At 68.1% G+C, this 57,337-nt stretch carries 46 protein-coding genes and 2 pseudogenes (1 of these 48 cut by a window edge); 37 read left to right on the top strand and 11 right to left on the bottom strand.

The annotated features are described in order from the left end of the window. From ACLJO0_RS32780 to ACLJO0_RS32735, 10 genes are all read left to right on the top strand, one after another. Positions 1-1,007: the 3' portion of a cytochrome P450 gene (locus ACLJO0_RS32780; protein WP_410582826.1), read on the top strand. The gene continues 151 nt to the left of window position 1, outside the view; only the last 1,007 of its 1,158 coding nucleotides appear in the window; its start codon lies beyond the left edge, outside the window; its stop codon occupies positions 1,005-1,007. Beyond that, complete coding sequence (locus ACLJO0_RS32775) at positions 997-2,193, top strand: cytochrome P450 (RefSeq protein WP_410582825.1); 1,197 nt, start codon at positions 997-999, stop codon at positions 2,191-2,193. Before ACLJO0_RS32780 ends, ACLJO0_RS32775 begins: the two co-directional genes overlap by 11 nt. A gap of 152 nt (positions 2,194-2,345) precedes the next feature. After that, positions 2,346-3,587, top strand: coding sequence for a cytochrome P450 (locus ACLJO0_RS32770; RefSeq protein WP_410582824.1), 1,242 nt, complete (start codon positions 2,346-2,348; stop codon positions 3,585-3,587). 40 nt (positions 3,588-3,627) lie between these two features. Next, positions 3,628-5,103, top strand: coding sequence for a tryptophan halogenase family protein (locus ACLJO0_RS32765; protein ID WP_410582823.1), 1,476 nt, complete (start codon positions 3,628-3,630; stop codon positions 5,101-5,103). A 29-nt stretch (positions 5,104-5,132) separates the two neighbouring features. Beyond that, positions 5,133-6,287, top strand: coding sequence for a glycosyltransferase (locus tag ACLJO0_RS32760; RefSeq protein WP_410582822.1), 1,155 nt, complete (start codon positions 5,133-5,135; stop codon positions 6,285-6,287). Between the two features lie 51 nt (positions 6,288-6,338). Then, the gene (locus ACLJO0_RS32755; protein ID WP_410582820.1) at positions 6,339-7,568 is read left to right on the top strand and encodes a glycosyltransferase; all 1,230 of its coding nucleotides are present in this window, start codon (positions 6,339-6,341) and stop codon (positions 7,566-7,568) included. A 167-nt stretch (positions 7,569-7,735) separates the two neighbouring features. Further along, positions 7,736-8,698 (top strand): acyltransferase domain-containing protein, encoded by a 963-nt coding sequence (locus ACLJO0_RS32750; protein ID WP_410582818.1) that lies wholly within the window; start codon positions 7,736-7,738, stop codon positions 8,696-8,698. A 43-nt stretch (positions 8,699-8,741) separates the two neighbouring features. Then, positions 8,742-9,647: a PIG-L deacetylase family protein gene (locus ACLJO0_RS32745; RefSeq protein ID WP_410582817.1), complete on the top strand. Its 906-nt coding sequence runs from the start codon at positions 8,742-8,744 to the stop codon at positions 9,645-9,647. Positions 9,648-9,703: 56 nt separating this feature from the next. Next, positions 9,704-11,365 carry an ArnT family glycosyltransferase gene (locus ACLJO0_RS32740; RefSeq protein WP_410582815.1) on the top strand — a complete coding sequence of 554 codons (1,662 nt, stop codon included), beginning with the start codon at positions 9,704-9,706 and terminating at the stop codon, positions 11,363-11,365. A 140-nt stretch (positions 11,366-11,505) separates the two neighbouring features. Continuing rightward, positions 11,506-11,979, top strand: coding sequence for an acyl-CoA thioesterase (locus ACLJO0_RS32735; protein ID WP_410582814.1), 474 nt, complete (start codon positions 11,506-11,508; stop codon positions 11,977-11,979). A 385-nt stretch (positions 11,980-12,364) separates the two neighbouring features. Here ACLJO0_RS32735 and ACLJO0_RS32730 read toward each other — a convergent pair whose 3' ends face one another. Continuing rightward, a complete protein-coding gene (locus ACLJO0_RS32730) occupies positions 12,365-13,651 on the bottom strand; it encodes a PLP-dependent aminotransferase family protein (RefSeq protein ID WP_410582813.1) in 1,287 nt (428 codons plus the stop codon). 152 nt (positions 13,652-13,803) lie between these two features. Here ACLJO0_RS32730 and ACLJO0_RS32725 point away from each other — a divergent pair, with 152 nt between their 5' ends. From ACLJO0_RS32725 to ACLJO0_RS32675, 11 genes are all read left to right on the top strand, one after another. Continuing rightward, positions 13,804-14,637, top strand: a complete 834-nt coding sequence (locus ACLJO0_RS32725; protein WP_410582812.1) for an alpha/beta fold hydrolase — start codon at positions 13,804-13,806, stop codon at positions 14,635-14,637. Further along, entirely contained in the window at positions 14,634-16,367 is a 1,734-nt protein-coding gene (locus ACLJO0_RS32720; RefSeq protein ID WP_410582811.1) for an amino acid adenylation domain-containing protein, read from the top strand. The genes ACLJO0_RS32725 and ACLJO0_RS32720 overlap by 4 nt, the downstream gene beginning before the upstream one ends. A 14-nt stretch (positions 16,368-16,381) precedes the next feature. Beyond that, a complete protein-coding gene (locus ACLJO0_RS32715; protein WP_410582810.1) occupies positions 16,382-17,572 on the top strand; it encodes a cytochrome P450 in 1,191 nt (396 codons plus the stop codon). Positions 17,573-17,680: 108 nt separating this feature from the next. After that, positions 17,681-18,733: a 4-hydroxyphenylpyruvate dioxygenase gene (gene hppD / locus ACLJO0_RS32710; RefSeq protein ID WP_410582808.1), complete on the top strand. Its 1,053-nt coding sequence runs from the start codon at positions 17,681-17,683 to the stop codon at positions 18,731-18,733. Further along, entirely contained in the window at positions 18,730-19,806 is a 1,077-nt protein-coding gene (locus ACLJO0_RS32705; protein WP_410582807.1) for an alpha-hydroxy acid oxidase, read from the top strand. The genes hppD and ACLJO0_RS32705 overlap by 4 nt, the downstream gene beginning before the upstream one ends. Before the next feature lie 99 nt (positions 19,807-19,905). After that, positions 19,906-21,255 carry a cation:proton antiporter gene (locus ACLJO0_RS32700; protein ID WP_410582806.1) on the top strand — a complete coding sequence of 450 codons (1,350 nt, stop codon included), beginning with the start codon at positions 19,906-19,908 and terminating at the stop codon, positions 21,253-21,255. A 171-nt stretch (positions 21,256-21,426) separates the two neighbouring features. Further along, a complete protein-coding gene (gene dpgA, locus ACLJO0_RS32695; RefSeq protein ID WP_410582804.1) occupies positions 21,427-22,527 on the top strand; it encodes a 3,5-dihydroxyphenylacetyl-CoA synthase DpgA in 1,101 nt (366 codons plus the stop codon). Continuing rightward, a complete protein-coding gene (dpgB, locus tag ACLJO0_RS32690) occupies positions 22,521-23,183 on the top strand; it encodes an enoyl-CoA-hydratase DpgB (RefSeq protein WP_410582802.1) in 663 nt (220 codons plus the stop codon). Before dpgA ends, dpgB begins: the two co-directional genes overlap by 7 nt. After that, complete coding sequence (dpgC, locus tag ACLJO0_RS32685; protein WP_410582800.1) at positions 23,180-24,394, top strand: (3,5-dihydroxyphenyl)acetyl-CoA 1,2-dioxygenase DpgC; 1,215 nt, start codon at positions 23,180-23,182, stop codon at positions 24,392-24,394. The genes dpgB and dpgC overlap by 4 nt, the downstream gene beginning before the upstream one ends. Beyond that, positions 24,391-25,188 (top strand): enoyl-CoA-hydratase DpgD, encoded by a 798-nt coding sequence (gene dpgD / locus ACLJO0_RS32680; protein ID WP_410582799.1) that lies wholly within the window; start codon positions 24,391-24,393, stop codon positions 25,186-25,188. The genes dpgC and dpgD overlap by 4 nt, the downstream gene beginning before the upstream one ends. A gap of 171 nt (positions 25,189-25,359) precedes the next feature. Further along, positions 25,360-26,436 carry a 3-deoxy-7-phosphoheptulonate synthase gene (locus ACLJO0_RS32675; protein ID WP_410582797.1) on the top strand — a complete coding sequence of 359 codons (1,077 nt, stop codon included), beginning with the start codon at positions 25,360-25,362 and terminating at the stop codon, positions 26,434-26,436. Here ACLJO0_RS32675 and ACLJO0_RS32670 read toward each other — a convergent pair whose 3' ends face one another. After that, a complete protein-coding gene (locus ACLJO0_RS32670) occupies positions 26,437-26,838 on the bottom strand; it encodes a winged helix-turn-helix transcriptional regulator (protein WP_410582796.1) in 402 nt (133 codons plus the stop codon). It lies immediately after the preceding gene. A gap of 28 nt (positions 26,839-26,866) precedes the next feature. On the opposite strand from ACLJO0_RS32670, the gene ACLJO0_RS32665 reads away from it, so the two are divergent. Further along, positions 26,867-27,436, top strand: coding sequence for a hypothetical protein (locus tag ACLJO0_RS32665; protein ID WP_410582795.1), 570 nt, complete (start codon positions 26,867-26,869; stop codon positions 27,434-27,436). 480 nt (positions 27,437-27,916) lie between these two features. Here ACLJO0_RS32665 and ACLJO0_RS32660 read toward each other — a convergent pair whose 3' ends face one another. Next, on the bottom strand, positions 27,917-28,822 hold the full coding sequence (locus ACLJO0_RS32660; protein ID WP_410582794.1) for an oxidoreductase: 906 nt from the start codon (positions 28,820-28,822) through the stop codon (positions 27,917-27,919). An 88-nt stretch (positions 28,823-28,910) separates the two neighbouring features. On the opposite strand from ACLJO0_RS32660, the gene ACLJO0_RS32655 reads away from it, so the two are divergent. Then, entirely contained in the window at positions 28,911-29,588 is a 678-nt protein-coding gene (locus ACLJO0_RS32655) for a DNA-binding response regulator (RefSeq protein WP_410582793.1), read from the top strand. On the opposite strand, the gene ACLJO0_RS32650 is transcribed toward ACLJO0_RS32655, so the two are convergent. Beyond that, positions 29,585-30,475, bottom strand: a complete 891-nt coding sequence (locus ACLJO0_RS32650) for an ADP-ribosylglycohydrolase family protein (RefSeq protein ID WP_410582791.1) — start codon at positions 30,473-30,475, stop codon at positions 29,585-29,587. The genes ACLJO0_RS32655 and ACLJO0_RS32650 overlap by 4 nt on opposite strands. Before the next feature lie 349 nt (positions 30,476-30,824). Here ACLJO0_RS32650 and ACLJO0_RS32645 point away from each other — a divergent pair, with 349 nt between their 5' ends. The 3 genes from ACLJO0_RS32645 (at position 30,825) to ACLJO0_RS32635 (ending at position 32,867) form a co-directional block, all read left to right on the top strand. Beyond that, positions 30,825-31,139, top strand: coding sequence for a hypothetical protein (locus ACLJO0_RS32645; RefSeq protein ID WP_125796180.1), 315 nt, complete (start codon positions 30,825-30,827; stop codon positions 31,137-31,139). 33 nt (positions 31,140-31,172) lie between these two features. Beyond that, positions 31,173-32,381: a peptidoglycan-binding protein gene (locus ACLJO0_RS32640; RefSeq protein ID WP_396555412.1), complete on the top strand. Its 1,209-nt coding sequence runs from the start codon at positions 31,173-31,175 to the stop codon at positions 32,379-32,381. A gap of 75 nt (positions 32,382-32,456) precedes the next feature. After that, positions 32,457-32,867, top strand: coding sequence for a hypothetical protein (locus ACLJO0_RS32635; RefSeq protein WP_125796178.1), 411 nt, complete (start codon positions 32,457-32,459; stop codon positions 32,865-32,867). Between the two features lie 220 nt (positions 32,868-33,087). Here ACLJO0_RS32635 and ACLJO0_RS32630 read toward each other — a convergent pair. After that, positions 33,088-34,040, bottom strand: a pseudogene (locus ACLJO0_RS32630) (glycosyltransferase). Between ACLJO0_RS32630 and ACLJO0_RS32625 the strand changes: the two are divergent. Further along, positions 33,972-34,118, top strand: coding sequence for a hypothetical protein (locus tag ACLJO0_RS32625; protein WP_410583134.1), 147 nt, complete (start codon positions 33,972-33,974; stop codon positions 34,116-34,118). The pseudogene ACLJO0_RS32630 and the gene ACLJO0_RS32625 overlap by 69 nt on opposite strands. An 86-nt stretch (positions 34,119-34,204) precedes the next feature. Here ACLJO0_RS32625 and ACLJO0_RS32620 read toward each other — a convergent pair. Next, positions 34,205-34,693, bottom strand: a pseudogene (locus tag ACLJO0_RS32620) (hypothetical protein); the annotation flags it as partial. Positions 34,694-35,254: 561 nt separating this feature from the next. Here ACLJO0_RS32620 and ACLJO0_RS32615 point away from each other — a divergent pair. Both ACLJO0_RS32615 and ACLJO0_RS32610 read left to right on the top strand, forming a co-directional pair. Beyond that, positions 35,255-36,028, top strand: coding sequence for an AraC family transcriptional regulator (locus tag ACLJO0_RS32615; RefSeq protein ID WP_410582790.1), 774 nt, complete (start codon positions 35,255-35,257; stop codon positions 36,026-36,028). 90 nt (positions 36,029-36,118) lie between these two features. After that, complete coding sequence (locus ACLJO0_RS32610; RefSeq protein WP_410583127.1) at positions 36,119-36,844, top strand: TetR/AcrR family transcriptional regulator; 726 nt, start codon at positions 36,119-36,121, stop codon at positions 36,842-36,844. Between the two features lie 31 nt (positions 36,845-36,875). On the opposite strand, the gene ACLJO0_RS32605 is transcribed toward ACLJO0_RS32610, so the two are convergent. From ACLJO0_RS32605 to ACLJO0_RS32585, 5 genes are read right to left on the bottom strand one after another with little or no spacing between them, the layout of a single operon-like run. After that, positions 36,876-38,540 carry an acyl-CoA carboxylase subunit beta gene (locus ACLJO0_RS32605; RefSeq protein ID WP_410582788.1) on the bottom strand — a complete coding sequence of 555 codons (1,665 nt, stop codon included), beginning with the start codon at positions 38,538-38,540 and terminating at the stop codon, positions 36,876-36,878. Next, on the bottom strand, positions 38,537-39,565 hold the full coding sequence (locus ACLJO0_RS32600) for an NAD-dependent epimerase/dehydratase family protein (protein WP_410582787.1): 1,029 nt from the start codon (positions 39,563-39,565) through the stop codon (positions 38,537-38,539). Before ACLJO0_RS32600 ends, ACLJO0_RS32605 begins: the two co-directional genes overlap by 4 nt. Before the next feature lie 21 nt (positions 39,566-39,586). Further along, on the bottom strand, positions 39,587-40,099 hold the full coding sequence (locus ACLJO0_RS32595) for a flavin reductase family protein (protein ID WP_410583126.1): 513 nt from the start codon (positions 40,097-40,099) through the stop codon (positions 39,587-39,589). A gap of 28 nt (positions 40,100-40,127) precedes the next feature. Then, positions 40,128-40,595 (bottom strand): acyl-CoA thioesterase, encoded by a 468-nt coding sequence (locus tag ACLJO0_RS32590; protein ID WP_410582785.1) that lies wholly within the window; start codon positions 40,593-40,595, stop codon positions 40,128-40,130. After that, the gene (locus ACLJO0_RS32585; protein ID WP_410582783.1) at positions 40,595-46,384 is read right to left on the bottom strand and encodes an SDR family NAD(P)-dependent oxidoreductase; all 5,790 of its coding nucleotides are present in this window, start codon (positions 46,382-46,384) and stop codon (positions 40,595-40,597) included. Before ACLJO0_RS32585 ends, ACLJO0_RS32590 begins: the two co-directional genes overlap by 1 nt. Before the next feature lie 448 nt (positions 46,385-46,832). On the opposite strand from ACLJO0_RS32585, the gene ACLJO0_RS32580 reads away from it, so the two are divergent. The 8 genes from ACLJO0_RS32580 to ACLJO0_RS32545 all read left to right on the top strand — a co-directional run bounded on the left by ACLJO0_RS32580 (position 46,833) and on the right by ACLJO0_RS32545 (position 57,017). Beyond that, positions 46,833-47,804 (top strand): hypothetical protein, encoded by a 972-nt coding sequence (locus ACLJO0_RS32580; RefSeq protein WP_410582781.1) that lies wholly within the window; start codon positions 46,833-46,835, stop codon positions 47,802-47,804. A 10-nt stretch (positions 47,805-47,814) separates the two neighbouring features. After that, a complete protein-coding gene (locus ACLJO0_RS32575) occupies positions 47,815-48,801 on the top strand; it encodes a DUF1702 family protein (protein WP_410582780.1) in 987 nt (328 codons plus the stop codon). A gap of 620 nt (positions 48,802-49,421) precedes the next feature. Then, positions 49,422-50,438, top strand: coding sequence for a DUF1702 family protein (locus tag ACLJO0_RS32570; RefSeq protein WP_410582779.1), 1,017 nt, complete (start codon positions 49,422-49,424; stop codon positions 50,436-50,438). Beyond that, the gene (locus tag ACLJO0_RS32565; protein WP_410582778.1) at positions 50,435-52,381 is read left to right on the top strand and encodes a CRTAC1 family protein; all 1,947 of its coding nucleotides are present in this window, start codon (positions 50,435-50,437) and stop codon (positions 52,379-52,381) included. Before ACLJO0_RS32570 ends, ACLJO0_RS32565 begins: the two co-directional genes overlap by 4 nt. Positions 52,382-52,386: 5 nt before the next feature. Then, positions 52,387-53,427 carry an enediyne biosynthesis protein gene (locus tag ACLJO0_RS32560; RefSeq protein WP_410582777.1) on the top strand — a complete coding sequence of 347 codons (1,041 nt, stop codon included), beginning with the start codon at positions 52,387-52,389 and terminating at the stop codon, positions 53,425-53,427. Next, entirely contained in the window at positions 53,424-54,785 is a 1,362-nt protein-coding gene (locus ACLJO0_RS32555) for a cytochrome P450 (protein WP_410582776.1), read from the top strand. Before ACLJO0_RS32560 ends, ACLJO0_RS32555 begins: the two co-directional genes overlap by 4 nt. Before the next feature lie 43 nt (positions 54,786-54,828). After that, the gene (locus ACLJO0_RS32550) at positions 54,829-55,383 is read left to right on the top strand and encodes a DUF5987 family protein (protein ID WP_410582775.1); all 555 of its coding nucleotides are present in this window, start codon (positions 54,829-54,831) and stop codon (positions 55,381-55,383) included. After that, a complete protein-coding gene (locus ACLJO0_RS32545) occupies positions 55,380-57,017 on the top strand; it encodes an FAD-dependent oxidoreductase (protein WP_410582774.1) in 1,638 nt (545 codons plus the stop codon). Before ACLJO0_RS32550 ends, ACLJO0_RS32545 begins: the two co-directional genes overlap by 4 nt. Positions 57,018-57,337 lie beyond the last annotated feature (320 nt).

The following is a 57,337-nucleotide window of genomic DNA, read 5'->3' as shown; positions in this document are numbered from 1 at the left end:
GCGAGATCCTCGCCGACGCCACCCGGTTCAGTTCGATGCGACCGGTCGACGACGAGGCGGAGCGGGCCCATCTGCCGGGGATCCTGCAGGCCTACGATCCGCCCGACCACACCCGTCTGCGCGGGACGGTGGCCCCGGCGTTCAGCGTCCGGCGGATCGAGCGGTTGCGGCCGCGGGTCGAAGAGATCATCGAAGAGGGCCTTGACGATCTGGAGAGCATGGGCTCGCCGATCGACTTCGTCCGCTACGCGGGCTGGCCCATCCCGGCGCTCATCGCTTGCGAGTTCCTCGGTGTCCCGCGCGACGATCAGGCCGATCTGTCGCGGATGATCCGGGACAGCCGGGAGAGCCGGATCCCCAAGCAGCGGGTTCAGTCGAGCCTCGGTGTCGTCAACTACTGCGAAAAGCTCGCGGCCCGCGAACGCCGCGATCCCGGCGACGAGCTGATCGGATTCATCGCACGTGAGCACGGGGACAAGGTCAGCGACGAGGAACTGTCCGGGCTCGCCGAGGCGATCCTGATCGTGGCCGTCGAGCAGATGGCCGCCCAGCTGGCGGTCGCGGTGCTGCTGTTCGCGACGAACCCCGCCCAGCTGTCGCTGCTGCGCGAACGTCCGGAGCTGGTGGACAGCGCGACCGAAGAAGTCCTACGGTACCCGACGATCGTCGAGGCCCCTTCTCCCCGGACGGCGCTCGTCGACTTGAACATCGCCGGGTACGAGATCCGCGCCGGTGACGTGCTGACCTGCTCGATGCTGGCGGTCAACCGCGCGCTCGGGGACAAGTTCGACATCACCCGGGAGAACAGCCCGGGTCATCTCGCCTTCGGCCACGGCATCCACCACTGTGTCGGCGCTCCGCTGGCCAGGCTCGAGCTGCGGGTCGCGCTGCCGCTACTGGCGCGCCGGTTCCCGGCGCTGCGGCTCGCGGTCCCGGAGGAGGAACTGCGGTTCGTCCCCGGCAAGCCCGCGCCGTTCAACCTCGAGGAGCTCCCCCTTGAGTGGTGACGACACGCGCCCGATCCACATTCGCAGGCAGGATCTCGATCCGGCGGGAGAACTGCGCGCCGCCGGTCCGCTGTCGAGGGTCACGGTGGGAACCGGGGCGGACGCCGAGACCACCTGGATGGCCGCGGGCCACGCGGTCGTGCGCCAGGTTTTGGGTGACCACAAGCGGTTCAGCACGCGGCGCCGCTGGCATCAGCGGGACGTGGCCGGCGGGGAGGGCATCTTCCGGCCGAAGGAACTGGTCGGCAACCTGATGGACTACGACCCTCCCGAACACACCCGGTTGCGGCAGAAGCTGACCCCGGGGTTCACCCTGCGCAAGATGCGGCGCATGGAGCCGTACATCGAACAGATCGTGTCGGAACGGCTCGATGCCATGGAGGACGCGGGATCGCCGGCCGACGTGATCGAACTCGTCGCCGACGAGGTGCCGGGAGCCGTGTTGTGCGAGCTCATCGGCGTTCCCCGGGATGACCGCGCCATGTTCACGAGCCTGTGCCACGGGCATCTCGACGCCACGCGCAGTCAACGGAAGCGGGCGGCCGCCGGCGAGGCGTTCTCCCGCTATCTGCTGGCGATGATCGCCAGGAACCGGAAAGAGCCCGGCGAAGGGCTGATCGGAGCGGTCGTCGCCGAACATGGTGACGATGCCACCGATGAGGAGCTGAGAGGCTTTTGCGTGCAGGTGATGCTCGCCGGCGACGACAACATCTCCGGCATGATCGGACTGGGGGTCCTGGCGCTGCTACGGCACCCTGAGCAGATCGCCGCGGTGCGGGGTGACGACCAGTCGGCGGAACGGGCGGTCGACGAGTTGATCCGCTACCTGACGGTGCCGTACGCCCCGACACCCCGGACGGCCATGGAGGACGTCGTCATCGGGGACGAGGTCATCAAGCAGGGCGAGACCGTTCTCTGCTCGCTCCCCATGGCGAACCGCGACCCGGCGCTGGTACCGGATCCGGACCGGCTCGATCTCACGCGGCAGCCCGCGCCGCATGTGGCCTTCGGGCACGGGATCCACCACTGTATCGGCGCTTCGCTGGCCCGCCTCGAACTGCGTACGGTCTTCTCCTTGCTGTGGCGGCGTTTTCCCGACCTCAGGCTGGCGGATCCCGCCAACGAGACCATGTTCCGCCTGACCACCCCGGCTTACGGGCTTACGAGCCTGATGGTCGAGTGGTGAGGGATCGAACACGCGAGTTCCGGCGCTGATCACGCAGCACTGCCGTCCCGTCCATGGCGGCGCTGGACGTCCCGCCCGATCACGGATGAAGATTGCGGCGCGGCAACGGCACGGACCGCAATTCCTGGTCAATGAAGGAGCTTCCACTCGGTATGGAGCACGCAATCGACGAGGTCGCGCCGGCCGTGGAGCCGACGGCGAACTACATGATGAGGACGCACTGCGATCCGCACGAGGACATGTTCGCGTTGCGGGAGAAGGGATCGCTGGTCCGGATACTCGGGGACGCCTCCACCCAGCTCGGCAAGGGCTACGTTTGGCAGGCCCTCGGCTACGACGTCGTCCGGAAGATCCTCGGCGATCACGAGAACTTCACCACGCGGCCCCGGCTGACCGAGGCGGAAGCACAACGGACGACCAACGGCGAAGAAGTCCCCATGGCGCCGCAATTCGTCGGGCAGATCTCGACCTACGATCCGCCGGAACACACGCGGCTGCGGCGGATGCTGACACCCGAGTTCACCGTCCGGCGGATCCGGCGGCTGGAACCCGCGATCCAGGAACTCATCGACGATCGTCTCGACGAGATGGAGGCCGAGGGACCGCACGCGGACCTCCAGGGATTGTTCGCCGACCCGGTCGGCGGCGGCGTGCTGTGCGAACTGCTCGGCATTCCGCGTGATGACCGGGCCGAATTCATCCGGCGAATCAGGCGGAATGTCGATATCAGCCGCGGATTCAAGGCGCGGGCGGCCGACAGCGCGGCGTTCAACCGGTATCTGGACAGCCTCATCACCCGGCAGCGGAAGGACCCTGACGAGGGGTTCGTCGGCATGCTCGTCCGAGAGCACGGCGAGAACGTCACGGATGAGGAGCTGAAAGGCCTGTGCACGGCGCTGCTCCTCGGTGGTGTCGAGACCGTTGCGGGGATGATCGGCTTCGGGGTGCTCGCACTGCTGGACGACCCCGGACAGAAAGACCTGATCTTCGAAGGTCCCGAGAATGTGGATCGCGTGGTCGCGGAACTCCTGCGTTACCTCTCGCCCGTGCAGCAGCCGAATCCACGGATGGCCATCCGTGACGTCGTCGTCGACGGCAAGCTGATCAAGGCCGGGGATTATGTTCTGTGCTCGATCTTGATGGCCAACCGGGATGAAGCGCTGACGCCGAATCCCAACGTTCTCGACGCGAAGCGCGCTTCGGTCTCGGATGTCGCCTTCGGGCACGGCATCCATTACTGCGTTGGGGCCGCGGTGGCGAGAACGGTGCTGCGCATGGCCTATCAGACGCTCTGGCGACGTTTTCCCGGGCTCGCGCTGGCGGTACCGGTCGAGGAAGTGAAGCTGCGAAACGCGTTCATCGATTGTCCGGACCGGTTGCCGGTCACCTGGTAGTCACCCGGCGAAGTGCTATTTGACAGAGGAATGGTGGGAGATGTCGGTCGAAGAGTTCGATGTGGTGGTGGCCGGAGGCGGGCCGGGTGGTTCGACGGTGGCTTCGCTGGTGGCCATGCAGGGGCATCGGGTGTTGCTGCTGGAGAAGGAGGTCTTTCCGCGGTACCAGATCGGTGAATCGTTGCTGCCGTCCACCGTGCACGGGATCTGCCGGATGCTCGGCGTGACGGACGAACTGGCGGCCGCGGGCTTTCCGGTGAAGCGGGGCGGTACTTTCCGGTGGGGCGCTCGTCCGGAGCCGTGGACTTTCCACTTCTCCGTTTCCCCGCGGATCACCGGTCCGACGTCGTTCGCCTATCAGGTCGAGCGGGCTCGATTCGACGAGATCCTGCTGAACAACGCGCGGCGCAAGGGTGTGGTGGTACGGGAGGAATGCACGGTCACCGGTGTGCTGGAAGAGGGTGAGCGGGTCACCGGTCTGCGCTATACCGATCCCGATGGTGACCAGCGTGAAGTGTCGGCGACTTTCGTGATCGACGCCTCCGGCAACAAGAGCCGCCTGTACTCCCAGGTCGGCGGCACGCGTAATTATTCGGAGTTCTTCCGTAGCCTGGCGCTGTTCGGCTATTTCGAGGGCGGTAAACGACTCCCCGCCCCGTATTCGGGGAACATCCTGAGTGTCGCGTTCGACAGCGGCTGGTTCTGGTACATTCCGCTGAGCGACACGCTGACCAGTGTCGGCGCGGTGGTGCGCCGGGAGGACGCGGAGAAGATCCAGGGCGACCAGGAGAAGGCGCTCAAGGCCTTGATCGCCGAATGCCCGCTGATTTCGGAGTACCTTTCGGACGCGCGCAGGGTGACGTCCGGTAAATATGGCGAGCTGCGGGTTCGCAAGGATTACTCGTACCATCAGACGTCTTTCTGGCGGCCTGGAATGATACTCGTCGGTGATGCCGCGTGCTTTGTGGATCCCGTGTTCTCCTCCGGAGTGCATCTGGCGACTTACAGCGGGCTGCTCGCGGCCCGCTCGATCAACAGTGTGCTCGGCGGCGACATCGACGAGAAGACCGCCTTGACCGAGTTCGAAGCACGCTATCGGCGCGAGTACGGAGTGTTCTACGAGTTCCTCACCTCGTTCTACCAGATGAACGTGAACGAGGATTCGTACTTCTGGCAGGCGAAGAAGGTCACGAACAACCAGCACACCGAGATCGAGTCGTTCGTGGACCTGGTCGGTGGGGTGTCGTCCGGTGAGGCGGCGTTGACGCCGGCGGACAGGATCGTCGAGCGCAGCGCCGAGTTCTCCGCGGCCGTGGACCAGATGGCCGGTGGCGACGAGGACAGCATGGTGCCGCTGTACAAGTCGCAGGTGGTCAAGCAGGTGATGCAGGAGGCGGGCCAGGAACAGATGAGGGTGGTGCTCGGTGAAGACGCCGAACCCGAGCTGCCGCTGTTCCCCGGCGGCCTGGTGACCTCGCCCGACGGAATGAGATGGCTGCCCTATCACCCGGCGTGACAAAGGACCCACGGAACAGAGGATACGAAATGCGTGTGTTGTTTTCCGGTAATGGAACACGCGGAGATGTCGAACCGTTGGTGGCACTGGCGTTGCGGCTGCGTGAGCGCGGTGCCGAGGTGCGCATGTGCGCGCCGCCGGACTACGTGGAGCGGATGGCCGAGGTCGGCATACCGCTGACCCGGATCGGCCCGCCGGTGCGGGCAGGAGCCCGCGGGGGAGGGCCGGCGCCCGGTGCGCCCGAGCTCGCGGACGCGACGATCGCCGAGCAGTTCGACCGGATCCCGGCGGTCGCCGAGGGATGTGACGCGGTGGTCGCCACCGGTTTGGTGTCCGCCGCGGTCGGTGTGCGGTCGGTGGCGGAAAAGCTGGGTATTCCCTACTTCTACACCTTCTACTGCCCCAACTATCTGCCGACGACGGACCGGGACCTGCGTAATCAGGGCGCCTACAACCTGTTCGGCGGTCCGCTCAACAGCCGCCGGGCGTCGGTCGGACTGGCGCCGGTGGAGAAGATCTTCGATTACGGGTTCACCGAGGAACCCCTGCTCGCCGCGGACGCGGTGCTGGCTCCGGCGCCGCCCGATGTCGCCACCGTGCAGACCGGCGCGTGGATCTCGCCCGACGAGCGGCCGTTGTCGGTGGAGCTGGAAGCGTTCCTGAACGCCGGCCCGCCCCCGGTTTACGTGAGCTTCGGTAGCGGGCCCGCGCCCACCGATGTGGCCACGGTGGCCATCGAGGCGGTCCGGGCGCAGGGGTACCGGGTGGTGCTCGCCAGGGGCTGGGCCGGACTGGCTCTTCCCGACGATCGGGGGGATTGCCTGGCGGTGGGCGAAGTGAACCATCAGGCGCTGTTCGGCCGGGTGGCCGCCGTCGTGCACCATGGCGGCGCGGGCACGACGACCGTGGCGACCCGGGCGGGTGTCCCGCAGGTCGTGGTGCCCCAGAAGGCCGACCAGCCGTACTTCGCGGGCCGGGTGGCCGAGCTGGGCGTCGGGGTGGCACACGACGGTCCGGCCCCGACCTTCGATTCCTTGTCGGCCGCGCTCGCGACGGCCTTGAGCCAGGAGACGCGGGCGCGGGCTTCGGCGGTGGCAGGCACGATCCGCGTCGACGGGACGTCGGTGGCCGCGGACCTGTTGTTCGAGGCGGTCAGCCGGAACAAGCCTGCCGTTTCCGCGTAGCCCGCACCGAGCAGGTCCGCGAACCAGAACCTACGAATCGGGGAATACCTCATGCGCGTGTTGTTGTCGACGTCCGGAAGCCGCGGAGATGTCGAACCGCTGGTGGCGCTGGCGGTGCGGTTGCGCGCACTCGGCGCCGAGGTGCGGATGTGCGCGCCGCCGGACTCCGCGGAGCGGCTGGCCGAGGTCGGCGTGCCGCTGGTACCGGTCGGTCAGTCGGCGCGAGCGATGCTGCACGGGAAGAAGCGGCCGACACCCGCGGACGGGCCCCGGCTCTCGGCCGAGGCGATCGCCCTGCAGTTCGACAAGGTTCCGGCGGCCGCCGAGGGATGCGACGCGGTGGTCGCGTCCGGCGTGCTGGCCGCCGCGGTCGGGGTGCGGTCGGTGGCCGAGAAACTGGGGATCCCTTATTTCTACGCGTTTTACTGCCCGATCTACCTGCCGTCGCCGTATTACCCGCCGCCGCCACCGCTCGGTGAACCGCCCGCACAGGACGTGACCGACAACCGCGCGCTCTGGGAGAGGAACAACCAGAGCGCCTACCGGCGGTTCGGCGACGCGCTCAACAGCCGCCGGGCGTCGATCGGGCTGGCGCCGGTGGAGAAGATCTTCGATTACGGGTTCACCGATCACCCGTGGCTCGCCGCGGACGCGGTGCTGGCTCCGTTGCAGCCGACGGATCTCGCGGCTGTCCAGACCGGTGCGTGGATCTTGCCCGATACGAGGCCGTTGCCGGCGGAGCTGGAGGCGTTTCTGCGCGCCGGGCCGCCGCCTGTCTACGTGGGTTTCGGCAGTGGGCCGGCACCCGCCGACGCCGCCAGGCTGGCGGTCGAGGTGGTTCGTGCGCAGGGGCATCGGGTGGTCTTGTCCCGAGGGTGGGCGGACCTGGCTCTTCCCGACGACCAGGAGGATTGCCTGGCGGTGGGCGAGGTGAACCATCAGGTGCTCTTCGGCCGGGTGGCCGCCGTCGTCCACGCGGGCAGCGCGGGTACGACGACCGCGGCCACCCGGGCGGGTGTCCCGCAGGTCGTGGTGCCCCAGATGACCGATCAGCCGTATTACGCGGGCCGGGTGGCCGAGCTGGGCGTCGGGGTGGCACACGACGGTCCGGCCCCGACCTTCGATTCCTTGTCGGCCGCGCTCGCGACGGCCTTGAGCCCGGAGACCCGGGCGCGGGCTTCGGCCGTGGGAGGCACCGTCCGTACCGACGGGGCGAGCGTGGCCGCGAACCTGTTGTTCGAGGCGGTCAGCCGGAACAAGCCGGCTGTTTCCGCTTATTGAGGGGTAAGGCGAAGGTGGCGGGTCGCGAAAGCCACTTTCGCGACGCCTGGTGTCCCGAAAGTGGCTTTCGCGACACGGTCGCCCCACGGCCGCGAGCGAATCTCCGCCCCGACACCTTTGCGTTGTTCCGCTTGACACCGAGTCGTCAAAACCGAGGGCGGTCGCCGATGGATGCCGAAACCGTACGCAGTGCGCTGAAGATGGAGGACGAGAGGAGCGTGGCCTGGCTCTCGGACCTCGAGAAGCTCGGCTCGCCTCCCGAGCCGGTACGACTGCCGCAGGGCGACGAGGCACGAGAGCTCCTGCGGCGGTTGGGGGTGCCGGAGCTCGACGTCGAGGAGATCGTGGCGGCCACTCCAGAGCCGGATCGTGACCCGGCCCTGTGGTGGCTGCTCGAACGCACCCACCACGCGATCATCCGGAACATGGGCGACTGCCGGGTGAAGCGGCGGGGTGCGCCGAACCTGCCGTCCTGGACAGGTGCCGCCGGGCGTTACTTCCATGTGTACGTCTTCCTCGCGACCGTTCCGGCGGTGCGCGGCTTCCACGAGAGCCGGGGAATCCCCGAGAAGGTCACCTGGGAGACCTTGGCGCAACTGGGGGATTCGGTCGCCACTTATCGCCGCAAGCACGGCGAGGGCGGCATGAACACGCAATGGTGGACCGCCTACTTCCTGAGCGGCATCGTCTACCAGCTCGGCCGTCTCCAATTCAGCCTCGCCGTCGGTCGTGACGGCACTCCCGAGCTCGGTCTGCACATCCCCGAAGCGGGCGGACCGCTGAAAGGCACCATCTTCTACGACTCGCTGTGCCTCGCCCGCCCGTTCTTCGACCGGCATTTCCCCGAGCACGGCGCCGACGTGCTGACCGGCACATCGTGGTTGCTCGATCCGCAGCTGGAGGAATACCTCTCCGAGGAGTCCCACATCATCCGGTTCAGGCGAGCGTGGACGCGTATCGACGGCGATCCCGAGCCTGGGGACGACGCGATCCTGGAATTCGTGTTCCATTACAACGGCGAGCCGCTGGACGAACTTCCCCAGCGCACCTCCCTGGAAAGGGCGGTGGTCGCCCATTTGAAGGCCGGGCGGCACTGGTACGAGTACGCCGGTCATCTTCCGCTTCCGTAAAAGCGTCCTATACGGCCGTTTCACGGTCGAGAGAGGTGAAGACGTGGTGTCTTCCGTCCAGGGTTCCCCGTTGTCGGGTGGCGAGTCCGTCACCAAACTGAACCCCATGTTCCCCGACGCCGGCGCGACCCGGTTACTGGCGATTTCCCCTCATTTGGACGACGCGGTCCTGTCTTTCGGAGCCTGTCTCACCCAAGCGGCGCAAGACGGCGCGAAGGTGACCGTCTACACGGTGTTCGCCGGTACCGCGCCTCCTCCCTATTCTCCCGCGGCGGAGCGGATGCACGCGATCTGGGGTCTTTCGCCGGATGACGACGCGCCGCTCTATCGCCGGGAGGAGGACATCGCCGCGCTCGGCCATCTGAAGGTGGGCTACCGGCATGGCCGGTTCCTCGACACGATCTATCGCAAGCTGCCCGATGGCGGCTGGCTGGCGGATCACGTGGAAGGCGGGCAAAAGCTGGCGATCAACGAGAAGGCGCCGGAGCGGGATCACGATCTCGTCGCCGAGATCAAGGACGACATCAAGTCGCTCATCGAGGAAGGCGATCCCACGCTGCTCGTCACGTGCGCGGCCATCGGTGGCCATCCCGATCACGAGACCGCGCGAGACGCCGCACTGCTCGCCGCGGCCGAGATGAACGTTCCCGTCCGGCTTTGGGAAGACCTCCCCTACGCGGTATTCCGGCCTGGCGCGGTCGAATTGCCGCAAGGCTTCCAGCTCGGTTCGCCCGATTTCACCTCCGTCGAACCGGAGGCACGGGTACGGAAGTTCGAGTCCGTGGAGTACTACCCGTCCCAGCTGTCGATGCTCAACGGGCGGGACAAGAATCTGTTCGAGCGACTCGAAACGCATGCTCGGAAGGCTTCGCCCCATGACGGATACGGCGAAACGACCTGGCCGGTCGTGACCGTCGGCAAGTCCACCGCCTCTCCCACTCTCGGCTGAGACCGAAGTCCCTGATTCGCCACCCCGCGATGCCGTATCACGCCGGAGGTATCGGAATGTCCGCAACACTGACCTATCTGCCGTCGCGGTCCCCGGAGCCCGGGCCCGGCGGCGGAGCGAACCGTTGGGCGGTCTGGCGGTCTCCGTCCGATCAGCCGCGTTGGGCCCGGCCGGTGTTGCTGGGCATAGCTTTCGCGGCGATGGTGCTCTATGCGGCGAGCCTGCCGTTCGTCGACTACGCGCCGCTGTACGCGGACGCCGTCAAGAGCATGTCGGGGAGCTGGAAGGCGTTCTTCTTCGGCGCCGTCGACGCGGAGGCCACGTACACCCTCGACAAGCTGGCGGGTTCTTTCGTACCGCAGGCCATCTCGGCCAAGATCTTCGGCTACCACGCCTGGTCGCTGGCGCTGCCGCAGGTGATCGAGGGCGTGATCTCGGTGCTGGTGATGTACCGGGTCGTGCGGCGGTGGGCAGGCGTGGTCCCCGGCCTGCTCGCGGCGGGTATCTTCGCGTTCACCCCGGTCGTCGCGTCGATGTTCGGGCACAGCATGCAGGACGGCCTGCTGACCATGTGCCTGGTCCTCGCGGTCGACGCGTATCAGCGGGCCGTCCTCGAGGCGCGGCTTCGGTCCCTGGTCTGGGCGGGAGTCTGGATCGGGCTGGGCTTTCAGGCGAAGATGATGCAGGCGTGGATGATCCTGCCCGCGCTGGCGATCGGCTACCTGCTGACGGCGCCGATCGGACGGCGCCTGCGGCTGAAGCATCTGGGGATCGCCGGAGTGGTGATGCTGGCGGTGTCGCTCTCGTGGGTCGCGCTTTACACCTTCACCCCGGCCAGTTCCCGGCCGTACGTCAGCGGCAGCACGAACAACAGCGCCGTCGCCATGGTGTTCGGATACAACGGCCTCGGGCGCGTGGGCATCGACCTGCCGGGCGCCGCGGACGCCAACGGCAGGAACGGGCCGAAGGTCGGGCCGAAGGCCAAGGAGGGCCCCGGGTCGAACGGTCGCCCGAAGGTCGGCCCGAAGGCGCACGGCCTGCCGCCGATCGGTGCGGGGCAACTGGGCGGGCCCCCGGGAGGGGACCTGTCCAAGGTGGAGAGCAGACCGGATCCGATGGGCTGGACCAAGCTGTTCGACGGTCACCTCGGCGTCGCGATCGCCTGGCTGTTCCCGCTCACCGTGCTGTCCCTGATCTGCGGGCTCCGGTGGTGGCGCCGGGCCGAACGCACCGACCCGGTGCGCGGCGGGCTGGTGATGTGGGGCGTGTGGCTGGCGACTTTCGGTTTGGTCTTCAGTGCGAGCGCCGTCGCGCACACCGCGTACGTGGCCTCACTCGCGCCGGCGATCGCCGCCCTTTCCGCCCTTGGCATCGTGATGTTCTGGCGGGCATACCAGCGTGGCGGCAAGCAGGCCTGGCTACTGCCGATCGCGATCGCGGCCGAACTGGCCTGGGGTGCCTGGTTGTGGTCCCACTATCCGAACTTCCTGCCGTGGGCGAAATGGGGCACGCTCGTGCTCGGCACGGTCGCTCTCGCCCTGCTGATTCTGGCGAGGGTGCGCGAAAACGCCCCCGCGGCCCTGGTCAAGGCAGGGCTCGTCGTCGGCGTCACGGCCATGCTGGCCGCACCCGTCACGTATGCCGCCTCCGTCATCCATCCGAACTACGCCGGCAGCTCCTTCGACGCCAACGCCGGACCGGCGTCAGGTTCCGCGTGAGGTGAGCGATCCGAGAGGGAGGATCCGGGCGCGCAGGTGCCGGATCCTCCCTCTCGGTGCGTGCGGCGACACCTTCTCACCACAGAGCGGATCCGGTGAACCAAGTCGCCGGACCGTCACGACCATCCGGGGGGTACCTGATGACCGAGGCCGTCACCCAGCTCGCGGCCGCAGGCCGTCCGATCGAGGTGCGGGAGACTTCCAGGCGGCACACTTATGACCGCCAGATCCGCTTCGCGGACATCGACGCCCACGGCCACGTCAACAACGCCCGTTTCGTCGAGTACCTGGAAGACGCGAGGATCGCCCTCTACCTCGATTACGCCGGCACCCTGCGGGAGGACCGCGGCGGGTTGCCGTCGGTGGGGATGGTGATCGTCCGGCACGAGGTCGACTACCGCAGGCCGCTCGGGTTCGGGCGGCGTTCGGTGCGGATCGAGTCGTGGGTGACCAAGGTCAGCTGGGCCAGTTGCGAACTGGCCGCGGAGATCCGCTCGGACGAAGGGGTGCACATCGAGGCCCGTTCGACGATCGCGGCAGTCGACCAGGACACCGCCAAGCCGCGGCGCTTCAGCGTTTCCGAGCGGGCCTTCCTCGAGCGCTACCTGCACTGAGGAGCTATCGAGGGGTAAGGCAAAGGTGGCGTGGTCGCGAAGCCACTTTCGCAACGTCGGGTGCAGGGTGCGGTAGCGAGGAGGGGCTTTCGCTACGCCGGTGCTGTCGCTGAGACCCATGGTCGAGATGCGTCGCGAAAGCCACTTTCGCGACGCCTGGGGTCGCGAAAGTGGCTTTCGCGACACGGTCGCCTACGGCCGCGAGCGAATCCCCGCCACCCGACACCTTTGCCGTACGGCTCAATAACGCTCATTACCACTCACGACCGCCACGCAAAGTACCCATAACGGGGCACTGTTGTCCGACTTGTGTCCCTTGTGGATGGTCAAGAGTGCGCTAGGCCAGTTGCCTCAATGCCGCATCGGGCACGCAACACGATTCCGCTCAGGGAAGCCGCGGCGTGATCAGCGCCGCGAGCCGCGCGACGCCCTCTTCGATCAATTCGGGCGTGAGCAGGCTGATCGACAGCCGGAGCTGATGGAAGCCGCCCTTTCCGCCGTAGAAATGATGCATCGGGGTGAACAGCACGCCGTGGTCACGGGCGGCGATTTCCAGCAATTCGTCGTCGACGACGAACGGCACCGTGACGGTGACGAAGAACCCGCCCGTCGGGGTGTTCCAGCTGACGTCGGCGCACGAGCCGAGTTCGCGGTGGAGCGTGCTCAGGGTGAGCTGGAGATTGCGTTGGTAGATGGCGATTTCCCGCGCGTTGGCCTTGGTGAGGCTGAAGTCGTTGAGCAGGAGTTTGCCGGCGATCACGGCCTGCGCGATGGGGGAGGTGTTCACCGTGAGCATGCCCTTGAGCTTCGAGAGCTGGTCGGCGAACAGGCCGCCGTCGGCCATCCGCTGGTCCGCCACCGCGAAGCCGACCCGGGCGCCGGGCATACCGGTCTTGGCGAAGGAGCCGAGATAGACCACGGATCCCGACCGGTCGAGCGACTTCAGCGAGGGGAGCCGCTCGGAGCCGAACAGGCCGTACGCGTTGTCTTCGAGGAGCAGGATTCCGTGCGTTTCGGCGACATCGAGGAGACGGCGGCGCGACGGCAGATCCATGCTGGTGCCGGTGGGATTGGCGAAGTTCGGGGTCACGTAACAGGCTCGCACCCGCTTGCCCTGCTCGTCGGCGCGCTTCAGCTGGAGGACGAGGTCTTCCGGGTCGATGCCGTTTTCGGTGGAGCGGACCGGCCACACGGGGGTGTCGGTGAGCAGCGCCGCCCCGGTCAGGCCGACGTAGGTGGGGGCGGGGGCGAGCAGGACGTCCCGGTCGCCCGCCCGCAGTGTGCGGAGGACGAGGAACATGGCCTCCTGCGCGCCCACCGTGACGACGACGGATTCGGGGGCGGCGTCGATGTTCTCGTCCTCGGCGAGGTTCCGCGCGATGAGATCGGCGATGACGCCCTTGGTGGTGCCGTATTGGAAGAGCGTGCGGGTGACCACGGCCTCCGCCATTTTCCGGTCGCGCCGGAGATGATCACAATAGGCGTCGATGTACTCGTGAATGAGCCGGATGTCGAAGAACTCTTCGTACGGCCTGCCTGCCGCCATGGAAATGGCCACAGGGTATTCGTCGATCAGCTCGTTGAGCAGATTCATCGACGAGATGGCCGGATCGGTGAGCGATCCGTGCAGCGTTTCCACGTTCAAGTGAGTGGACAGACCGTTTGAATCCATGAATACTAGGATTTCCATACGCCGTTGAGGTGTCAAGAAAAGTCCGTGGACGCCGGGAATGTTCAGGCTGTCCAGCACCGAATCCTCCAGACACTCGATCTGTGCAGGTACGGTCGAATCCGCGCCAAAGCCCTTTTTTCCGGAGGAGCATCATGCTGATGACAACCGAGAACGGGATCCGGTTGTCCTACAACGACTGTGGTGACGGCCCGCCCGTTCTTCTGCTGACCGGCACCGGGGCGCCGAGTTCGGTGTGGGACCTGCATCAGGTACCCGCGTTACGTGCCGCCGGTTTTCGCGTGATCACCATGGACAATCGCGGGATTCCGCCGAGCGACGACGGCACGGACGGCTTCACCATCGAAGATCTCGTCTCGGATGTGGCCGCCCTCATCGACTTTCTCGACGCGGTGCCGTGCCGCGTGATCGGGACGTCGATGGGTTCGTACATCGCGCAAGAGGTCGCGCTCGCCCATCCGGAACTGCTGCATTCGGTCGTGCTGATGGCGGCCTGTGGCAAGAGCAGCCTCGTCCAGCGGGAGCTCGCCGAGGGTGAGGCGAAGCTGATCGAACAGGACATCGAGTTGCCGCCGGGGTTCCTCGCCGCCGTCCGCGCGATGCACAACCTCGGGCCCGCGACGCTCGCCGACGACGATCTCGCCGGAGACTGGCTCGACCTGTTCGCGGCGTCGGGGTCGTGGGGTGGTCCGGGTATCCGGGCGCAGTTGTTGCTGAGCGCGCTGCCGGACCGCCTCGACGCCTACCGTGCGATCAAGGTGCCCTGCCACGTCGTCTCGTTCGAGCACGACCTCGTGGCGCCACCGGCCGCCGGGCTCGAACTGGCCTCGGCGATCCCCGGCGCGACTTACCGCACGATTCCCGAGTGCGGGCATTTCGGCTACCTCGAGAACCCGGAAGCGGTGAACCGCGAGCTGATCCGGTTCCTCCGCACCGAATCGCGCGAGACACTGGGAGAGACCGCATGACCGTCCTTTCGGCGGCCACGACACCGGCCCTGTTCGAGGCGACCGCAGCCGTGCTGCCGGATCGTCCGGCGGTGGCCATGGACACCACCACGCTCACCTACGCGGAGTTGAACGGTGAGGCCAACCGGCTCGCCCGGCGGCTCGTGGCGCACGGCATCGGCCCGGAGCGGCTCGTCGCGCTGGCGATGCCGAGGTCGATCGAGTTCGTCATCGCGGTTTTGGCCGTGCACAAGGCAGGCGCCGCGTACGTGCCGGTCGATCCGGACTATCCGGAAGAGCGCAAGCGGCAGATGCTGGACGACACGTCGGCGCACTGCCTGTTGTCCCTGCCGGGTCAGGACGTGGCCGGCGCTCCTGTCGTGCTGAGCGTGGAACGGGAGCCGGGCCGCGTCGAGCCGAATCTCGCCGACGAGGACCGGAACGGCCCGCTGCACCCGGACCATCCCGCGTACGTCATCTACACCTCGGGCTCGACGGGACGGCCGAAGGGCGTGCTGGTCACGCATCGCGGCATCCCGAACCTCGCCGACGACTACGTGCGCCGTCAGAAACTGGGGCCGGAGAGCAGGTTGCTGGCCTTCGCGTCCCCCAGTTTCGACGCCGCGGTCGCCGAGTTCTGGCCGATCTGGCAGGCCGGTGGCTGTCTCGTGCTGGCTTCCGCGCCGGATCTGGTGCCCGGCGAGCCGCTCGGCAGGCTGGTGCGGGACCAGCGCATCACCCATGTCACATTGCCGCCGTCCGCGCTGGCGCCGCTGGAGGAGACGGGCGGCCTGCCCGCCGGGCTGACCCTCCTGGTCGCCGGCGAGGCCTGCCCGGCTCCGGTCGCGAAACGCTGGGCCGTGGACCGCGTGATGATCAACGCGTACGGCCCGACGGAGGCCACCGTCGCGGTGACCGCGAGCGAACCCCTGACCGGTGAGGAGACGCCGCCGATCGGCAGGCCGATCACCGGTGTCCGTACCTACGTCCTGGACGACAGGCTGAAGCCCGTCGAGGCCGGGGACGTCGGCGAGCTGTACACGGTGGGCCCCGGCCTCGCCCGCGGTTACCTCCGAAGAGCGGCCGCGACCGCGGAGCGCTTCCTGCCGGATCCTTTCGGCGGCCCGGGTGCGCGCATGTACCGCACCGGGGACCGGGTGCGGGCGCGTTCGGACGGCCAGTACGTCTTCGTCGGCCGGGTCGACGACCAGCTGAAGGTGCGCGGTCACCGGATCGAGCCGGGCGAGGTCGAAGCCGCCCTGCTGGCGGTGGACGGCGTGGCCCAGGCGGTGGTGACCGAACACGAGAACAGGCTCGTCGCCTATGTCGTCGGCACCGGCGGCACGCGCGTGCCCGCCGATCGGCTCTTGCCGCCGCTTCGTGAGCAACTGCCCGGATATCTGGTGCCCGACGTGGTCGTCGGTCTGCCGAGCCTGCCGGTCTCGCCGAACGGCAAGATCGACCGGGTCGCCCTGCCCACTCCCGAAGAGGAGCATGCGGGCCGCGCGGCAGGCCGGGAACCGCTCACGCCAACGGAAATCATCCTTGCCGAACTGTTCGCCGAAGTGCTCGGCGTCAGCAGTGTCGGTGTGGAAGACAGCTTCTTCGAAATCGGCGGTCACTCGCTGCTCGCGACCCGGCTCGTGAGCCGGATCCGGGAACGGTTGAAGATCCGGCTGAGGGTGCAGGCGTTCTTCGACGCGCCGACAGTGGCACGGCTCGCCAAGGTGCTCGACGGCGCCCACACCTGACCTGGAGACCACTCATGCAGACGACGGCAGCCGTCGACCTCGGCAATCCCGACCTGTACACGACTTTGGACCGGCACGACCGGTGGCGGGCGTACGCGGCGGAAGACGCGATGGTGTGGAGCGAGCCGGGCAGCTCACCCGGCGGCTTCTGGTCGGTGTTCTCGCATCAGGCGTGCGCCGCGGTCCTCGGCCCGTCCGCCCCGTTCACCTCCGAATACGGGATGATGATCGGCTTCGACCGCGACCATCCCGACAACTCGGGTGGTCAGATGATGGTGGTGTCCGAACAGGATCAGCACCGGAAACTGCGCAAACTGGTCGGGCCACTGCTTTCGAGGGCGTCCGCACGGAAGCTCTCGGAGCGGGTGCGTGCCGAGGTGCGCGGCGTACTCGACCAAGTGCTCGAGGGCGAGGTGTGCGACGTCGCCGCCGCGATCGGCCCGCGGATCCCGGCCGCGGTCGTCTGCGAAATCCTCGGTGTGCCCGCCGAGGACCAGGGCATGCTCATCGACCTGACCAATCACGCGTTCGGCGGCGAGGACGAACTGTTCGACGGGATGACGCCGCGCCAGGCGCATACCGAGATCCTCGTCTACTTCGACGAGCTGATCACCGCGCGCCGCGCGAGCCCCGGCGAAGACCTAGTCAGCACCCTCCTTTCCGACGACGAACTTTCGATCGACGACGTGTTGCTCAACTGCGACAACGTGTTGATCGGTGGGAACGAGACCACGCGCCATGCGATCACCGGCGCGGTGCACGCCTTCGCCACGGTGCCAGGGCTGCTGGACCAGGTGCGTGACGGGAGCGCGGACGTCGACACCGTCGTGGACGAAGTGCTGCGCTGGACCTCGCCCGCGATGCACGTGCTGCGGGTGACGACCGGTGAGGTCACGATCAACGGCCACGACCTGGAAGCGGGCACGCCGGTGGTCGCGTGGTTGCCCGCCGCGAACCGGGATCCCGCCGTCTTCGACGATCCCGACACGTTCCGGCCGGGGCGGAAACCCAACCGGCACATCGCCTTCGGGCACGGCATGCACCACTGTCTCGGCTCCGCGCTCGCGCGGATCGAGCTGGCGGTCGTGCTGCGGGAAGTGGCCGAGCGGGTTTCGAGGGTGGAGCTGGTGAAGGAGCCGGCGTGGCTGCGCGCGGTCGTCGTGCAGGGGTACCGGGAACTCCCGGTGCGGTTCACCGGCCGCTGACCCCGTCCGTCCGATGTGGACGGAAGTGTCAAGCGGACAACGTTGATGCGGAAATGGCTTCACGTCATCCTGTGCTTGAGGATCACATCTATTCCACGGAGGAATGTCTTGTCTGCTCAGGAAAGCACGCAGAATTTCGAGATCGACCATGTGGAAATGTACGTGGCCGACCTCGACGCGGCCGCGACCGGCTGGAAGGACCGGTACGACTTCTCCGTCGTCACCACCGACCGGTCGGAGGACCACCGTAGTGTGACGTTGCGGCACTCCGCGATCACGCTCGTCCTCACCGAGCCGCTCTCGGACCGGCACCCGGGGGCCACGTACTTGCAGACCCACGGCGAAGGGGTGGCCGACATCGCGTTGCGTACTCCCGACGTGGCCGCCGCCTTCGAGGCCGCGGTGAAGGGCGGTGCGGAACCCATCCGCGAGCCGGAGAAGCGCGGTGACTCGGTCGTCACCGCCACCGTCAGCGGTTTCGGCGACGTCGTGCACACCCTGATCGAGAGCGACGTCACCGAGGAAGCCGTCCGCGGCAAGGGTGGCGTGGAGCTGGGGGAGATCGACCACTTCGCGGTCTGCCTGAACGCGGGCGATCTCGGCCCCACGGTGGCGTTCTACGAGCGTGCCCTCGGGTTCAAGCAGATCTTCGAAGAGCACATCGTGGTCGGTGCCCAGGCGATGAACTCCACCGTCGTGCAGAGCCTGTCGGGGGCGGTCACCCTCACGCTGATCGAGCCCGACAAGACCGCCGACCCCGGCCAGATCGACGACTTCATCAAGGAGCACCACGGTTCGGGCGTCCAGCACATCGCCTTCACCAGTCCGGACGCGGTCACCGCGGTCAAGGAGCTTTCCTCGCGCGGCGTCGAGTTCCTGAAGACGCCGGACGCCTACTACGACATGCTCGGCGGGCGGATCGAACTGGAGACGCACTCGCTGGACGATCTGCGCGAGACGAAGCTGCTCGCCGACGAGGACCACGGCGGCCAGCTGTTCCAGATCTTCACCGCTTCCACGCATCCGCGTAAGACGATCTTCTTCGAGATCATCGAGCGCCAGGGCGCCGGCACCTTCGGCAGCTCCAACATCAAGGCCCTGTACGAAGCCGTCGAGCTGGAGCGCACCGGGCAGAGCAAGCTCGGCCCCGCCCGGCGATGACCCACCTCTGCCTGGCCGACCTCGAACGTGCCGCGAAGGCGGTTCTCCCCGGCGAGATCTGGGACTTTCTCGCCGGGGGCAGCGGCGCCGAGGTATCGCTGGCGGCCAATCGCACGGCGTTCGAGCGGATCTTCGTGATCCCCCGGATGTTGCGTGAAGTGACCGGCAGTACCACCGAGGCCGAGGTACTCGGCAGGCGCACCGCGCTTCCCGTGGCGGTCGCGCCGGTCGCGTACCAGCGGTTGTTCCATCCCGAAGGTGAGCTCGCGGCGGCACGCGCGGCGCGGGACGCGGGCGTGCCGTACACCATCTGCACGTTGAGCAGTGTCCCGCTGGAGGAGATCGCGGCCGTCGGCGGGCGGCCGTGGTTCCAGCTGTACTGGCTGCGTGACGAGAAACGATCACTGGAGCTCGTACGCCGTGCGGAGGACGCCGGCTGCGAGGCGATCGTGTTCACCGTCGACGTGCCGTGGATGGGGCGGCGGCTGCGGGACATGCGGAACGGCTTCGCGCTGCCGGAAACGGTGACGGCGGCCAACTTCGACGCCGGGGCGGCCGCGCACCGGCGTACCGAAGGACTTTCGGCCGTCGCCGACCACACCGCACGCGAATTCGCCCCGGCCACTTGGGAATCCGTCGAGGCGGTGCGCAGGCATACGGACCTTCCGGTGGTGCTCAAGGGAATCCTCGCGGTCGAGGACGCCACACGCGCCGTTGACGCGGGCGCCGCCGGAATCGTGGTGTCCAACCACGGAGGCCGTCAGTTGGACGGCGCCGTACCGGGGATCGAGATGCTGCAGGAGATCGTGGACGCGGTCGCCGGCGGCTGCGAAGTGTTGCTGGACGGCGGAATCCGGACCGGCGGCGACATTCTCAAGGCGGCGGCGCTGGGCGCCTCGGGCGTACTGGTCGGACGGCCCTTCATGTGGGGGCTGGCCGCGGACGGCCAGGAAGGCGCGCGGCAGGTGCTCGACCTGCTCGCCGTCGAACTCCGGAACGTGTTGGGCCTGGCGGGCTGCGACTCGGTGAGCGCGGCCCGGCGGTTGCGCACGAAGGTCGCTGGAAGCGGCTGAAGATCCGGCCGGCTTCCCGTCGGCGAAGGCCACGTCGCCGGTGCTCGTGTGGACCCTCCGCAGTGCGTCTCCGCGGTGAATCTTTCCTGAAGGAGTAAGGTGCTTCTCTCGCTTCCCGCGCCGATCGCGCCGATCGCCGCACACAGTCTCCTGATCTTCTTGCTCCAGGTCGGCCTCCTGCTCCTGCTGGCCCTCGTTTTCGGGCGGCTGGCCACAAGGTTCGGGATGCCGGCTGTCGTCGGCGAACTGTTCGTCGGGGTGATCCTCGGTCCTTCGCTGCTGGCGTGGGCCGCACCGGGACTGCACGGACGGCTGTTCCCGGCCGTCGCCGAGCAGTACCACCTTCTCGACGCCGTCGGCCAGATCGGTGTCCTGCTGCTGGTCGGTCTCACCGGCATGCAGATGGACATGGGCATGGTCCGGCGGCGCTTCGGTGCCGCCGCCGGAGTCGGCTTCGGCGGCTTGATCATCCCTCTCGGCCTGGGCATCGGCGCGGGATTCGTCCTGCCGAAGGCACTGATTCCCGAGGGGACCGACCTCACCGTCTTCGCGCTGTTCCTCGGCGTGGCGCTGTGCGTCAGCGCCATCCCCGTCATCGCCAAGACCCTCATCGACATGAACCTGTTGCACCGCAACGTCGGACAGCTCACGCTCGCGGCGGGAATGATCGACGACGTGTTCGGCTGGCTGATGCTGTCCGTCGTCAGCGCGATGGCGATCCAGGCCGTGAGCGCGGGCACCGTGCTGCTCTCCCTCGCCTACCTGGTCGCCATCTTGGTGTTCGCACTTACCCTCGGCAGGCCGTTGGTGCGGGGTGTACTGCACCTCGCCGGCAAGTCCGACGGTGACTGGACCACGGTCGGCGCCGTCGTCGCACTGCTTCTCCTCGCCTCGGCCGGAACGCACGCCCTCGGCCTGGAGGCCCTTTTCGGGGCTTTCGTCTGCGGGATCCTCATCGGTACGGCGGGCAAGGTGGACCCGGCCCGGCTCGCTCCCCTGCGTACCGTCGTCCTGTCGGTGTTCGCGCCGCTCTTCTTCGCCACGGCCGGGTTGCGGATGGACCTCACCGCGCTGATCCGCCCGGACGTCCTGCTCACCGGGCTCGCGGTGCTCGCATTGGCCATCATCGGCAAGTTCGCCGGCGTGTACGCCGGTGCGCGGCTCAGCCGTCTGAACAAATGGGAAGGGCTGGCGCTCGGCGCCGGATTGAACGCGCGCGGAGTCATCGGGATCATGGTGGCCACGGTCGGGCTGCGGCTGGGCATTCTCGGCGTGGAGATCTACACGATCGTCATCCTCATCGCCATCGTCACACCGCTGATGGCACCGCCGATCCTGCGGTTCGCCATGAAAAGGCTGGAGCAGACCGCCGAGGAGCAAGTCCGTGAGACCGAACAACGGGCCTGGAGTACGCAACCGGCGAGAAGCCCGCAGGAACAGATTCTTTGACGACGCCGATCCCCGTTCATCCCTTCGGCCTTGGACGCGTTGACCGCCGAGATCACGGAAGCCTAATTTCGGAAATGTCCACTGAGATTCGCGAAAGGTGAGACCAATGCCCGCTGTGCGGTTCAAGCAGCTGCTTCGTAGCAAACTCAGAACATGGGGGTGGATGTACCGATGACTGCCATCACCGAACCGGCCGAGGATCTCTCCGTCCTCACCGGACTCACCGAGATCACCCGGTTCGCCGGGGTGGGGACGGCGGTTTCCGCGTCGTCCTACTCGCAATCCGAACTTCTCGAAATCCTCGACATCGAGGATCCGAAGATCCGCTCGATCTTCCTCAACAGCGCCATCGACCGGCGTTTCCTCACCTTGCCGTCGGAGGGCCCCGGCGGCGCCCGCGCGGCGGAACCGCAGGGTGACCTTCTCGACAAGCACAAGAAGATCGCCGTCGACATGGGCTGCCGGGCGCTGGAAGCCTGCCTGAAGTCGGCCGGAGCGACGCTTTCGGACCTGCGTCACCTGTGCTGTGTCACCTCGACCGGTTTCCTGACCCCCGGGCTGAGCGCGTTGATCATCCGAGAGCTGGGCATCGACCCGCATTGCAGCCGGTCGGACATCGTGGGCATGGGCTGCAACGCCGGACTGAACGCGCTCAACGTGGTTTCGGGCTGGTCCGCGGCTCATCCGGGCGAACTCGGCGTCGTCCTGTGCAGTGAGGCGTGTTCCGCCGCCTACGCCCTCGACGGCACCATGCGGACCGCCGTGGTCAACAGCCTTTTCGGCGACGGATCCGCGGCCCTCGCCCTCATTTCCGGCGACGGACGCGTGCCGGGTCCGCGCGTCCTGAAATTCGCCAGCTACATCATCACCGACGCCGTCGACGCGATGCGCTACGACTGGGACCGTGACCAGGACCGGTTCAGTTTCTTCCTCGACCCGCAGATTCCTTACGTGGTCGGCGCGCACGCCGAAATCGTCATCGACCGGCTGCTGTCCGGGACGGGCCTGCGCCGCAGCGACATCGGCCACTGGCTGGTGCACTCGGGCGGGAAGAAGGTGATCGACGCCGTCGTCGTCAACCTCGGCCTGAGCCGGCACGACGTCCGCCACACCACCGGTGTGCTCCGCGACTACGGGAACCTTTCCAGCGGCTCCTTCCTCTTCTCCTTCGAGCGGCTCGCCGACGAAGACGTCGCCCGCCCGGGGGACTACGGCGTGCTCATGACCATGGGGCCTGGCTCCACAATCGAAATGGCGCTTATTCAATGGTGACGCGTAACGAAATCAAGGGCGAACCGGTGCTGCGCTTCGACGGTTCCCGGCCGCTGTCCGCCGCGGCGGTCGAGGAGATCGACGGCCTCTGCGACCGTGCCGAGGACCAGCGTGAACCGGGACCGGTCGCCATCCACGTCACGGGCGCCCCGCCCGCCGACTGGGCGAAGGGACTGGCGGTCGGCCTTGTCTCCAAATGGGAGCGGGCGGTGCGCCGGTTCGAGCGGCTCGGCAGGCTCACGGTCGCGGTGGCGTCGGGCGAATGTGCCGGAATGGCACTGGATCTGCTGCTCGCCGCCGACATCCGGATCGCCGAGCCGGGGACCCGGTTGCGGCTCGCCTGGGCGGGCGGCGGCGCCTGGCCGGGGATGAGCGTCTACCGGCTCACCCAGCAGGCCGGTGCGGCCGCCATCCGGCGGGCCGTGCTGGTCGGCACCCCGATCGAGGCGGATCGCGCGCTCGCCCTCGACCTGATCGACGAGGTGTCCGACGACCCCGCGAAGACGCTGGCCGAGCTGGCCCGGTTCACGGACGGACCCGAAACGGCGATCCGCCGTCAGCTGATCTTCGAAGCGGGCTCGACCACCTTCGAGGAGGCGCTCGGTTCCCACCTGGCGGCGGCCGACCGGGCCTTGCGGCGGGAAGCCAAGTCGTGACGACGGATTCGCCAGGGCTCGATCTCCGGGCCCTGGCGGGCGAGGCCCACCGGGTCGACGACGACGTCCGTGCCCGGCGCACGGCCTTAGTCGAGGCGCACGCCGAAGAGATCTACGACGAACTCACCGGCGGCCGGACGCGGTACCTGCGCATCGACGAACTCGTCCGGGCCGCGGCCCTCGCCTTTCCCGGTCTGGTGCCGTCGGAAGAGCAGATGGCGGCCGAGCGGTCGCGTCCGCAGGCGGAGAAGCTGGGGCGCGAGATCGACCAGGGCATCTTCCTTCGCGGGATCCTGCGCGCGCCGAAGGCCGGTCCGCATCTGCTCGACGCCATGCTGCGGCCCACCACCAGGGCGCTGCGGCTGCTGCCCGAGTTCGCCGAGACCGGTGTCCTTCAGCTGGAGGCCGTCCGGCTGGAACGACGCGACGGCGTCGCGTACCTGACCCTGTGCCGTGACGACTGCCTGAACGCCGAGGACGCCCAGCAGGTCGACGACATGGAGACCGCGGTCGACCTGGTGCTGCTCGACCCGTCCGTCCGGGTGGGATTGTTGCGGGGCGGGGTGATGAGTCATCCGCGGTACGTGGGGCGCCGGGTGTTCTGCGCGGGGATCAACCTCAAGAAGCTCAGCTCCGGAGACATCCCGCTCGTCGATTTCCTTCTGCGGCGGGAAATGGGCTATCTCCAGAAGATCTTCCGCGGGTTGCTCACGGACGACTCGTGGCGGTCGCGGTTGACCGACAAGCCGTGGATGGCGGCCGTCGATTCGTTCGCCATCGGCGGCGGGACGCAGCTCCTCCTGGTCTTCGACCACGTGCTGGCGGCGTCCGACGCGTATCTCAGCCTACCCGCGGCGAAGGAGGGGATCATCCCCGGCGCGTCGAACTTCCGGCTTTCCCGCATCGCCGGGCCGAGGGTGGCCCGGCAGGTGATCCTCGGCGGACGGCGGCTTCAGGCAGGCGAACCCGACGCCAAGTCCATTGTGGACGAGGTCGTCCCGCCGGAGGAGATGGACGAGGCGATCGACCACGCGCTGGCGCGGCTCGACAGGGAAGCCGTGGTGGCCAACCGGCGCATGCTGAACCTCGCCGAGGAACCGCCGGAGGAATTCCGCCGGTACCTGGCCGAATTCGCGCTGCAGCAGGCTTTGCGCATCTACGGCGCGGACGTGATCGGCAAGGTGGACGGTTTCGCGGTGGGCTCGCGATGAGTGAGACCGGGGTGCGGTACGAGAAAAAGGACCACGTCGCCTACGTGACGATGGACCGGCCCGAAGTGCTGAACGCGATGGACCGGCGGATGCACACGGAACTCGCCGGGATCTGGGACGACGTCGAAGCCGACGACGACATCAGGGCCGTGGTCCTGACCGGCGCGGGAGAGCGCGCCTTCTCCGTCGGCCAGGACCTCAAGGAACGCGCGCGGCTGACCGAGGAAGGCGTCGAGGCATCGACGTTCGGCAGTGGTGGTCAGCCGGGGCATCCCCGGCTGACCGACCGGTTCACGCTGTCCAAACCGGTGGTCGCCAGGGTGCACGGCTACGCGCTGGGCGGCGGTTTCGAACTGGTGCTCGCCTGCGACATCGTCGTCGCCTCCGAGGACGCGGTCTTCGCGTTGCCGGAGGTCCGTCTCGGCCTGATCGCCGGCGCGGGCGGCGTGTTCCGGTTGCCGCGCCAGCTTCCGCACAAGGTGGCGATGGGCTATCTGCTGACCGGCCGCAGAATGGACGCGGCGACGGCGCTTCGCCACGGGCTGGTGAACGAAGTCGTACCGTTCGCCGAACTGGATCGGTGCGTCGCGGAATGGACGGACAGCCTCGTGCGCGCCGCTCCACTTTCGGTCCGCGCGATCAAGGAGGCCGCGCTGCGCTCGCTCGACCTCCCGCTCGAAGAGGCGTTCAAAACCTCTTATCAGTGGGAAGAACGCCGACGGCGCAGCGCCGACGCGAGCGAAGGAGCCCGTGCCTTCGCCGAAAAACGGGAGCCGATCTGGACCGGTCGCTGAATCGGGTTGGACCATTGTTCCGAGTGGCGGATGGTGGAATATTCCGGGTAGGAGAATTCTCGCTCGAATAATGCCGGGTTTGCCTTTCCAATCACCCGAGACCGCCGACCGGGCCGGGAAATCCCGGCTTTCCCGCCCGCCCGGTGACGGCAGAAATCCTGGACATCTGTGATGACAACCATCGCCGCGGTCGAACTCGACAACCAGCGCATCGACCGCATGGTCCCCTTGGTCACCCCCGCCTTGCTGCACCACGAACTGCCGCTCAGCCCCACCGCGGCCGACACGGTGCGGCAAGGCAGGGAAAACGTCCTCCGTGTCCTCGACGGCACGGACGACAGGCTGCTCGTGATCGCCGGGCCGTGTTCCATCCACGATCCCGCCGCGGCCCTCGAATACGCCGACCGCCTCGCCGCCCTCGCCGGCCGCTTCGTCAACGACCTCCTCATCGTGATGCGCGTGTACTTCGAAAAGCCCCGCACGGTCGGCGGCTGGAAAGGGCTCATCAACGACCCGCACCTCGACGGCACCGGCGACGTCAACCGCGGCCTGCGCATCGCGAGGGATCTGCTCCTCGAACTCGCCGAGGGCGGCCTGCCCGCCGCGTGCGAGTGGCTGGACACCACCATCCCGGCCTATCTCGCCGACACCGTTTCGTGGGGCGCGATCGGCGCCCGCACGGTGGAAAGCCAGAACCACCGCATGCTGGCCAGCGGCCTGTCCATGCCGGTCGGCTTCAAGAACCGCCGCGACGGCGATGTCACCGTCGCGGTCGACGCGATCCGTGCCGCCGAGGCGCGCCACGTCGTCCCCGGTGTCGACCCCAGCGGGCTGCCCGCCATCCTGCACACCGTCGGCAACCCGGACTGTCACGTCGTCCTGCGCGGCGGCAACAGCGAGCCGAACCACAATCCCGCGTCCGTCCGCGCGACGCTCACCGCCCTGCAGAACGCGGGCCTGCCGCGCCGTGTGGTGATCGACGCCAGCCACGACAACAGCCGCAAGGACCATCTCCGGCAGGCCGTCGTCGCCGACCAGATCGCCGAACAGATCAAGAACGGCCAGCGCGGCATCGTCGGGGTCATGCTCGAATCCAATCTGCAGGCCGGCCGCCAGGACCTGCACCCCGACCGGCCGCTCACCTACGGCCAGTCCATCACGGACGCCTGCATCGACCTCGCCGCCACCCAGGAGGTCTTCCAGGCCCTCGCCACCGCGACCGCCGCCCGCCGGGCCGGTGCGAAGTGACTACCTGATCGCCTCGGCGCACCCCATCGCCGTGTTCGGCGCGGCGTCGCCGCGGGTGTGCCGGAGATGCGCCTCGCCCCAGACCCGGACCTCCTCGACCACGGGCAGGACCGTGGCCCCGTAGGGCGTGAGCCGGTAGATGACGCGCGCCGGGACCGGCCCGGTGACCACGCGTTCGACGAGTCCGTCGGCCTCGAGTTCGCGCAACTGCTCGGCCAGCACCTTGGGCGTGATCGGGGCGCCCCGGCGGCGAAGACCGGCGAAATGGGACTCGCCGTGGGCGAGCCAGTACAGCAGGGTCAGCTTCCATTTCCCGCCGATCGCGGCGAACGCCGCGGCCATCGGACAGCCGGGCAGAGGGTTGGGGCGCGAAAGGTTACCCGCAGGTGCCTTCTTGTTCATGGCCGTCCTCCGCTCGGATAGTCGGACCATGACCGTGCCATACAAACGAATCCTGACAGTGGGCCTTTCGGCTCTCCTCCTGATCGCGACCGCGGTCTCTCCCGCGGCCTCGGTCGCTTCGGCCCCCGATGCGCAGCGAGCGTTCGACTGGGAAATCGGGACCTGGCGGTCCACGGTGCGGGTGCTCGCCGAACCGCTTTCCGGCTCCGCGGACCAGTGGCTCCAGTTCGACGGCACCAGCACCGTGCGCCCGCTCATGGACCGGCGGGCGAACGTCCTCGAGTTCGCGGTCTCGGGGCCGAACGGCCGCATCGACGCGCTCAACCTGCGGCTGTACGAACCCCAGGCGCAGCGGTGGAGCCTGACCTTCGTCAACATGCGCGACGGCCTGCTCACCCCGGCGGTCTCCGGTGGCTTCCGCGACGGTGTCGGCGAGTTCCACGGCGACGACCGGCTCGGCGACCGGCCGATCAAGGTGCGCTTCCTCGTCATCCGGCAAGGTCCGGACGTGGCGAGATTCGAGCAGGCGTTCTCGGCCGACGGCGGGACGACCTGGGAAACGAACTGGGTCGCCGTGGACCACCGCATCCGCCGGTGATGCTTCGGTACAGCGGGTCGTGAGTGGCGATTCGGGTTGGAGCCCAGGGTGTCTTAGGTACGTATGTGGGTTCCGGCTGCGGTTGATCCCCAGGCCTTCACGGACTCGGTGACCGTCACGTTCGCCCCACAAGCACCAGCAGTCACAACGGTTGCGCGTGAAGGCCCTCCCTGAGTACTTGAAGGACTCCAGCGCGGTCGCGGGGATGTCGTGAAGGGCTCGACGCCGGGCCCATCGGAAGCGCTGAAGCAGCCGCCGCTCGTCCTCGCGTCTCGTGAGTGGTCGGGATCGCGGGTCGGTGACCTTCACGCCTTCCTCAGTACATGAAGGACCCCATCCTTGCGCCTAGGTACAGGAAGGGGTCCTTCATGTACCTCAACCTGGCATCACGCAAGAATCGCCGCAGGTCACCTAGCAGGTACCTAAAGAGAAGGCTCGCCAGAACCCGAATCGCCACTCACGACCACCTGGACCGACCGCTCACTCTCGCCCGCCGCGGCCGACCGTGTCGAGCAGCGCCAGTTCGTCGTCGCTCAACCGGATGCCGCCCGCCGCGACGTTCTCCTCCAGATGCCGGGGATCGCCGGTGCCCGGGATGGCGAGGACGTGCTCGCCGCGGTGCAGGGTCCAGGCGAGCCGGATCTGCGCCGGCGTCGCGTCGTGTGCCGCCGCGACCTTCGCGACCTCGGCCTCGCCCGGAACGGCGCCGGGCGTGGGAGCGCCGGGAACCGACGTCGTGACGGCGAAGAACGGCACGAACGCGATGCCGTGCTCCGCGCACAGGTCGACCAAGGCGTCGTCCTCGCGGTCGGCCAGGCCGTAGCGGTTCTGCACGCAGACCACCGGTGCGATCGTCCTCGCTTCGGTCAGCTGGTCCGCCACGATGTTGGACACGCCGAGGTGGCGGATCAGCCCCGCCTCGCGCAGGTCGGCCAGCGCGCCGAAGTGTTCGGCCACCGATCCGGGCTCCTTGCCCATCCCGGAGCCCCAGCGCAGGTTGACGACGTCGAGGTGGTCGAGACCGAGCTGCCGGATGTTCTCCTCGACCTGGCCGCGGAGCTGATCCGGCCGCGCGAACGAGAACTCGCCGTCGCGAGAGCGGCCCGCACCGACCTTCGTGGTGATCACGAGGTCTTCGGGATAGGGCTGGAGCGCGGTGCTGATCAACTCGTTCGCCGACCGCTGGGCAGTGAAGTAGAACGAAGCGGTGTCGATGTGGTCGACACCGAGTTCGATCGCGCGGCGCAGGACGGTGATCGCGTCTTCGCGGCTCTTGGGCTTCTCGTCCCACGGCATCCCGGTCAACCGCATCGCGCCGAGGCCGACGCGGTGCACGGTGAGGTCGCCGAGCCGCCAGGTGCCCGCGTTTTCGTCAAGGTTCGTCATACCCATCAGCGTCGCGACGGGCCCGCCGGTAGTCAGGAAATGGCAACAACCTGCCAGCGGGTCGCGCGGTTGGGGCAGTATCGATGGCATGCGGACGGGTGACGGCCTCACGAGGGCGGGCGATTCGGTCACGGTCGTGCGCGGCGAAGAAGAGCTGTTCCGCCGGGTCGGGCACCTGTTCTCGACCGTGACCGACCTGGCGTGCGCTGCCAACGACCTCGCGACCTGGGTGGCCGATCGCCGGTCGGACGAGCTCACCGCGGCCGCCGAGCGCCGGTCCGGCGACGTACGGATCCGCAAGATCTACCGGGCCGGTCTGCTGCTCGACTCGGCGTCCGCGCGGGAGCTGGCGCGGGTCAGCGAGCGGTTCGGCGCGCGGATCCGCATCTCCACCGAGGACGTCAACGAGACGATCATCCTGGACGGCAGGGTCGTGATCCTGGCCGGTGACCTCACCGCCGGGCAACGCGGCTACAGCGTCATCACCCAGCCCGAAACCGTGCAGGGCGTGATGTCGCTGTTCGAAACGGCCTGGCGATCGGCGACCGATCTCGCCGTCTACGACGCGCAGGTCGCCGAGATCCGGCGGCTCGCGCCCGCGGTGCTGGACCTGCTCGGCGGTGGCGTCAAGGACGAAGCCGCCGCCCGGACCCTCGGCCTCGGCGTGCGGACCTACCGGCGCCGGGTCGCCGAGCTGATGTCCGCGCTGGGTGCCGAATCCCGCTTCCAGGCGGGTGTCCGGGCACGCGAGCTCGGCCTGGTCTAGGACTCCGCGCCGGCCCATTCCGGGAGCGGTTCGCAAGCGGCTCGCCAGGACGACGGCAGGCCCTCGACGCCGACGCGCGCGGCGACGATGCCCCCGACGATGGCGCAGGTGGTGTCGACGTCGCCACCGGCGCTCGCCGTGGCCCAGAAGGCCTGCTCGTAGTCGTCGAGGTGGCGGGCCGCGGCCCACAGCGTGAACGGCACCGTGTCGTGGGCGCCGGTGTGGCTGCCGTTGCCCAGTTCGTGGGCGGCGGTCGCGGACGAGGGCACGTGCGCCAGCTCCCTGGCGGCCAGGACACCGTCGCGCACCCGGCCGGGCGGTACCCGTCGCAGGACCTGGTCGAGGAAATCCGCCGGTGACGGCGGGGTGGGTGCGGCGGCCAGCGAGGCGGCGACCGCGACCGCGATCGCGCCGGCCACACCGTCCGGATGGGTGTGGGTCACCTCGGCCGAAAGCGCCGCCTGACGTCCGGCCTCGTCGGGATCGCCGGCGAACCAAGCACCGAGCGGCGCGACCCGCATGGCCGCTCCGTTGCCCCACGAACCCTGTCCGTCGAACAGATCGGTGGCCAGCTCACGCCACGAGCCACCCTCACGGACGAGCCGGAGCAAGCGGTTCATGGACGGCCCGTAGCCGCGGTCGAAATCGTGGTGTGTCGCGAAGCTCGCGGCCAAGCGGTCTTGGTCGACTTGGCCGGCCTGTCGCAGGACGGCGAAAACGGAACACGCCATTTCGGCGTCATCGGTCCATTGCCAGGGGCCTGGCGGCAGCTGCCGCCGTTGCCAGGCGTCGCGGTTGTCGGGGACGAAGAACTGGGAACCCAGCGCGTCGCCGAGGGCAAGTCCGTACAGGGAATTCAGGGCGCGAGTGCGCCGATCGGTGGTCATCGCGGCCCATCCTCGCAAAGGTCCCCGTATCCGGGAAACGAGTTGTTCCGGTGACCCGGCCGGGTGGAACCCGGTCGCGGAACGTAGCCGGACCCGGCTCGCCGTCCCGTGATCCGAGGGGGTCGAGAGGGTAAGATCTTCCCGCCGAGGGCGTCGTCGACACGCGGTGGACCGGGTGCGGAAATCTTCCGGGAACCACCGCGCGGGCGGATGCGTCGATGTACACGAACGGCGTCATCGCGTTTCGGGAAACGACGCGCACGGGTGGGTGTGAACTCATAAGGTGCGCGGGTAGAGCAGTGTGGGTCAGGCAAGCACGCGCGCAGGCGCCGGACTGGAGGGATCATCCATGACTCGCCGATTCGATCCAGAGCAGATCGCCGCGCTGGCCAAGAAGGTCGGCGGGCTCAAGGACGGTTACAGCGGCACGGGCAAGGACCTTGGCGACGGCGATCCCGGAGGCGCGTTCGGCGACCTGAAGAACGCGGCCAGCACGGGGACCACCATGAAGGGGTTCCACCGCGGCGTCAACGCCGAGCTGGCGGCCGCCGCGAAGCTCGTCGACGCCGCGTCGAACGCGTTGGCCAACGCCGCCCAGCGGATGCGGAACGACGAAGCCGCGGGTGTCGACACCCTCCGCGGCGGCGCCCGCGAGCGGGATTGATCGGACTGAGACGGGAAGCAGGGGGATTTACCGATGACCACCGCGGAGCGGAATCCGAGCACGCTCGACGACCCGTCGCATGACCGCCCGAAGTCGTTGGACGCCATCGACAAGCATGCCCAGCAGGCGCAGAAGCTGAATTCGAGCGCGGTCAACGACCAGGCGAGGAAGGTCGGCGGGGCGGCCACGAAGGCGAACGACCTCGGAGACGACCTCAAGGTCTTCCGCGACGACGTCCTGCGCAACTGGGAGGGCAAGGACGCCGACGCCGTCGCCGAGCACCTCGAAAAGCTCGGCAAGGCCAGCTACAAGGTCAGCGACAAGGCAGAGGCGGCCAAGAACATCCTCCAGCGGGTCTCCGAGATCCTGGACGAGGTCAAGAAGAAGGTCGCACAGCTCGCACAGGAAGCCAATGACAAGGACTCGGACAACCGCAAGCTGATCGACGCGGCCCGCCGCCGGAAGAACAGCTCGAAAGACGACAACGACATCGCCGCCGCCGCGACGGACATCGAGCGCCTCCGGAAGCTCAACGAAAAAGACTCGAACGGCAAGAAGGACGAGATCGAGAAAGCGCTGGACGACGCCGAGAAGCAGATCGACGACCTCCTCAAGCCGCTCGGCCTCGAGATCGAAGGCGGTTTCATCGAGCTCATCCCCGCCGACGACGGCCAGACCACGGCGTCGAGCGTCAACGCGAAGCCGGTCAACTCCAACGTGGGCAGTGCGCCCAGCTACGGCGGTGGGGACGGCGGCGGCGGTGGTGGCGGAGGCGGCGGTGGCGGTGTCGCCGGAGTGCAGGGCGACGGCAGGCCCGCCAAGCCGATCGACGCGCGGGGCGACAACCCGGCGAAGATCGCCGAGCAGTTCCTCGGCCGCAACGCCGGTGACCTCAAGGGCAGTGGTGAACTGCCCGCCATGCAGTCGTGGGTGCCCAACAACGTCAACTGCGCGAACTTCGTTTCCGGCTGTCTCGAGGCGGCGGGCCTGATCGACAAGGGGCAGGCCAGTGCCTCGGTCGCCGGTCTGTCGGCCAACCTCGAGGCCGACGGCTGGAAGTCGGTGCCGCTCTCCGAAGCGAAACCGGGCGACGTGGTGATCTCGAACAACGGCGGGCACGTCGTGTTGTACGCGGGTGATGGCCAGTTCATCGGCTCGAACAACGTCAACCCCGACGGTTCGCAGAAGATCAGCATGGGCGGCGGTGGCGGCCTCGTGAAGATCCTCACCCCGCCGACCTGATCCGAACCAACGCCAGAGCTTCACCGGGCAAGCTGATGCGGCCGCGTCGCTGTCCCGCCAGTGGGAGGTAGCTTGATGTACACCCCGTCCGCACGACCCGTTCCGGTGTCGCTGAATCCCGGCGACCCGGTCCGGGAAGCGGTACTAGAGGCCGCCACCGCCCGGCTCGACCAGGAGTTCGGCGATCGGGTCCGGGTGGCCGTGGAACAGCTCGACCGGCTCGGCCCCTGGGTGTTCCTGCAGGGGACGATGCGCGGCACCGAAGCCGGTCGTCCGTACTACGCCGGCACCGTCTACGAGAACAAGCGGGACGACGGCGTCATGTCCGACGTCTACGTCGCCCTGCTCAAGAAGAAGAGCGAAACGAACGTCGACGACGACGCGCGGTCTTGGCGGGTGGCCAACTGCGCCATCGGCCCGACCGACGTCGCCTGGCTGACCTGGCCGGACGAGCACGAAGTACCGCAGGAGCTCTTCGGGTTCTGAGGCCCGGTAAGGACGGTTATTGAGGGGTAAGGCCCCTCGCACCTGACCAGGGCTGAAGGCTCCTTTCGCCGCGTCAGACGCGGCGAAGGGAGCCTTCGGCCCACCCACAGGCCCCGCCCACCTGTTTCGGGTCGATAGAGCCTTCACACGTTTCCCAGTACATGAAGGCCCCTTCCTTGCGCCTAGGTACAGGAAGGGGCCTTCATGTACTTCATGTACTTCACGAGGTTCGGGCCCACTGAGGCAGGTCGCGGGCGACCTCGCCGGGGAGGGCATCCGGGCGATTTCCCCGGCGATCGCCCTGGCCGCGTCGCGGCGACCGGTGTTTCCGTGGTGCGGCAGAAGGCTCCGGGCGTGTTGGGTGATCGCTTCCGTGCCGAGTTCGCCGGGCTGGATGCTCAGCGCGGCGCCCGCGGCCACCAGGGCTTCGGCGTTGGCGAACTGGTCGGCTCCCTGGGGGAGGATCAGCTGCCGGACGCCGACGGCGAGCGCGCCGAGGGTCGTGCCGCTGCCGCCGTGGTGCACGACCGCGTCGACGTGCGGCAACAGTTCCGCTTGCGATATCCACGCCCGCACCGTGACGTTGTCCGGCACGGTGCCGAGTTCTTCCGGGCGGACCCGTCCGGTGGCGACCACGATCTGCCCGCCGAGCGGGGCCAAACCCTCGATGACCGTGGTGAGTATCTCCGGCGTGCCGAAAGCGGTGCCGAGCGTCAGGTAGATCAGCGGCCGCGTGGTCCTTTCGACGCGTGGTGCCGGCTCGGAATAGGGCACGGGGCGCAGTTCGACGCGCTCGGCCGTCGTGAGGAAACCCTTGTCCTGCAAGGACGGCGGGCAGATGTCGAGATGTGGCCGGTCGGGCGCGCCGCCGGCCCGCGTTGGCTGCTGGAGCCCGATTCCCTCGGGGATCATGCGGCCGAACCCGTGCCAGAGCCCGGGGATCCCGGCGCGCTCCGCGGCGATCGCCGCTCCCGGCAATCCCCATTCGTGCACGACGAGGTCGGGCCGTAGCCGGGCCAGTTCCGGTTCGAGGTCCTCGGCGTAGATCTCGTAGAACGAATCCGCCGGGCGAAAGGGCTGGAGCCCATTCCTGAGCAGCGGCGGATGGACGTGCTCGCCCGCGGCGAAATGCACTTCGTGCCCGGCGTCCCTGGCGGCGATGGCGAGCGGGATCAGCGGGTAGGTGTGGCCGACAGACGCAAGGCCGGCGAAGAGTACTCGCATGCGGACCAGTTCCGTTCGCTAGGCTGAACTCAGATGATGAGAACATCTGAGTTCAGCCTAGTGGATGCCCGAGTGTGAAAACAGGCGGCCGCCTGTCCTCGCTCCCCTGGTCAGGGCCTGGTCTCCAGCTGCAGGGAACTGTTGGGCACGCCGCAGACCACCGCGCCCTGCTCGCCGGCCGAGTCCGCCTGGCGGGCGCAGGTCCACTTCCCCCGGACGTCGAGCACCCGCTCGCCGGAGCCTTCGGCCCGCGGCAGCTTCTCGTAGTACTCCGCGATCACGGTGAACGCCTCGGTGCAGCCCGGAATGGTGCCGTCGGTGGCGGCCACCGCGATCAGGTCCATCTTCTGCCGTCCGGGCGCGCCGACCTGGCCGCCGTGCTTGCTGCAGTTGACGTCCCCGTTGGAAGACTCGACGGCGCCGGAGCCGCCGGCGGCCGCTCCCTGCCCGCCGCCGTCCGGCATCTGTTCGACGGCCGCGTTCCGCACCGGAGAACCGTTTCCCGCGACATCGTTCCCGCCGCACGCGGAAAGAAGTGCGGTGGCGGCGATCGCTCCGCCCGCGATGGCCAATTTGATCGTCTTCTTCGCCGTGAATTCCATTTTGGCGCCCCTCTCACGTCCTTGTTCGAATCTTTGTCCGGAAGACGTGAGGACCGGAATGGGGTTGCTTCATGGCGTCATTGCGGCGCAGAGTTGCCCGAAGGTTCGCTTCGTCCTGTCCGCACGGGCAGGGTCACGGCCGGCGTCGCAACCTTCCGAGGCGGCAAGTTCTCCGGCCGCTCCTCGGCGCTGGCCCGCCCGTTCCGCCGAATGCCCAAAAGTGCGTCGAATACCGGCTTGTGAACGGAATATTACCGAGTTGATCAAAGGGGTGTACGCTATCCTAGTGGTGAGCGCTAAAGCGGACTACTTCGGTTATGCTCAACTCGACGGCCGAATTCATTGTCGGTAACCACCCGCGAAAATGTCACTCGATCGGCGCAATCTCTCTGCCGAACGGCGGCGGTCTTGCCGCCGAATGGTCGACCCTTCGAGGTCGGGAGTTTGTTAGTGTGTTATTGGCTAAGTACTTAGTGTGATATGCCCACTGTGAGCATTGCCGCCCCCTTTATCGCCTGATATGTTGACTGCCATGACGTAGGGGGTCAGGGGCTGGGGGCTATGGACAAATTCTCAGAGCAAGTCGTGGTCGAGCGTGTGATCGTTTCGATGCAGGAGAATCTTGGCGAGCGCCTGACAGTGGACGATATGGCGCGGAGTGCCATGTTCAGCAAATTCCACTTTACCAGAGTCTTTCAACGGGTGACCGGGGTTTCGCCGGCGCGTTTCCTGTCCGCCATGCGGATCCAGGAAGCGAAGAGGTTGCTCGTTTCCACCGCGTTCACCGTCGCGGATATCAGTTATCAGGTCGGCTACAACAGCCCTGGCACCTTCAGTTCGCGATTCAAGGAGAGCGTCGGGGTTTCGCCCATCGCATACCGGCAATTGCGCGGTTACGCGCCGGTGCCGGCTCAGCGGCGTGGTTCGGAATTGGAGAGCCGGTCGTCGACTCTTCGTGGCGATATGCAGGTATGCGGCGAGGGGGAACGTGGACTGACCTTCGTCGGCCTGTTCCGGGACCCTATTCCGCAGGGCAACCCGGTCAGCTGCAGTGTGCTGTCCGAGCCGGGCGATTTCGTGCTCGAGAACGTGCCGGAAGGAACCTGGTACCTGCTCGCCCAGTCCGTCGCGCCGGGTGCCGAAGAGACCGTGACCGGTTCGATCGGTCCGGACGGCGGGCCGTTCGTCGGTTCGCGTGGTCCGCTCGTCGTGCATCAGGACGTTCCGGTGATCGACGTGGACCTGGACCTGCGGCCTGCCAGGGCGATGGATCCGCCGGTGCTGCTCGCCCTGCTCGACGTGCGTACGGCCGCGCTCCAAGAACGCGCCAGTTGAGTTCGTCCCGTCGCTCGCTCGACGATCTTGCGAACAGTTCACCGCGATCATCGAAGGGTACTAGATGTCGATATTCGGCAGGTCCGTTTCATGAGCCCGCGCAAGTCGGACCCGAAGGCGAAGCGGGCGTTGCTGGAAATCGGAGCCAGGCTCCTGGCCGAGGAGGGGCCGGGAGCCTTGTCGACGCGCCGTGTCGCCGCTGCGGCGGGAAGTTCGACAATGGGGGTCTACACCCATTTCGGCGGCATGCGCGGTCTTGTCCGTGAGATCGTCCACGAGGGCTTCGCCCGGCTTCAGCAACATATGACGAGTGTGTGCAAGACAGCTGATCCGGTGGCCGACATGGCGCTGCTCGGTCGCGCCTACCGGTATACGGCCTTGGCGAATCCGCATCTGTACGCGGTGATGTTCGGCGGTGCCTCGCTCGCCGGTTTCTCGTTGTCCGAAAAAGATCGGCAGCACGGCAGGTACACGTTGTCGAACGTTGTCGAGTGCGTGGGCAGATGCCTTTCCGCCGGTCGTTTCGCCCCGGCCGACGCCGGGCTGGTGGCGCATCAGATGTGGATCGCCACCCATGGGCTGGTGACCCTCGAACTCGGCGATTATCTGCTCAGTCCGTGGGACGCCGATCATTGTTTCGAGGTGCAGCTGGTGGGGTTGATGGTGGGCGCCGGCGACAGCAAGGAGGAGGCGACACGATCCGTTGCCGGATCGCGCGAACGCATGCGCACCGAGTTCCCGGCGGCGGGCTCTGTGCCGAACGGGTCGCATGCCGCCGCCGCGCCTTCGCCCACCGGCTGTCTCTGTGGCTCCTGAACACCGGGGCTCCTGAACACCGGCGCCCTCGTTACAGCGGCACGTTTCCGTGTTTGCGCCGGGCGGGCTGGCGCTGCTTGTCCTTCAGCATCGCCAGCCCCGAGGCCACGGCTGCCCTGGTTCGCGCCGGATCGATGACGTCGTCCACCAGGCCGCGCTCGGCCGCGTAATAGGGGTGGACCAGTTCGTCGAGGTACTCGTCCATCAACGTCTTGCGCAGTGCCGCCGGGTCGGCGGAGTCGGCGAGTTCCTTGCGGAACAGGACGTTCACCGCTCCTTCCGCGCCCATCACCGCGATTTCGTTGGTGGGCCACGCCAGTGACAGGTCGGTGCCGATGGACCGCGAGTCCATCACGATGTACGCGCCGCCGTACGCCTTGCGCAGGATGACCTGGATCCGCGGCACGGTGGCCTCGCAGTAGGCGTAAAGCAGCTTCGCGCCGTGCCGGATCACCCCGGCGTACTCCTGCTCGGTGCCCGGCAGGAAGCCCGGGACGTCGACGAGCGTGACGAGCGGGATCCCGAACGCGTCGCAGAACCGCACGAACCGGGCGGCCTTTTGCGCGGCCTCGATGTCCAGTACCCCGGCCAGCACCAACGGCTGGTTGCCGACCAGTCCGACGACCTCACCGTCGATGCGGGCGAACGCGCAGACGATGTTGGCCGCCCAGCCCTCGTGCAGTTCCAGGAACTCGCCGTCGTCGACCAGTTCGGTGATCACCGACCGTATGTCGTAGGGCTTGTTGGGTTCGGCGGGCACGATTTCGGCCAGTCGCGGGCGGCTGTCGTGCCGCGCGTCCCGCGGCCCGGCGCGGGGTGGCAGGTCGAGGTTGTTGGCGGGCAGCATCGACACCAGATACCGCACGTCGTCCAGGCAGCTCTCCTCGTCGTCGTGGACGAAGGTGGCCACGCCGGAGCGCTTTCCGTGCACGTCGGCGCCGCCGAGTTCGTCATGGCTGACCCGCTCACCGGTCACCGCTTCGACCACGTCCGGACCGGTGAGATAGAGCTTCGCGGTGTCGCGGACCATGAACGTGAAGTCGGCCAGCGCGGGGGAGTAGGCCGCCCCGCCGGCACACGGCCCGAGCACCACGTTGATCTGCGGGACGATCCCCGAGGCGGCCACATGCCTGCGGAAGATCCCGCCGTAGCCGTCGAGCGCCAGCACCCCTTCCTGGATGCGTGCGCCGCCGCTGTCGTTGATCCCGATGATCGGCGAGCCGGTCGACAGCGCGAGGTCCATCACCTTGTGGATCTTCGCGGCGTGCGCGGCGCCGAGCGAACCGCCGAAGATCGTGAAGTCCTGGGCGTACACGAACACCCGGCGGCCGTCGATGGTGCCCGAACCCGCGATCACGCCGTCGGTGTGCGGCCGGTTCTCGCCGATCCTGAACCCGCTCGCGTGGTTACGCCGGTAGAGCTCGATCTCGGTGAAGGAGCCGGGGTCCAGCAGCAGGTCGAGCCGCTCGCGTGCGGTGCGTTTGCCGAGGGCGTGCTGCCGGTCCACGCCCTTGGCGTTGCCGGCCGTCGCCCGCTCGTGGAGCGCGTCGCGCTGCTCGCGCAGCAGGCTCATCGTCCGTTCGGGCGGCGGTGCCGGGGCGGGCGCGGGTTGGGCGCGGCGGTGCCCGTTGACCGGGCGCGGCGGATCCGGCCGGTGGTGGGGCACGGGGATGAAGTCGAACTCCGCGGTACTCATGCCACCGCCTTCGCGATCCGGCCGGACTGCCGGTCGGCGAGCAGTCCCCGTTCGTGCAGCCAGCGCACCGTGTCGCGCATGGAATCGGCCACCGGCCGCGCGGTCACGCCCCCGGTGGGTTCCCCGTGCGCCACCCCGGTCGCGCAGCCGCACAGGTAGATCGCGCCGTACTCGGCCGGGATGTGCCACGGCCACACGCGTTGCAGCGCGCCCGTCAGGCGGCCCACCGGTGTCATCGCCTTGGCGGGGAGGAAGAGCGCGGGCAGCGCCCTGTCGGTCACCTCGCGCAGGGTCCGGACGTAGTCCCGGGTGGACAGATAGGTGCCGGGACCGAAGAACCGGTTTCCCGACAGGATGTCGGCGTCGATCAGGCGAGCGTGCAGACTCGCCGTGTCACGGACGTCTCCCACCGGGAAACCGCCGGCGGGCCAGATCGGCATGAGACCGCGTAAAGCGTTGCGCAGCCGGGCGTTCTGGTCGCCGAGATACGGGTCGTGTGGCCCGATGAGCGCGGACGGATAGGTGATCACGACGGGCGCTCCTTCCCTCTGGTGACGCCGCGCGATCTCCTCGGCGGCGGCCTTGCTCGCGAGATAGGGCTCGCGTGCGGTACCGACCGGCGTATCCGCCCGCAGCGTGCCCGCCGCGGCGGGCAGCATCGCCCCGACCGTGGACACGTGCACGATCCGGCCGACCCCCGCGCGCCGTGCGGCACCGAGCACCACGTCGGTGCCGATTTCGTTGGTGCGCCACATGACGCGTCGTTGCCTGCTGTCGAAGGAGTACACGGCGGCCGCGTGGAGCACGGCGTCGGCGCCGCGCACCAGCGCGGCGACCCGGCGTTCGTCGGTCACGTCCCCGGTGAGCACCTCGATCGTGCTCGTGTCGACGCCGAGCGGTGCCAACGATCTGTCCACAGTGGACGCGTCGCGGACGAGCAGGCGCAGGGAATGGCCTGCCCTGGCGATCGCGGCCACCGAGTGGGAGCCGAGGAATCCGGTCGCGCCGGTCACGCTTACCAGCATCGAACGTCTCCGTTTCACGGGTCAGGCCACCCGATGGAAGGCGCCGGCGTAGAACACCAGCGCCTTCTGGTCGGGGATCCGGCGCGAATCGAGCACCCGGCCGAGGAAGATGGAATGGTCGCCGCCGTCATAGGACTCGGCCAGCTCGCATTCCAGCCAGGCGAGCGAACCGGACAGCAGCGGAGCACCCGTGCGCGGGCCCGGCACCCAGTCCACCGCGTCGAACTGGGCCACCCCGTTCGGGCGGCTCCGGTCGGCGAAGTACCGCGCCAGATGTTCCTGATCGGCGCCGAGCATGGACACCGCGAACGTGCGTGACGACATGATCGCGGCGTGCATCCTCGCGGTACGGCTGATGCAGCACAGCACCAGCGGCGGGTCGAGTGACACCGAGCTGAACGCGTTGGCGGTCATCCCGTGACAGCGCTCGCCGGGCGCGGTCACGACGGTGATCCCGGTGGCGAACTGGGCCATCGCCTCGCGCAGCGAGACCGGCGCCGGATCGGCCGCCTGCCGGAAACCGGCGGTGGACATCGGCACGGACTGCCCGTTGCTGGTCATCTCATCCTCCCGCGGTCATGAGCGCCGCGCGGGCGGCGGACGGCGATTCGGCGTACGGGGCGAGTGCCGCCCGCAGTTCTTCGGGCACCCTGGCCGGGACGGTGTCGGCGTTGGGGCCGCGCATGCACGCGACCCGCTGCCGCCCCTTGGCCACCATGAGCTCGACGCCTTCCTTGAGGTGCACGTAGTCGAAGCTGAACTGGATCTGGGTCTGCGTCAGTTCTTCGAGCCGCATGCGCACCGACAGGTCGTCGAAGGCGGTGATCTCGGCGTAGAACTCGCATTCGACCTTGAGCGTGAACAGCTTCAGGTCGTCCTGGAGTTCGGCCAGCACGCCCGGCGCGCGATCCCGCAGGAACATCTCCCGGCACCGTCCCTGCCAGCGCAGGTAGTTGACGTAGTAGACATTGCCGACGAGGTTCGTCTCCTCGAACCCGACGGTGTGCCGGATCTCGAAATAGCCGGGCATCAGCGCCCCTCCTTGCCGGTCAGTACCGCGAACACGACCGGATCGGGGAGGTCCTCGATCCGGGTCACCCAGGTGGCGATCACCGCGTCCCCGGCGGACAGGGTCACCCACCGGTCGGCGTGGATCTTGTCGACGGTGAGCGCCTGGGTCGTCGCGCCCGCTTTGCGCAGGCATTCCAGCGCGGCCCAGATCCGGGTTCCCGCCACGGACATCTCGTCGCCGAGCAGGCTCAGGACGGACAGTTGCCGCTCGCCGAGCAGTTCGGCCCAGTCCCGTTCGGAGCGGGTGAGTGCCACCTCGACGTCACAGCCGATCCGTCCGGTGCCCGCCAGTGCCAGCGTGAGACCCGCGCCGTGGGCCGCGGAGACCTCGGCGCCGTCGATTTCCGGCTTGCCGTCGGGCCGGTAGCGCACCGATACCGGCTTGTTCAGTGCCCTGCCCAGTGCGAGCGCGGTCTGCGCACGTCGTTCGGAGACGGCCACGGCCTTGGGGTCGGGCTCGACCACGACCGCCCTGCTACCACCGAGCACCCGCTCCAGCGAGCGCTCCAGGTATCCGCTCAGCATGGGCGCGACCCACGGGCCGGCACCGTCGTTCTTGCGGACCGCCCGCAGCGTCAGGCCTTCCCAGCGCTCCAGCAATGAGCCGTCCGGCGTGAACAGGTCGATGTCGTAGGTGTAGCTGTCGCCGTCCTGCACACGCTCCTTCGCGTCGAGCACGACATAGTCGGGCACGTCGTCCGGCGGCATGAGGTGGATCCGCTCGATCCGTTCGGGCAGCAGGGTGGCGTCCGGGACGCAGCATTGCAGCGCGTGCATCGCGGTGTCCCGCGTGCCCGGGTCGGCGAGCACCATCTCCTGCGGCAGGAACGTGTCGAACCAGCCGGTCTGGTGACGGGCGTCGACCTCGGCCACGGCGTGCCGCGCACCGGCCCGCCGGTAGCCGAGCAGTCGCTGGAAACGCTTGCCCTGGAACATGATCCCGCCGTAGAGCTCGGCGGCGGGGTCCACCGGGACCGGAGGCAGCCCGGTCGCGACGGCCGCCGGTTCCCCGGACAGGTCCTGGCGCGGCCAGCGCAGTGTCGCGCGGAAGTGGTCGGCGCCGAAACCGGTCTCCTCACTGCGGATCACCACGTCGACGGTGTCCCCGTCGACGGCGAGCGCGGCGAGGCGGATCGTGGTCGAGCCGTCCGGTCGCACCACGATCGGCCGGAGGAACTCGAGGTTCTCCAGCACCGGGGGACCGTCGTTCCCGGAGAGCGCGATGGCGGCCTGCGTCATCGCCTCCATCCCGATCACCGCCGGGAACAGCAGGTCACCGTCGAGCAGGTGATCCGACAGGTAAGGGTCGCTGCTCTCGGACAGGCCCGCCTCGGTGATCAGTTCGACACCCGGGTAGTGCACGAGAGTGCGGTCCAGGAAGCGTCGCAGCGGAAGCGCCGGACGTCGCATGGCCAGCGTCGGCAGCCCGCCGGTACGCCCGCTCACCACCAGTACCGGTCCCAGTTCCGGGTCGCCGAGCACCTGGCGCAGCACCGCGAGGCCGTTCTCGGTGGAGATGGGGGTGATGCCGTCCCGTTCGAGCGCCTCGACGACACCCAGCCGCTCGCCCATGCCCGCGCCGGACCAGACCGACCACTCCAGTGCGATCGCCCGCGCCCGCGGGTGTTCGGCCTGGAAACGCACGGCCAGTTCGCTCATCCAGTCGTTGGCGGTGGCGTAGTGCGCCTCTCCGCGCAGGCCCGCCCGGCCGATGATGCTGCCGAACGTGATGAGCAGTTTGATCCGGTCCTGATCGACGGCGGCCAGTACCGCGCGCAGCCCGTCGATCTTGGGCGCCAGTGTCGCGCGGAACTTCTCCTCGGTGAGGCTGTACAGCGAGTCCGGCTCGTTGCGGCCCGCGCCGTGCAGGATCGCGGTCACCGGGCCCAGTTCCGCCTCGGCGGCCGTCACCGCGGCGGCGACCTGGCCTGCCGAAGTGACGTCGGCGCGGTGATAGGAGAACCGCACACCGGCGGCTTCGAACCGCTCCAGGTTGGCCGCGAGTTCGGTGTCTTCCGCCGGGTCGGCACGGCCGAGCAGGGCGAGCCTCGCGCCGGAATCCTTGGCGACGGCCAAGGCGCTTTCCGCGGTGATTCCCTTGCCGCCACCGGTCACGAGCAGGACGTCCGTGTCGCCGAGGTTCGACGGCTCGGCGGCGAGCCGGGGCATCGGCCGCAGCACCGGGACCGAGCGCGTGCCGTTCGCGGCGTACCGCACCTCCGCGAAACCTGCGGTGCCCGCCGTCTCGGCCACGACCCGCGTCACCGCCAGCCGGATCTCGTCCGGATCGACCGGCACGACGTCAGCGAGCTCGACGATCGTCGTGGGCGCCGACGGGTCTTCCAGGTGCAGTGTCTTGGCCAGGCCCGAGGCGCCGAGCCCCTGCTGGACGACGACGAACCGGGTGCCGTTCGGCCGGGACACCGCGGCGCGGCCGGCGTCGAGGAACAGCCCGACCTGGTGCTCGTCGCAGTCCGGAGGCAGGCACAGCAGCACACCCTCGCCGAGGCCGGCGGTGGCCAGCGCCGTCCGCAGCGGCTCCGCGAGCGGGTGTCCATCGGGGGCGAACACCGCCCAGTCACTCGTCTCCGTGCCGGCGTGCGGTGCGGCGACGGCACGCGGCTGCTCGGTCCAGGTGACCGCGAACGGGCGCACCCAGGACGCCACCCCCGGTGCCTCTCCCGACGGCTGCCCGGCGTCGTGCGCGGTGTCCGCGAGCTGGTCGATGATCTCGGCCAGTTCACCGAACCGCGCGGTGGCGAAGTTCGGCGTCGCGGTGAGCGGCGGCCTGCCGAGCTCGCGGGTGACCTCGTTGACGATCTGGCCGACGGTGATCGAACTCAGGTGCAGGTCGTCGAGCGGGTGGGTGTCCGGGCCGACGGCTTCCAGCGGAAGCTCGACGCGGTCGGCCGCCAGCCTGCGCAGCAATTCCAGCGTGGAGGTCTTCGTGTCCGTTGCCTCGGTGACGGTGCCCGTCGGGTTCGGCACGTCGGCGGCGACGAGCAGCTCCGCACTGATCTCCGGGGCCGTTTCGCAAGGGCTGGCAAGGAAACTGAACTCGGCCTCCGGCGGCAGCGGTTTCACCGCGCGTCCGGCGTACAGGACGGTGGTGTCGATCGAGGCGCCCGCCGCATACGCGGCACCGACCACGGACAGCAGCGGAGCCAGCGAGGTGTTGTCGGTGTCCATCGACAACACGGGTGTGTCCGGGGAGATCCCGGTCAGCAGTCCGGCGAGGACCCGGCCGGGCCCGACCTCGAGCGCGAGATCCGCGCCCTCGACGGCTTTGGCGGCGGCGGCGTGGAAACGCACCGGCTCGAGCACCTGCTCGCGCAGCAACTCACGCAGGTCGGTGTCGGGGGCGAGGACGTCGCCGGTCACGGTGGACACGACGTTCCCGGTCAGCGGGCGGAAGCCGATCCCGGCGAGCCGCTCGGCCATCGCTCCGGCCGCCGGGGTGACGAAGGGGGAGTGGAACGCGTGGGAGACGTTGATCCTGGTCGCGTTGACACCCGCGGCGACCGCCTTCTTGCAGACCAGATCGACCGCCTCCACGGCGCCGGAGACGACCGTCTGGTCGGGCCCGTTGTAACCGGCGATGACCACGCCGAGCCCGTTCGCCAGGTGCAGCGCCTTCTCCGGGTCGGTGCCGAGGCTCGCCATCGTGCCGCCACCACGGCTGGCACTGGCCATCACCTTGCCGCGGATCGCCGCGAGCTCGAGCAGTTTCGTCCCGTCCATCGCCCCGCCCCAGGACAGCGCGGTGAGCTCACCGAGGCTGTGCCCGACGGCCGCGTTCGCCTCGATGCCGAGGTTGTCCAGCACCCGCAGCGCGGCCACCGAGCCGGCCACGATCCGCGGCTGTGCGACCTCGGTGGCCACCTGGTCGCCGTGGGCGGACACGCCGGCCTCACGGAAGATGCCCTCGGCGATCGGGAACCGGCGCCGGATCGCGCCGACCGCGCCGCGGCCGGAACCCTGACCAGGGAACAGGAAAGTGATCTTCGGTGCTTTGCCGCCCAGTCCCGCGAAGATACCTTCGGAGGCGTTGAAGATCTTGGTCGTTCCCGAGCCGAGCAGTGCGCGGAGTTTGACCAGTTTGCGGACGGCTTCCTCCGGCCCGGTGGCGACGAGCGCCGCACGCATGGGCCGGCCGGAGAGCGATCCGGCGAGAGTGAAGGCCAGGTCGGAAAGTTCGGCGTAGGACAGCTTCGCGACCAGCTCTTCGAGACCCGCGATCTTGTCGCGCAGCGCGTCCGCGTCGGCCGCGTCCAGCAGCAGCACCTCGGCGTCCTGACGGCCGCCGACCAGGTTCGTGGCGCGGTTCGGCAACTCGGTACGGCGCCGCACCCCTGGCGCCTGCTCGATCGCGATATGCGTGTTGATCCCGCCGAAACCCATGGCCGAGACACCGGCGCGGATTTCCTGGTCCTGCGGCCACAGCCGGGCGTCGGCGGGGACGAACATCGTCGCGTCGTCCTCGAGCAGCAACGGATGCGGATCCTGCTGGCCGGTGCCCGGCGGGATGACCTGGTTGTGCACCGAGAGCGCGGCCTTGATCAGCCCGGCGACCCCGGCCGCGGCCTTGGTGTGCCCGAAGTTGCCCTTGACCGAGCTGAGCGCGGCCTTGGGGGCTTCGGGGGCGGCGTCACGGCGGGCGGAGGACAGCGCGGTGATCTCGGTGGCGTCGCCCAGCGCGGTCCCGGTGCCGTGGCCCTCGAAGTAGGAAACCGACCCGACGTCGTAACCCGCCCGGTGGTAGGCACGGGAAATGGCCAGCCGGTGCCCGCTCGCCTCCGGGCGGGTGATGCCGCCCTTGCCGTCCGAGGACACGCCCCAGCCGGTGATCGACGCGTAGATCTTCTTGCCGCGGGCGAGTGCGTCCTGCTCGCGCATCAGCACCACGACGCCGGAGCCCTCGCCGGGCCAGAAGCCGTTGGAGTCCCGGTCGTACACCTTCATGTCCCCGGTGGCCAGCGCGCCGGTCTTGGCGAAACCGATCACCTCGAACGGGTCGATCGAGAGATCCACGCCGCCGGCGAGAGCGACGTCCAGGTCGCCTTCGATGAGGGATTTCGCCGCTGTGACAACGGAAAGCAGGGACGAGGAGCAGGCGCCGTCGACGGTGTACCCGCCCCCGGCGAGGTCGAAGTGGTTGCAGATCCGCCCGGCGATGGTGTTGGCGAGCCCGCCCGCGAGGGTGTCCTCGTCGATCGGCGGGAACGGCGCCTTGTACTTCGGCTCCAGGGTCTGGAGGAACTCGGCGACCGTGCCGTCGTCCCAGCCCTTTTCGGCCAGCGCGGCGGCCACCGTCCGGCGCACGTAAGGCCAGCGCAACCGCATCAGGTTGGCACGGGCGAATTCACCGGTGAGGCTGTTGCCGATGACGACACCGGTGGACTGCTTCGGAAGTCCTTCACCGCCAGGGAAATCGGCGTCGGCGAGCGCCTGTGCCGCGACGTCGAGGGCGAGCCAGTGGGTCATGTCGGTCGATCGGAACGTGCTGCCGGCGACCTTGTACTTCACCCGGTCGAATTCGAAATCACGCAGCACGGCGGCCTTGCTGGAATAGAAGCGATCCGGCGCGGCCGGGTCGGCCGAGAAGTAGTCGGTGTGGTTCATCCGCTCGTCGGGGAGGCGGCGAAACGCCCGGCGACCTGCGAGGACGTTGTCCCACAATTCGTCGGTGGAACTCGCGTCCGGATAGCGTAGGCCGATGCCGACGATTGCTATTCGCGTGTTGCTCATCATTCTCCGGGTCCTCCGCCGATGATGTCGATAAACAGAAAAGCACTCGCCGAATGCGGCACTTATTCGGTGAAAGGATAAACTCGCCAACCTGCTACTCGAGGCTGCCTGTTGACGTCTCCCGGGGCATCTTCGAATGTGCGGTCAGTCGGCCTGTGAGCAGCCGAAACGGCATAACGGCGTGATTTATCGGGGCGGCGTGCAATTCCATGGAAGCGTTATGAATCGGCGACTCCCGGTAGGCTGACCAGGCGGTTACGCTGGTGTCCGACGGAGTGGCCCGGTGATCACGAAGCAGGCCCGCGCCGACGCCGGACGGCGAACCTCGGATATTGAGCACGATCCCGAACATCTTGTCGGAATGTGCGGTCATCCCCTTCGGTGGCGCCTCGCGGGGCGATTGTCGTTTATGTTGTCCGAGGCACAGCTCTCGGTCGAGGGGACGCAGATGGTGCAGCAAAGCGTGAAATCCGTGAAGGTGGGCGACTCGCCCGCGTCATCGGCGTTCGTGCCGGGATACGTTCCCGGCAGACGATGGTTGATCATTTTACTGAGCTGTATCGGCGGATTCCTGCTGACGGTCGTCTGGTCGGCGGAGTTCGTCGACCGGGTCATCGGCGACAACGTGGCCAACACGCTGCTCGGGCACGACGTGAAGGAAACCCCGATCGCCGGGGTCGCCGCGGGGATCATGTTCGCCTTGGTCTCCGGAATCGCCGGCACGTTCACCGCGTGCAATATCGCGGTGTTCGGCGCGATGGCGCCCATGCTGGGCTCGACCGGAAGCAGGTGGACGAGGTTCGCGCAGGCCTTGAAACCGTTGGGCTGGCTGTCGGTCGGGATGATCGCGATCTCGGCCGCCTACGGTGCGGTGGTCGGCTTCGTCGGCACGAAGATGCCCCAATTCGCGACGTCGCCGAACGCGCCGGGCGCCTTGTCCGCGCGCAGTGTCCAGTCGCTGGTGGTGTTCGGGCTGATCGGCCTGATCATGTTCTACTTGGGATTGGCCGCGCTCAAGGTGGTGCCCGACCCGTTCGCGCGTATCTCGCGGCGGTTTCCCCAAGCGCCGATGGTGTTCATGGGAGTGCTGATCGGCGGCTTCCTGATCGGCAGGCCGTTCGCCCTGTTCCGGCAGATGTTCCGTGACGCGGCGGAGAGTCACAACCCGCTCTACGGCGCGGCCGCGTTCGTCCTGCAGTCGGTCGGGAACATCGTGATCATGGCGATCCTGTTCCTGATCCTCGCCACCTTCGCCGGTGGACGGCTCCGGCGGTGGATCGCCGCCAGACCGAGCAGATTGACCGTGCTGATCGCGGTTTCGCTGATCGTGGCCGGCGTGTTCACCGTTCTGTACTGGGATGTCCGCCTGCTGGCACGGCGCGACATCATCCCCTGGTACCCCGTCGCCCCGTGGGGTTGAGGAGCAGACCATGCCCACCGCACTCGGATCCGTTCGCAGGTACGTCCTGACCCCGCAGCTGCGCGACGTGACCTTCGCCAGACGGGGGTTCCCGGCGGCGGCCGCGCCCGCGGCCGGCACCCTCGAGGCGATCCCGCAGGCGGTGCTCTGCGGGTTCGAATGGGGGATCGACGCCAGGGATCAATGGGAGCTGGAGCGCAGGCTCGAACTGGTCCTGCCCGAGCAGCTCGGCTTCGCCTACGAGGGCGCGACCATGGCCTGCACCGTGCTGGACGCCATGCGCGGCGGCCGGGGCACGCGGACACGCGAGCTGCTCGAAGGACCGGGCGCGCCGCATATCTTCCTCGCCTACATCGGGATCGGCTTCGCCATGGCCAGGCTGCCGAGGGCGTTGTGGGGCAAGGTGATCCCGGCACTGAGCTCGTCGCCCTATCACCCGACGATGAGCTGGCTCGCCGTCGACGGCTACGGCTTCGACCGCGCCTACTTCGACACCCGGAAGTGGGTGGACGAGCAGCGGATCCCGAAGCCGTATCCGTGGCAGGGCTGCCCGGAGTACTTCCCGCGAGCGATCGACCAGGGGATCGGGCGGGCGCTGTGGTTCATCAACGGCGCCGTTCCCGAGGCCGTCGCCGAGGCTGTCGGACGCTTCAGTGAGGAACGCGGACCGGACCTGTGGAGCGGGGTCGGTCTCGCGGCGACCTTCGCCGGTGGGTGCCCGCCGGACGGGTTGGCGGACCTCCGCCGCGCGGCCGGGCGCTACCGGCCCGATCTCGCGCTGGGCATGGTGTTCGCGGCCAAAGCCAGGGTCCACGCCGGTTTCGTGCCGGAACACAGTGAGCAGGCCGTCCGCGCGTTCGGCGACCTGACCGTCGACGCGGCCGTGCGGCTGGCCGACGGCACGGCCGTCCACGACGGCGGAAGCCCCGCCGAACCGCCTTATGAGCTGTGGCGGCAGAAGATCCGCGCGCATTTCGCTTCGCTCGACGCCGGCTGAGCTCGGTGCCGGGGGGTCGTGAGTGGCGATTCGGGTTCTAACGGGGAGAAGGTCGAAGGTGTCGTGTTCGTCGGCGAGGCCGAGGCGGGGTGAAGGCTCCCTTCGCCGCGTCCGATGCGACGAAGGACGCTTTCGTCCCTGGTTCCGCGGTGCCCGGCCCGTTCGCCAGGGTGGCGGGCAGAGCGAAGGCGTAATTCGCGTGTTCAGGCACGTAAATCGCGTGCTTGGAGGCGTAACTCGCCGCACTCGGGTGTACGGCGTCTGATCACGCGAGTTACGTCTCCAAGCACGCGAGACTCGTGTCTGATCACGCGTAGGTCAACAAATTCAGCCCCCTTCAGGGACCCAGAGTCCCTCAAGGGGGCCTTCACGGAGCGGTGAGTGTCGCCTCGTCCGGCGGGCATGTCGCGAAAGCCACTTTCGGGACATCCAGCGTCGCGAAAGTGGCTTTCGCGACATGCCCGATCTCACGCCGCGTTCGCCTCGCCTCTCGACCCGCCGTCCACATCGCGACCGGTGAGCGACCCCGTCCCAATGTCCATTGTGGACAGGCTGAACGCTGCACCAGAGCACATTCGGAGTGGCCCGCACCGCCGCCCACCTGTGAAGCTCTCTCTGGGATGAATCGCCGAACGAGGGACATACGGAGGCGGATCACATTGGGGACAGGTTGGCGCGCACTACGACGCCGGGTCTTGACACCGAATGTTTCGGCGACATCGCTGGATGTTCGCGGTTTTCACAAAAAGAACCCGGCCGCTCAGGAAATGCTGGAGAACGTCGGTAAAATGTTCCTCACGGGATACGGGTACGCCGCCGAGGCGCGCACCGTCGAAGAGGCCGCGGAGAACCTGGAAACCGTACCGGCCCGGTTCCGCGGATTCGCGTACGAGGGTGCGGCCATGGCATTCACCGTCCGGGACAGGCTGCCCTTGGGGCCGAGCGGGCTCACCGAGAAATTCCTGGCCGGTCCGGGTGCGCCGCATATCTACATGATCTACGTCGGAATCGGCTGGGCGATGGCGCGGCTGCCGAGGTTCCGCTGGCCGAAGAGCGCGACCACCGATCCGCTGCTGCGCTGGCTCGTGCTGGACGGGTACGGGTTCCATCAGGCCTACTTCCACACCGCGCGCTACGTGCACGAGCAGTACCAGGAGCGGGATTTCCCGTGGCCCGACGGCCGCGCCGGCTATGCCGCCAACGCCATCGACCAGGGGATCGGCCGCGCGATGTGGTTCGTCGGCGGTACCGATGCCGCGCGGGTCACGTCGATGATCGGCAAGTTCCCCGAGTCGCGCAGGGCGGATCTGTACAGCGGGGCCGGGCTCGCCGCGACCTATGCCGGCGGGGCCGACGAGCAGGAGCTGCGCGTGTTCGCGGACCGGGCGGGCCGATTCCGTCCCCAGGTCGCACAGGGCAGCGCGTTCGGCGCGGAAGCGCGGATCCGGGCCGGATTGCTCGTGCCGCACACCGAAACGGCCACTCGGATCCTGTGTGGTTTCTCCGCCGAGAAAGCGGCGCAGATCACCCAGGACCTCCGCCCTGACAAAGTCGTCGACGGCGAATCGCCCGCTTTCGCAGCATGGCGCGATCGTATCGCCGGAGAATTCGTCTCTCTTGGAGGTGTCAGTCAGTGAAGTCTGTAGCCGGCTGGTTGCGCAAGCAACTACCAGGCGTCGTCGCGCTGGTATTGATGGCGGCCATGTTCGTGGTCGCCGAAAAGCCTGCGACCTCCGCCGCCGAGACGGCGAATCTCGCCGGGAAATTCGGGTTCACCCCGGTTTCGATCGCGATGCCGAGCGGTTTCCCGCAAAAGGAGATCCGCAAGGTCAACAAGGATTATCGGCATATCGACGCGTGGATCTCTTCGGTCGGCGCGGCCATCGCGATGAACGACGTCGACGGTGACCGCCTCGCCAACGATCTCTGCGTCACCGATCCGCGGATCGACCAGGTCGTCGTCACCCCGACGCCGGACGCGAAGGCGGACCGGTACGCGCCGTTCGCGCTGTCGCCGGGCCCGCTGCCGATGAACGACCGCATCGCGCCGATGGGCTGCCTGCCGGGCGACTTCAACGAAGACGGCCGGACCGATCTGCTGGTCTACTACTGGGGACGCACCCCGATCGTTTTCCTGGCCAAGCCGGACGCGACCAAGCTCACCCCCGCCGCCTTCACGCCGACCGAACTGGTCCCCGGCAACGGTGGCGCCGAGTACAACGGTCCACAGTGGAACACCAACGCGGTCGCCTTCGACGACTTCGACGGCGACGGGCACGGCGACATCCTCATCACGAACTACTTCCCGCACGGGCCGGTCCTCGACGACCGGGTGTCCGGTGGTGTCGAGATGAACGACTCCATGTCGGCGGCCTACAACGGCGGCGAGGACTACTTCTTCCGCTGGACCGGCGCGACGGCGGGACCGAGCCCGTCGGTGAGTTATCAGCGCATCGACGACGCGCTGCCGGTCGACGTGTCGAAGGGCTGGGAGCTGGGCGCGGCGGCCAACGACCTCGACGGCGACGGCCTTCCGGAGCTCTACCTCGCCAACGACTTCGGGCCGGACAACCTCCTGTACAACCAGTCCACCCCCGGCAAGCTGAAGTTCTCTTTGGTCAAGGACGTGCGTTCGCCGGTCATCCCCAAGTCCAAGCAGGTCGGCATCGACTCGTTCAAGGGCATGGGTGTCGACTTCGGCGATCTCGACGGTGACGGGCTGTACGACATGTTCGTCAGCAACATCACCTCCTCGTGGGGCATCGAGGAGAGCAACTTCCAGTTCATGAACACGGCCAAGGACCAGGCCGACGTGCGGGCCAAGCTCGCCGAGGGAACGCCGCCGTTCGCCGACACCAGCGGTCCTTCGCGCACCGCGTGGTCCGGATGGGGCTGGGACGTCAAGACGGGCGACTTCGACAACGACGGCGCCGTGGAGATCGCGCAGGCGACCGGCTTCGTCAAGGGCCAGGTGAACCGGTGGCCGCAGCTGCAGGAGCTGGCCACGGCCAACGACGGGATCCTGTCCAACCCCGGCGCGTGGCCGAACGTGAACCACGGCGACGACATCGCGGGCAACCAGCGTCTCGCCTTCTACGCCCGCAGCGCCGACGGGACCTACGGCGACATCTCCGGGGCGTTGAAGCTCGACGTCCCGGTGCCGACCCGTGGTATCGCGACCGGTGACTCCGACGGTGACGGCAAGCTCGACTTCGCCGTGGCCCGGCAGTGGGACCAGCCGGTCTTCTACCAGAACGTCGCCAAGAACACCGGTGCCCACCTCGGGCTGCGCCTGTTCCACGAGGCCGCGGCAGGGCAGGCTCCCGGCACGCCGGCGGTCGGCGCCCAGGTGACGGTGACGACCCCGGACGGACGCAAGCTCGTCGGCCGCGTCGACGGTGGCGGCGGCCACTCCGGCAAGCGCAGCAACGAGGTGCACATCGGCCTTGGCGACCTCGACGGCCCGGTCCAGGTCCACCTGAAGTGGCGTGACCGAAGCGGGCAGATCCACGAGCAGGACCTGAAGTTGACCCCTGGCTGGCACACCCTGCAGCTGGGCGCCCAGGCCAAGGAGAAGTGATCGGTATGGCTGACAACACGACGAGCACCGCGGCACCTCCGCGGCACGACCCCAAGGTCACCATCGCGTTGCGCAACTTCGCGATGTCGATCTCGGTGTTCAACATCATCGGCTACGCGCTGCTGGGTTTCGAGCAGCCGTGGATCTGGCCGTTCATCGCGCTGGCCACCGGTTACACCGTGGAGATCGGTCTGGAGGCACTCGCCGCCCGGGTCGACCACCGGGCACCGCGCTACGCGGGCCGGGGTGTTCGCGGGATGGTGGAATTCCTCTACCCGGCGCACATCACCAGTCTCGCCATGAACATGCTGATCTACGTCAACGACCAGGTCTGGGTGCTGATCTTCGGCGTGGTGGTCGCGGTCGGCACGAAGTGGGTCCTGCGCGCCCCGGTGCGGGGCAGGCTGCGGCACTACATGAACCCGTCGAACTTCGGCATCGCCGTGCTGCTGCTGATCTTCCCCTGGGTGAACATCGCGCCGCCGTACCACTTCACCGAGCATGTCTCGGGCTTCGTGGACTGGCTGGTGCCCGCGATCATCATCCTCGGCGGCACCATGCTCAACGGGAAACTCACCGGCCGGATGTGGCTGATCGGCGCGTGGGTGATCACCTTCGCGTTGCAGGCGGTCGTCCGCGGCATCTTCTTCGACACCTCCATTCCCGCCGCGCTGGGCATGATGACCGGTGTCGCCTTCATCCTCTTCACCAACTACATGGTGACCGACCCCGGGACGAGCCCGTCGAAACCGGCTTCACAGATCGCGTTCGGTGCCGGCGTGGCGATCATCTACGGCGTACTGATGGTCGCGCACATCGCGTACGGCATCTTCCTCGCGACGGCGATCGTCTGTCTCGTCCGCGGCTTGTTCCTGTGGGGCCTGCACTTCTCCAACAAGGCCCGCGAGGAGTTCGAGGCGAAGCAACGGGCCGAGGCCGCCACACCGGAGACCAACGGTGACGGCAAGGTGACGGTCTCGCTGACCCCCGCACCGCCGGCGACCCTGGACGGCACGGGCGAGGACAAGAAGGTCGTGCGGACATGACCGTCGCGCCGCAGCGGGCCCGGTCGCTGTCCGGCCCGCCGCGTACCCAGACGTTCGGTCTGCTCAGGAAACTCATCGGTGACCGGCTCGCCCTGATGACCTCGGCGGCCGGCACCTACGGGGACGCATCCCGGATCGCCATCGGGCCGAAGACGCTCTATTTCTTCAACCATCCGGAATATGCGAAGCACGTGCTGGCCGACAACAGTGGCAACTACCACAAGGGAATCGGCCTGGTCCAGGCGAAACGCGCCCTCGGCGACGGTTTGCTGACCAGCGAGGGCGAGCTGTGGCGCAAACAGCGGAAAACGATCCAGCCGGTGTTCCAGCACAAACGCATCGCCGCGCAGGCGGGTGTCGTCGCCGAGGAGGCCGCGAAACTCGTCGGCAGGCTCAAAACGCACGTGGGCGGTGGCCCCGTCGACATCGTCGAAGAGATGACGGGGCTCACCCTCGGCGTGCTCGGGCGCTCCCTGCTCGACGCCGATCTGGGTGCGTTCGACTCGATCGGGCATTCGTTCGAGGCGGTGCAGGACCAGGCGATGTTCGAGATGGTCTCACTGAGCATGGTGCCGACGTGGATCCCGCTGCCCAAGCAGCTGCGGTTCCGCAAGGCGCGCAAGGATCTCGACCGGATCGTCGAGGCACTGGTGGTCGAACGCAAGGCCGATCCACGCGTCGATGGCGACGACGTGCTGACCCGGCTGATCGGTTCGACCAAGGAGGAGCCGCGGCCGGAGGTCGCCAAACGGCGGATGCGGGACGAGCTGGTCACGCTGCTGCTCGCGGGCCACGAGACGACCGCGAGCACGCTGGGCTGGACCTTCCATCTGGTGGACCGCCATCCGGAGGTGTTCGAGCGGCTGCACGCCGAGGCGGTGGACGTGCTCGGCGATCGGCCGCCCGCCTACGAGGATCTGCACCGGTTGACCTACACGACCATGGTCGTCGAAGAGGTCATGCGGCTCTATCCGCCGGTGTGGATCCTCACCAGGCAGGCCCAGCAGGCCGACGAAATCGGCGGCTACCCGGTCCCGGCCGGCGCCGATGTGGTGGTCTGCCCCTACACACTGCACCGGCATCCGGAGTTCTGGGACGACCCCGGGCGGTTTTCGCCGGAACGGTTCTCCGCGGAGAACACGGGCAGCCGTCCGCGGTATGCCTACATTCCCTTCGGGGCCGGTCCCCGGTTCTGTGTCGGCAGCAATCTCGGCATGATGGAAGCGGTGTTCGTGATCGCGATGCTCAGCCGCGAGCTGCGGCTGAAGAAGCGGCCGGGATACGAGGCCGTCGCGGAACCGATGTTGTCGCTGCGTGTTCGCGGTGGCCTGCCCATGACCGTCCACTCGGCACAGTGAATTCCCCCGTAGCACTCCGGTCAGATGACGAGGGTATCGGAATATGGATGATTACCAGCTTCAGACGATGACGCTCGAAGCGTTCGCGGACACCATCATCCCTGGCGAGAAACGAGCACCGGACGACCGGGCGATCGCGGGGGTGTCGGAGGGGGGCGGTGCGGTCGCCGCCGGTGCCATCGAACTGCTCGAGTGGGACGCCACGGGTGTCTCCGAAGGCCTCGGACCGCTGTCGGCCGCGCTCAACGGGCACGCGACGGCCTATGCGCACGAGCTCGGCCTCACGCTGGACGAATCCGTTCCGCCGTTCGTGGCTTTGGCGTTCCCCGACCGGACCGCGCTGGTGGAGCGGCTCACCACGCCGGGCCATCCGGAGAAGGACGGGTGGGTCCTGCTCGCCCTGTTCAGCAACATGGCCTACGACAGCGCCGCGCATATGAGCACGACCGACGCCATCGAACAAGGACATCCCGGTCTGCTCGCGATGGGTTTCGCCGAACCGGAATCCGACGGCCTGTGGCGGTTCCCGAAGTATTCGTACGGCAGGGTGCTGGCGAAGTCGCATCCGGACACCACCGAATCAGGGAGCCTGGCATGAACGCGACCGAGAAGACCGATGTCGTCGTCATCGGCAGCGGATTCGGTGGCGCCATCGCCGCCTACCATCTGGCCGCGGGCGGGGCGAACGTCGTCGTCCTCGAACGCGGGCCCTGGCTTTCCGGTGAGGATTTCGACCACGACTACCTGCTCGGCAAGTCGTACACCCGGGTGTTCGATTTCGTGGCGGGCGACGGGATGAGCGTGCTCGGCGGGAACTGTGTCGGTGGCGGCAGCGTGGTGTACTTCGCCGCGCTGCCGCGGGCACCGCGGTTCGTCTTCGACCGCCACGGCAGTATCGGACGCCGCATGTGGCCCGAGGCCATCAGCCGCGACACGCTGGATCCGTGGTACGACCGGGTCTCGGAAGTGGTGCCGGTCCGCAAGCAGAGCTGGAGCGAGGTCACCTACGCCGGCGGGCTGTGGGCCGCCGCGTGCAACCACTCCGGCCGGACCGCCAACCCGGTCCCGGTCGGGATCGACGCCGCGAAATGCACCAACTGCAACTGGATGATGGCGGGCTGCCGGTTCGACGCCAAGCAGTCGCTGCTGTTCAACTACATTCCCGGCGCGGTCAGCCACGGCGCCGACATCCGCCCGCTCCACGAGGTCCAGCGGATCACCAGGAACGACGACGGTGACTACCGGATCCACTACACTCGCGTCGACGAGGTGGACTACCGGCTCCAGGAACCCGGCGGCGCCATCGACGCCAAGATCGTCGTCCTCGCGGCGGGCGCCGCGGCCACCCCCGTCATTCTGCAACGTTCCGAGCCCGAGCTCGGGCCGATGCCCCACGCGGTCGGCCGGTACTTTTCCGGGAACGGCGAGCGGCTCAACACCGCGCTCATCGACGAAGACCGCGTCGGCGAGGTGCTCGGCCTGTCCCGCGAGGGCGGACTGGCCTACGCCGCGAACCAGATCGGCAAGGGCCCGGTGGTGGCGAACTGGGACAAGCTCGACGGCTCGCGGCCCGAGTACACCCGGTTCTCCTTGGAACAGTTGTACTTCCCGCCGGGGCTCGGCACGATCCTCGCCCAGGCACCGGACGCCACCGGCCCGGCCTGGTTCGGCCTCGCCAAGAAGGAAATGCTCAGTAAGTGGCGGTCATGGCTGACCATCTTCCTGATGACCGAGGACGACAACGAGGGCGTCTTCGGCCCGCCGCCGCCGACCGGCAACGCGTACCGGATCTCCCAGCAGATGCTGGGCCGCGGTTCGCTGCGGTACGACCCGACGCCGAACACCCTGAGCGGCTGGGCGATGGCCGACGCCGAGGTCAAGTCGATCCTGGAGCGCGACGGGCTGGCCAAGGTCATGCCGTGGACCAATGACGTGGTCGGCGCCTACACGGTGCACCCGCTCGCGTCCTGCCGCATCGGCGACGACCCGGCGACCTCGGCCCTCGACGACCGGCACGAACTGCGCGACCACCCCGGGATCTTCGTCACCGACGGCTCCGCGGTTCCCGGCGCGCTCACCGTGAACCCGGCCTTGACGATCGCCGCGCTGGCCGAACGCGCCATTCCCGCGATCGTCGAAGCGGCGCGGGAGCGCGGGGTGCGGGTCGAGTACGGCGCTCCGCTGCCTGCCAGGGTGACGACGACGGCGCCCGTAACGGCCTCCGCGAGTTGAGCCGGATCCGGGTGTTGCGAAAGCCATTTTCGCAACATGGGTGCCAGGGTCTGGCGTCACGGCTGTCCCGGGGACCGCACCTGAGGGTAGTGATGGAGCCCCTCACTACCCTCAGGGTAGGTAAGGAGGCCTTCACGGACCGGTGGCCGAAACGCCACCTTCGCCTGTCCACTGTGGACATCCCCGGTTGCCGGTTCGGCGCACGATGGGACATGACAGCGCACCGGTGGCACCGCCAAGCTATTGAGGGGTATGGCAAAGGTGGCGTGGTCGGTGCCGGGGTCGTGAGTGGCGATTCGGGTTAGAACCCGAATCGCCAC

Origin of the sequence: Amycolatopsis sp. lyj-108, from assembly GCF_046549005.1 — a bacterium.
In the GTDB taxonomy this organism is placed as follows: Bacteria; Actinomycetota; Actinomycetes; order Mycobacteriales; family Pseudonocardiaceae; genus Amycolatopsis.
Note: the sequence above shows the minus strand (reverse complement) of the source record. Positions and strands in the feature narration are given on the sequence as shown.

What these genes read in the sequence shown, in the direction of transcription:
- ACLJO0_RS32615 (WP_410582790.1), top strand. Translation starts at nt 35,255, where the DNA reads ATGGACAAATTCTCAGAGCAAGTCGTGGTCGAGCGTGTGATCGTTTCG.
- dpgA (WP_410582804.1), top strand. Translation starts at nt 21,427, where the DNA reads ATGACTGCCATCACCGAACCGGCCGAGGATCTCTCCGTCCTCACCGGA.
- ACLJO0_RS32550 (WP_410582775.1), top strand. Translation starts at nt 54,829, where the DNA reads ATGGATGATTACCAGCTTCAGACGATGACGCTCGAAGCGTTCGCGGAC.
- ACLJO0_RS32740 (WP_410582815.1), top strand. Translation starts at nt 9,704, where the DNA reads ATGTCCGCAACACTGACCTATCTGCCGTCGCGGTCCCCGGAGCCCGGG.
- ACLJO0_RS32545 (WP_410582774.1), top strand. Translation starts at nt 55,380, where the DNA reads ATGAACGCGACCGAGAAGACCGATGTCGTCGTCATCGGCAGCGGATTC.
- ACLJO0_RS32645 (WP_125796180.1), top strand. Translation starts at nt 30,825, where the DNA reads ATGACTCGCCGATTCGATCCAGAGCAGATCGCCGCGCTGGCCAAGAAG.
- ACLJO0_RS32610 (WP_410583127.1), top strand. Translation starts at nt 36,119, where the DNA reads ATGAGCCCGCGCAAGTCGGACCCGAAGGCGAAGCGGGCGTTGCTGGAA.
- ACLJO0_RS32590 (WP_410582785.1), bottom strand. Translation starts at nt 40,595, where the DNA reads ATGCCCGGCTATTTCGAGATCCGGCACACCGTCGGGTTCGAGGAGACG.
- ACLJO0_RS32555 (WP_410582776.1), top strand. Translation starts at nt 53,424, where the DNA reads ATGACCGTCGCGCCGCAGCGGGCCCGGTCGCTGTCCGGCCCGCCGCGT.
- ACLJO0_RS32675 (WP_410582797.1), top strand. Translation starts at nt 25,360, where the DNA reads ATGACAACCATCGCCGCGGTCGAACTCGACAACCAGCGCATCGACCGC.
- ACLJO0_RS32735 (WP_410582814.1), top strand. Translation starts at nt 11,506, where the DNA reads ATGACCGAGGCCGTCACCCAGCTCGCGGCCGCAGGCCGTCCGATCGAG.
- ACLJO0_RS32605 (WP_410582788.1), bottom strand. Translation starts at nt 38,540, where the DNA reads ATGAGTACCGCGGAGTTCGACTTCATCCCCGTGCCCCACCACCGGCCG.
- ACLJO0_RS32720 (WP_410582811.1), top strand. Translation starts at nt 14,634, where the DNA reads ATGACCGTCCTTTCGGCGGCCACGACACCGGCCCTGTTCGAGGCGACC.
- ACLJO0_RS32635 (WP_125796178.1), top strand. Translation starts at nt 32,457, where the DNA reads ATGTACACCCCGTCCGCACGACCCGTTCCGGTGTCGCTGAATCCCGGC.
- ACLJO0_RS32650 (WP_410582791.1), bottom strand. Translation starts at nt 30,475, where the DNA reads ATGACCACCGATCGGCGCACTCGCGCCCTGAATTCCCTGTACGGACTT.
- ACLJO0_RS32580 (WP_410582781.1), top strand. Translation starts at nt 46,833, where the DNA reads ATGGTGCAGCAAAGCGTGAAATCCGTGAAGGTGGGCGACTCGCCCGCG.
- ACLJO0_RS32640 (WP_396555412.1), top strand. Translation starts at nt 31,173, where the DNA reads ATGACCACCGCGGAGCGGAATCCGAGCACGCTCGACGACCCGTCGCAT.
- ACLJO0_RS32755 (WP_410582820.1), top strand. Translation starts at nt 6,339, where the DNA reads ATGCGCGTGTTGTTGTCGACGTCCGGAAGCCGCGGAGATGTCGAACCG.
- ACLJO0_RS32715 (WP_410582810.1), top strand. Translation starts at nt 16,382, where the DNA reads ATGCAGACGACGGCAGCCGTCGACCTCGGCAATCCCGACCTGTACACG.
- ACLJO0_RS32725 (WP_410582812.1), top strand. Translation starts at nt 13,804, where the DNA reads ATGCTGATGACAACCGAGAACGGGATCCGGTTGTCCTACAACGACTGT.
- ACLJO0_RS32560 (WP_410582777.1), top strand. Translation starts at nt 52,387, where the DNA reads ATGGCTGACAACACGACGAGCACCGCGGCACCTCCGCGGCACGACCCC.
- ACLJO0_RS32730 (WP_410582813.1), bottom strand. Translation starts at nt 13,651, where the DNA reads ATGGATTCAAACGGTCTGTCCACTCACTTGAACGTGGAAACGCTGCAC.
- ACLJO0_RS32705 (WP_410582807.1), top strand. Translation starts at nt 18,730, where the DNA reads ATGACCCACCTCTGCCTGGCCGACCTCGAACGTGCCGCGAAGGCGGTT.
- ACLJO0_RS32625 (WP_410583134.1), top strand. Translation starts at nt 33,972, where the DNA reads ATGGACGTGCTCGCCCGCGGCGAAATGCACTTCGTGCCCGGCGTCCCT.
- ACLJO0_RS32665 (WP_410582795.1), top strand. Translation starts at nt 26,867, where the DNA reads ATGACCGTGCCATACAAACGAATCCTGACAGTGGGCCTTTCGGCTCTC.
- ACLJO0_RS32595 (WP_410583126.1), bottom strand. Translation starts at nt 40,099, where the DNA reads ATGTCCACCGCCGGTTTCCGGCAGGCGGCCGATCCGGCGCCGGTCTCG.
- ACLJO0_RS32570 (WP_410582779.1), top strand. Translation starts at nt 49,422, where the DNA reads ATGAATCGCCGAACGAGGGACATACGGAGGCGGATCACATTGGGGACA.
- ACLJO0_RS32575 (WP_410582780.1), top strand. Translation starts at nt 47,815, where the DNA reads ATGCCCACCGCACTCGGATCCGTTCGCAGGTACGTCCTGACCCCGCAG.
- ACLJO0_RS32765 (WP_410582823.1), top strand. Translation starts at nt 3,628, where the DNA reads ATGTCGGTCGAAGAGTTCGATGTGGTGGTGGCCGGAGGCGGGCCGGGT.
- ACLJO0_RS32750 (WP_410582818.1), top strand. Translation starts at nt 7,736, where the DNA reads ATGGATGCCGAAACCGTACGCAGTGCGCTGAAGATGGAGGACGAGAGG.
- ACLJO0_RS32660 (WP_410582794.1), bottom strand. Translation starts at nt 28,822, where the DNA reads ATGACGAACCTTGACGAAAACGCGGGCACCTGGCGGCTCGGCGACCTC.
- ACLJO0_RS32770 (WP_410582824.1), top strand. Translation starts at nt 2,346, where the DNA reads ATGGAGCACGCAATCGACGAGGTCGCGCCGGCCGTGGAGCCGACGGCG.
- ACLJO0_RS32760 (WP_410582822.1), top strand. Translation starts at nt 5,133, where the DNA reads ATGCGTGTGTTGTTTTCCGGTAATGGAACACGCGGAGATGTCGAACCG.
- ACLJO0_RS32600 (WP_410582787.1), bottom strand. Translation starts at nt 39,565, where the DNA reads ATGCTGGTAAGCGTGACCGGCGCGACCGGATTCCTCGGCTCCCACTCG.
- ACLJO0_RS32655 (WP_410582793.1), top strand. Translation starts at nt 28,911, where the DNA reads ATGCGGACGGGTGACGGCCTCACGAGGGCGGGCGATTCGGTCACGGTC.
- ACLJO0_RS32585 (WP_410582783.1), bottom strand. Translation starts at nt 46,384, where the DNA reads ATGAGCAACACGCGAATAGCAATCGTCGGCATCGGCCTACGCTATCCG.
- ACLJO0_RS32670 (WP_410582796.1), bottom strand. Translation starts at nt 26,838, where the DNA reads ATGAACAAGAAGGCACCTGCGGGTAACCTTTCGCGCCCCAACCCTCTG.
- dpgD (WP_410582799.1), top strand. Translation starts at nt 24,391, where the DNA reads ATGAGTGAGACCGGGGTGCGGTACGAGAAAAAGGACCACGTCGCCTAC.
- dpgB (WP_410582802.1), top strand. Translation starts at nt 22,521, where the DNA reads ATGGTGACGCGTAACGAAATCAAGGGCGAACCGGTGCTGCGCTTCGAC.